At 45.8% G+C, this 57,671-nt stretch carries 52 protein-coding genes (2 of these 52 running past the window's edge); 9 read left to right on the top strand and 43 right to left on the bottom strand.

Annotation, left to right across the window (positions count from 1 at the left end):
• The 3 genes in view from B2337_RS07905 to B2337_RS07895 are tightly spaced (at most 10 nt apart) and all read right to left on the bottom strand, a layout consistent with a single transcriptional unit that may run on beyond the window.
• Positions 1–488: the 5' portion of a pirin family protein gene (locus B2337_RS07905; RefSeq protein WP_292413151.1), read on the bottom strand. The gene continues 355 nt to the left of window position 1, outside the view; only the first 488 of its 843 coding nucleotides appear in the window; its start codon is at positions 486–488; the stop codon falls past the left edge of the window.
• Positions 489–498: 10 nt separating this feature from the next.
• Positions 499–1,080, bottom strand: a complete 582-nt coding sequence (locus tag B2337_RS07900; RefSeq protein ID WP_292413150.1) for an FMN-dependent NADH-azoreductase — start codon at positions 1,078–1,080, stop codon at positions 499–501.
• A 2-nt stretch (positions 1,081–1,082) separates the two neighbouring features.
• Positions 1,083–1,481, bottom strand: coding sequence for a DoxX family protein (locus tag B2337_RS07895; RefSeq protein WP_349677073.1), 399 nt, complete (start codon positions 1,479–1,481; stop codon positions 1,083–1,085).
• A gap of 116 nt (positions 1,482–1,597) precedes the next feature.
• Between B2337_RS07895 and B2337_RS07890 the strand changes: the two genes are divergently transcribed.
• The 3 genes from B2337_RS07890 to amrB all read left to right on the top strand — a co-directional run bounded on the left by B2337_RS07890 (position 1,598) and on the right by amrB (position 4,340).
• Positions 1,598–2,503: a LysR family transcriptional regulator gene (locus B2337_RS07890; protein WP_292359927.1), complete on the top strand. Its 906-nt coding sequence runs from the start codon at positions 1,598–1,600 to the stop codon at positions 2,501–2,503.
• Between the two features lie 71 nt (positions 2,504–2,574).
• A complete protein-coding gene (locus B2337_RS07885; RefSeq protein WP_292413147.1) occupies positions 2,575–3,231 on the top strand; it encodes a pyridoxamine 5'-phosphate oxidase family protein in 657 nt (218 codons plus the stop codon).
• A 320-nt stretch (positions 3,232–3,551) separates the two neighbouring features.
• Positions 3,552–4,340 (top strand): AmmeMemoRadiSam system protein B, encoded by a 789-nt coding sequence (gene amrB, locus B2337_RS07880; RefSeq protein WP_292413146.1) that lies wholly within the window; start codon positions 3,552–3,554, stop codon positions 4,338–4,340.
• Between the two features lie 2 nt (positions 4,341–4,342).
• Here the strand turns inward: amrB and B2337_RS07875 are convergent, their stop codons facing one another.
• Positions 4,343–5,104: a TIGR01458 family HAD-type hydrolase gene (locus B2337_RS07875; protein ID WP_292359933.1), complete on the bottom strand. Its 762-nt coding sequence runs from the start codon at positions 5,102–5,104 to the stop codon at positions 4,343–4,345.
• 228 nt (positions 5,105–5,332) lie between these two features.
• On the opposite strand from B2337_RS07875, the gene rimO reads away from it, so the two are divergent.
• On the top strand, positions 5,333–6,643 hold the full coding sequence (rimO, locus tag B2337_RS07870) for a 30S ribosomal protein S12 methylthiotransferase RimO (RefSeq protein WP_292359934.1): 1,311 nt from the start codon (positions 5,333–5,335) through the stop codon (positions 6,641–6,643).
• 293 nt (positions 6,644–6,936) lie between these two features.
• Here rimO and B2337_RS07865 read toward each other — a convergent pair whose 3' ends face one another.
• The 4 genes from B2337_RS07865 to B2337_RS07850 all read right to left on the bottom strand — a co-directional run bounded on the left by B2337_RS07865 (position 6,937) and on the right by B2337_RS07850 (position 11,401).
• Positions 6,937–7,923, bottom strand: coding sequence for a sensor domain-containing diguanylate cyclase (locus B2337_RS07865; protein ID WP_292359936.1), 987 nt, complete (start codon positions 7,921–7,923; stop codon positions 6,937–6,939).
• Between the two features lie 133 nt (positions 7,924–8,056).
• Entirely contained in the window at positions 8,057–8,941 is an 885-nt protein-coding gene (locus B2337_RS07860) for a mechanosensitive ion channel family protein (RefSeq protein ID WP_292359937.1), read from the bottom strand.
• A 12-nt stretch (positions 8,942–8,953) separates the two neighbouring features.
• Positions 8,954–9,922, bottom strand: a complete 969-nt coding sequence (locus tag B2337_RS07855) for a calcium/sodium antiporter (RefSeq protein WP_292359938.1) — start codon at positions 9,920–9,922, stop codon at positions 8,954–8,956.
• 165 nt (positions 9,923–10,087) lie between these two features.
• Positions 10,088–11,401: a DASH family cryptochrome gene (locus B2337_RS07850; protein WP_292413145.1), complete on the bottom strand. Its 1,314-nt coding sequence runs from the start codon at positions 11,399–11,401 to the stop codon at positions 10,088–10,090.
• A 134-nt stretch (positions 11,402–11,535) separates the two neighbouring features.
• Here B2337_RS07850 and B2337_RS07845 point away from each other — a divergent pair, with 134 nt between their 5' ends.
• Complete coding sequence (locus tag B2337_RS07845) at positions 11,536–11,922, top strand: thiol-disulfide oxidoreductase DCC family protein (RefSeq protein ID WP_292413143.1); 387 nt, start codon at positions 11,536–11,538, stop codon at positions 11,920–11,922.
• A gap of 8 nt (positions 11,923–11,930) precedes the next feature.
• Here the strand turns inward: B2337_RS07845 and B2337_RS07840 are convergent, their stop codons facing one another.
• The 4 genes from B2337_RS07840 to B2337_RS07825 are packed head-to-tail and all read right to left on the bottom strand — an operon-like array spanning position 11,931 to position 17,811.
• Positions 11,931–13,886, bottom strand: coding sequence for an amylosucrase (locus tag B2337_RS07840; RefSeq protein WP_292359941.1), 1,956 nt, complete (start codon positions 13,884–13,886; stop codon positions 11,931–11,933).
• A gap of 41 nt (positions 13,887–13,927) precedes the next feature.
• A complete protein-coding gene (locus tag B2337_RS07835; protein WP_292359942.1) occupies positions 13,928–14,800 on the bottom strand; it encodes a carbohydrate kinase family protein in 873 nt (290 codons plus the stop codon).
• On the bottom strand, positions 14,797–15,654 hold the full coding sequence (locus B2337_RS07830) for an HAD-IIB family hydrolase (RefSeq protein WP_292359944.1): 858 nt from the start codon (positions 15,652–15,654) through the stop codon (positions 14,797–14,799). The genes B2337_RS07835 and B2337_RS07830 overlap by 4 nt, the downstream gene beginning before the upstream one ends.
• The gene (locus B2337_RS07825) at positions 15,655–17,811 is read right to left on the bottom strand and encodes an HAD-IIB family hydrolase (protein ID WP_292359946.1); all 2,157 of its coding nucleotides are present in this window, start codon (positions 17,809–17,811) and stop codon (positions 15,655–15,657) included.
• Positions 17,812–18,034: 223 nt separating this feature from the next.
• Between B2337_RS07825 and B2337_RS07820 the strand changes: the two genes are divergently transcribed.
• Positions 18,035–18,850: a class I SAM-dependent methyltransferase gene (locus B2337_RS07820; protein ID WP_292413142.1), complete on the top strand. Its 816-nt coding sequence runs from the start codon at positions 18,035–18,037 to the stop codon at positions 18,848–18,850.
• Between the two features lie 47 nt (positions 18,851–18,897).
• On the opposite strand, the gene B2337_RS07815 is transcribed toward B2337_RS07820, so the two are convergent.
• From B2337_RS07815 to B2337_RS07795, 5 genes are all read right to left on the bottom strand, one after another.
• On the bottom strand, positions 18,898–20,820 hold the full coding sequence (locus B2337_RS07815; RefSeq protein ID WP_292359949.1) for a TIGR00341 family protein: 1,923 nt from the start codon (positions 20,818–20,820) through the stop codon (positions 18,898–18,900).
• Positions 20,821–20,921: 101 nt separating this feature from the next.
• Positions 20,922–21,647 carry a succinate dehydrogenase/fumarate reductase iron-sulfur subunit gene (locus tag B2337_RS07810; RefSeq protein ID WP_292359950.1) on the bottom strand — a complete coding sequence of 242 codons (726 nt, stop codon included), beginning with the start codon at positions 21,645–21,647 and terminating at the stop codon, positions 20,922–20,924.
• Positions 21,644–23,584, bottom strand: a complete 1,941-nt coding sequence (locus B2337_RS07805; protein ID WP_292413140.1) for a fumarate reductase/succinate dehydrogenase flavoprotein subunit — start codon at positions 23,582–23,584, stop codon at positions 21,644–21,646. Before B2337_RS07805 ends, B2337_RS07810 begins: the two co-directional genes overlap by 4 nt.
• Positions 23,585–24,172 (bottom strand): succinate dehydrogenase, encoded by a 588-nt coding sequence (locus B2337_RS07800; RefSeq protein WP_292413139.1) that lies wholly within the window; start codon positions 24,170–24,172, stop codon positions 23,585–23,587. It abuts the gene before it with no gap.
• Positions 24,172–24,675 (bottom strand): hypothetical protein, encoded by a 504-nt coding sequence (locus B2337_RS07795; protein ID WP_292413138.1) that lies wholly within the window; start codon positions 24,673–24,675, stop codon positions 24,172–24,174. Before B2337_RS07795 ends, B2337_RS07800 begins: the two co-directional genes overlap by 1 nt.
• A gap of 211 nt (positions 24,676–24,886) precedes the next feature.
• Here B2337_RS07795 and metG point away from each other — a divergent pair, with 211 nt between their 5' ends.
• Positions 24,887–26,905, top strand: a complete 2,019-nt coding sequence (gene metG / locus B2337_RS07790) for a methionine--tRNA ligase (RefSeq protein WP_292359957.1) — start codon at positions 24,887–24,889, stop codon at positions 26,903–26,905.
• Between the two features lie 86 nt (positions 26,906–26,991).
• On the opposite strand, the gene B2337_RS07785 is transcribed toward metG, so the two are convergent.
• The 23 genes from B2337_RS07785 to B2337_RS07675 all read right to left on the bottom strand — a co-directional run bounded on the left by B2337_RS07785 (position 26,992) and on the right by B2337_RS07675 (position 51,988).
• Positions 26,992–27,552: a PepSY domain-containing protein gene (locus B2337_RS07785; RefSeq protein WP_292359958.1), complete on the bottom strand. Its 561-nt coding sequence runs from the start codon at positions 27,550–27,552 to the stop codon at positions 26,992–26,994.
• A gap of 167 nt (positions 27,553–27,719) precedes the next feature.
• Positions 27,720–28,157, bottom strand: coding sequence for an Hsp20/alpha crystallin family protein (locus B2337_RS07780; protein ID WP_292413137.1), 438 nt, complete (start codon positions 28,155–28,157; stop codon positions 27,720–27,722).
• Positions 28,158–28,386: 229 nt separating this feature from the next.
• Positions 28,387–29,043, bottom strand: a complete 657-nt coding sequence (locus B2337_RS07775; RefSeq protein WP_292359962.1) for a response regulator — start codon at positions 29,041–29,043, stop codon at positions 28,387–28,389.
• Positions 29,036–30,364 (bottom strand): ATP-binding protein, encoded by a 1,329-nt coding sequence (locus B2337_RS07770; RefSeq protein WP_292359963.1) that lies wholly within the window; start codon positions 30,362–30,364, stop codon positions 29,036–29,038. The genes B2337_RS07775 and B2337_RS07770 overlap by 8 nt, the downstream gene beginning before the upstream one ends.
• A 184-nt stretch (positions 30,365–30,548) precedes the next feature.
• Positions 30,549–31,649 (bottom strand): TonB-dependent receptor, encoded by a 1,101-nt coding sequence (locus tag B2337_RS07765; RefSeq protein ID WP_292413135.1) that lies wholly within the window; start codon positions 31,647–31,649, stop codon positions 30,549–30,551.
• Positions 31,639–33,795 (bottom strand): DUF3438 family protein, encoded by a 2,157-nt coding sequence (locus tag B2337_RS07760; RefSeq protein ID WP_292413133.1) that lies wholly within the window; start codon positions 33,793–33,795, stop codon positions 31,639–31,641. Before B2337_RS07760 ends, B2337_RS07765 begins: the two co-directional genes overlap by 11 nt.
• Positions 33,796–34,233 (bottom strand): hypothetical protein, encoded by a 438-nt coding sequence (locus tag B2337_RS07755; RefSeq protein ID WP_292413132.1) that lies wholly within the window; start codon positions 34,231–34,233, stop codon positions 33,796–33,798.
• A 4-nt stretch (positions 34,234–34,237) separates the two neighbouring features.
• Positions 34,238–35,461: a type II secretion system F family protein gene (locus B2337_RS07750; RefSeq protein ID WP_292413131.1), complete on the bottom strand. Its 1,224-nt coding sequence runs from the start codon at positions 35,459–35,461 to the stop codon at positions 34,238–34,240.
• Positions 35,448–37,115 (bottom strand): GspE/PulE family protein, encoded by a 1,668-nt coding sequence (locus B2337_RS07745; protein ID WP_292413130.1) that lies wholly within the window; start codon positions 37,113–37,115, stop codon positions 35,448–35,450. The genes B2337_RS07750 and B2337_RS07745 overlap by 14 nt, the downstream gene beginning before the upstream one ends.
• A 64-nt stretch (positions 37,116–37,179) precedes the next feature.
• Positions 37,180–37,863: a hypothetical protein gene (locus B2337_RS07740; RefSeq protein ID WP_292413128.1), complete on the bottom strand. Its 684-nt coding sequence runs from the start codon at positions 37,861–37,863 to the stop codon at positions 37,180–37,182.
• Positions 37,860–39,647: a hypothetical protein gene (locus B2337_RS07735; protein ID WP_292413126.1), complete on the bottom strand. Its 1,788-nt coding sequence runs from the start codon at positions 39,645–39,647 to the stop codon at positions 37,860–37,862. Before B2337_RS07735 ends, B2337_RS07740 begins: the two co-directional genes overlap by 4 nt.
• Positions 39,644–40,687 carry a type II secretion system protein gene (locus tag B2337_RS07730; protein WP_292413125.1) on the bottom strand — a complete coding sequence of 348 codons (1,044 nt, stop codon included), beginning with the start codon at positions 40,685–40,687 and terminating at the stop codon, positions 39,644–39,646. The genes B2337_RS07735 and B2337_RS07730 overlap by 4 nt, the downstream gene beginning before the upstream one ends.
• Before the next feature lie 13 nt (positions 40,688–40,700).
• On the bottom strand, positions 40,701–41,525 hold the full coding sequence (locus B2337_RS07725) for a prepilin-type N-terminal cleavage/methylation domain-containing protein (protein WP_292413124.1): 825 nt from the start codon (positions 41,523–41,525) through the stop codon (positions 40,701–40,703).
• A gap of 310 nt (positions 41,526–41,835) precedes the next feature.
• A complete protein-coding gene (locus B2337_RS07720; protein ID WP_292413122.1) occupies positions 41,836–42,939 on the bottom strand; it encodes a type II secretion system protein in 1,104 nt (367 codons plus the stop codon).
• Between the two features lie 189 nt (positions 42,940–43,128).
• Entirely contained in the window at positions 43,129–43,359 is a 231-nt protein-coding gene (locus tag B2337_RS07715; RefSeq protein WP_292359980.1) for a hypothetical protein, read from the bottom strand.
• A gap of 327 nt (positions 43,360–43,686) precedes the next feature.
• Positions 43,687–45,459 carry a PglL family O-oligosaccharyltransferase gene (locus B2337_RS07710; RefSeq protein ID WP_292413120.1) on the bottom strand — a complete coding sequence of 591 codons (1,773 nt, stop codon included), beginning with the start codon at positions 45,457–45,459 and terminating at the stop codon, positions 43,687–43,689.
• Positions 45,460–45,909: 450 nt separating this feature from the next.
• On the bottom strand, positions 45,910–46,245 hold the full coding sequence (locus B2337_RS07705) for an SUF system Fe-S cluster assembly protein (protein ID WP_292359984.1): 336 nt from the start codon (positions 46,243–46,245) through the stop codon (positions 45,910–45,912).
• A 4-nt stretch (positions 46,246–46,249) separates the two neighbouring features.
• Positions 46,250–46,696 (bottom strand): Fe-S cluster assembly sulfur transfer protein SufU, encoded by a 447-nt coding sequence (gene sufU, locus B2337_RS07700; RefSeq protein ID WP_292359986.1) that lies wholly within the window; start codon positions 46,694–46,696, stop codon positions 46,250–46,252.
• On the bottom strand, positions 46,696–47,919 hold the full coding sequence (locus B2337_RS07695) for a cysteine desulfurase (RefSeq protein WP_292413119.1): 1,224 nt from the start codon (positions 47,917–47,919) through the stop codon (positions 46,696–46,698). The genes sufU and B2337_RS07695 overlap by 1 nt, the downstream gene beginning before the upstream one ends.
• Positions 47,916–49,214 (bottom strand): Fe-S cluster assembly protein SufD, encoded by a 1,299-nt coding sequence (sufD, locus tag B2337_RS07690; protein WP_292359990.1) that lies wholly within the window; start codon positions 49,212–49,214, stop codon positions 47,916–47,918. The genes B2337_RS07695 and sufD overlap by 4 nt, the downstream gene beginning before the upstream one ends.
• Positions 49,211–49,978 (bottom strand): Fe-S cluster assembly ATPase SufC, encoded by a 768-nt coding sequence (gene sufC, locus B2337_RS07685; RefSeq protein ID WP_292360230.1) that lies wholly within the window; start codon positions 49,976–49,978, stop codon positions 49,211–49,213. Before sufC ends, sufD begins: the two co-directional genes overlap by 4 nt.
• A gap of 80 nt (positions 49,979–50,058) precedes the next feature.
• Positions 50,059–51,507, bottom strand: coding sequence for a Fe-S cluster assembly protein SufB (gene sufB / locus B2337_RS07680; RefSeq protein ID WP_292359992.1), 1,449 nt, complete (start codon positions 51,505–51,507; stop codon positions 50,059–50,061).
• Positions 51,500–51,988 carry an SUF system Fe-S cluster assembly regulator gene (locus B2337_RS07675; RefSeq protein WP_292413118.1) on the bottom strand — a complete coding sequence of 163 codons (489 nt, stop codon included), beginning with the start codon at positions 51,986–51,988 and terminating at the stop codon, positions 51,500–51,502. The genes sufB and B2337_RS07675 overlap by 8 nt, the downstream gene beginning before the upstream one ends.
• A gap of 232 nt (positions 51,989–52,220) precedes the next feature.
• Between B2337_RS07675 and B2337_RS07670 the strand changes: the two genes are divergently transcribed.
• A complete protein-coding gene (locus B2337_RS07670; RefSeq protein ID WP_292359996.1) occupies positions 52,221–52,844 on the top strand; it encodes an FKBP-type peptidyl-prolyl cis-trans isomerase in 624 nt (207 codons plus the stop codon).
• Positions 52,845–52,887: 43 nt separating this feature from the next.
• On the opposite strand, the gene ampD is transcribed toward B2337_RS07670, so the two are convergent.
• Positions 52,888–53,439 (bottom strand): 1,6-anhydro-N-acetylmuramyl-L-alanine amidase AmpD, encoded by a 552-nt coding sequence (gene ampD / locus B2337_RS07665; RefSeq protein ID WP_292413116.1) that lies wholly within the window; start codon positions 53,437–53,439, stop codon positions 52,888–52,890.
• A gap of 86 nt (positions 53,440–53,525) precedes the next feature.
• Here ampD and nadC point away from each other — a divergent pair, with 86 nt between their 5' ends.
• The gene (gene nadC / locus B2337_RS07660) at positions 53,526–54,371 is read left to right on the top strand and encodes a carboxylating nicotinate-nucleotide diphosphorylase (protein ID WP_292360000.1); all 846 of its coding nucleotides are present in this window, start codon (positions 53,526–53,528) and stop codon (positions 54,369–54,371) included.
• 54 nt (positions 54,372–54,425) lie between these two features.
• Here nadC and B2337_RS07655 read toward each other — a convergent pair whose 3' ends face one another.
• Together B2337_RS07655 and cysG are read right to left on the bottom strand one after the other, a co-directional pair.
• Positions 54,426–56,720 (bottom strand): TonB-dependent receptor, encoded by a 2,295-nt coding sequence (locus B2337_RS07655; RefSeq protein ID WP_292413115.1) that lies wholly within the window; start codon positions 56,718–56,720, stop codon positions 54,426–54,428.
• 138 nt (positions 56,721–56,858) lie between these two features.
• On the bottom strand, positions 56,859–57,671 hold the 3' portion of the coding sequence (gene cysG, locus B2337_RS07650) for a siroheme synthase CysG (RefSeq protein WP_292360004.1). It continues 585 nt past the right edge of the window; 813 of the gene's 1,398 nt are visible here — the last part of the coding sequence; its start codon lies beyond the right edge, outside the window; its stop codon occupies positions 56,859–56,861.

The following is a 57,671-nucleotide window of genomic DNA, read 5'->3' as shown; positions in this document are numbered from 1 at the left end:
TTGATGGTTTCACCGGCAACGACTTTGACGGTCAAACCAGCTTCACGAGTTTCTATTGCGATCTCATCGGCCGCTTTTTCCTGATATCGCGGTGGCATCATTTTCTGCTCGGATGGCAGATTCACCCACAACTGGAAACCTGCTAACAACCCATCTTCCTGCTCAGGTTTTTCCGAGTGGATAATGCCACGTCCTGCTGTCATCCACTGCACTCCACCACTTTCAATCACACCGGCATTACCGGCACTGTCTTCATGCCGCATCTTGCCCGCTAACATATAGGTAACCGTTTCAAAACCACGATGCGGATGTGGCGGGAAACCAGCGATATAATCTTCCGGTTTATCGCTGCCAAATGCATCAAATAACAAAAACGGGTCCAACATATCAATTTCATGCGAGGCAATTAACCGTCTTAACGTTACCCCGGCTCCATCCGAAGTCATTTGGCCACGGATCCATTTTTTTACTTCACGTTGTTGTGCCATGATGGCCTCCTTACGCCGCAATTAATGCAGCCAATTTATCGCTGCTATCCGGCTGTTCAAAATAGTGATTGGCATTAACCAGTGTGACATCACTAATACCAATAAACTGCATAAAAAATTTCAGGTAATTACTGGCAAAATCCACATCACTTTCTAACGGTACTCCACCTGATGCCATCACCAGATAGACCTTTTTATTTTCCAGCAATCCGATCGGACCCTGTTCAGTGTAACGAAAGGTTTCACGGGCTCTGGCGACCAAATCGATCCAGGCTTTCAAAGCAGCCGGTATGCCAAAGTTATAAATAGGTACTGCCAGAACCAGTACATCCGCCGTTTTGACTTCGTTAATCAGCTGATCAGAAAACCTCAGAACTTCTTTTTGTGCTGCATTACGATCAGCGGGGTCGGTAAAGTTGGCGTTGATCCAGTTTTCATCAATAAACGTGAGTCCTGAAGCCACATCACGTTGCTGCAATGTCACTTCATTTTGTCCCGCAAGGATTTCTGTTAATTGTGTTGAAACCGCCCGGGTCAGTGAACCGTCATAACGGCTGCTGGCGTTAATATGTAATACGTTTAATTGTGTCATTTTCAAATACCTCTGTTATGTGTGGCAAAAGCCGCATCAATAGAAAAGCGTTTCGCCCCATGGCTGACCAGTACTAAAAAACCACCGGCAATGGCGATGTTTTTCATAAACAAAATGCTTTGCATCTGATCGGCAAAATCAAGATGGAAAAACAAGGCCGATAACATCGAAAATCCAGCCAGTAAAAAGGCCACTATGCGAGTCTGAAATCCAACAATAATCGCAATTGCCCCGAGGATTTCAGTGGCAATCACCACCGGTAGTAACGCTGATGAGATGCCCATTGCAGTCATGTATTCGGCAGTGCCGTCATAACCTGCGCCAAGCTTGCTTAAACCTGCCGTGAGAAAAAGCAGGGAAAGAAAAATTCGTCCCGCCAGATCGGTAATATTGCTAAACATTTTTTTATATCCTTTATTAGATAAGTACGGTGCCATTTTATAGTTCTTTATATTTAGATAAACAATGCTATAAAGAAATTATTGTTGATATAAAATGAACAATAAAGGAAGCGGCAATGAACCAGATTGAAGATATGCAAACCTTTAAACGGATTGTGGAAGCTGGCAGTATCAGTCTCGCAGCTGATCAACTTGATACGGTTAAGTCAGCTGTCAGCCGTAGGCTCAAGGACTTGGAAAAACGGCTGAATGTCACCTTGTTGCAACGCACCACCAGACGACAGACGCTCACAGAGGCCGGACATCGTTATTATCAACATTGCCTACGTCTGCTGGATGATATCGCCGAAGCAGAAGCACAGATCTCTGATATTGAAGCAGAACTCAGCGGTAAACTGCGGATTTCGGCCCCGGTATCATTTGGTCTGATGCATTTGGGACCCGCCTTACAGGAATTTCAGTTGATACACCCATTAATTGAAATGTCGATCGACTTTAATGACCGACTGGTGGATCTGATTGCGGATGGATTTGATTTAGCGATACGTATATCCAGGCTTGAGGATTCAACGTTGATTGCCAAAAAACTGTCTTCTACCCGTTTGGTGGTCTGTGCCAGTCCGGAATATCTGACCTATCATGGAACCCCCATCATCCCAACCGATCTCACTAACAATCACACGGTTCTGCATTATAGGAATACCTCTGAAAGCTGGCAGTTTCAACAAGATGGAAGCCTGATTAACTTGCACTTACAAGGCAAACTTACGGCTAATAATGGCAATTTTCTATGTGATGCCGCCATTGCCGGGCAAGGCATCATCACCTCACCAGACTTTATCTGTTATCAGGCAGTACAGTCTGGACAACTGCAGGTTATCCTGCGGGATTATATGCATGACAATGAGCTGGGTATCTTTGCGGTGTATCCTCAAACACGTTACCTGCCACGGCGTAGTCAGATTCTCATTGCTTATTTACAAAATTATTTCGCACGAAATGCGCCCTGGCTGGATTGTTGACCATTTGACAGTCCACCAAGACAATGCTCAACTGTCGACCACTCAAAAATCAAACAACAGAGAGAAAATTTATGACTGAAATCTATGGCGCACAACATCGACAGCTACAACAGGAATTCAATAAAGAGAAACTCGCCGATCGGGTTGGTGAAGCCATTATCACGGACTACATTACTGATCAGCATCGTGAATTTATTGCCAGCCGTGATTTCTTTTTCCTGTCCACAGTCGATCACCGTGGTTTTCCAACCTGTTCACACAAAGGCGGCGATATTGGCTTTGTAAAAATTCTCGATGACAAAACACTTGCCTTTCCAAGTCTTGATGGTAACGGTATGTATCTGTCGATGGGGAATATTGATGCCAATAAAAAAATCGGCATGCTGTTTATCGATTTTGAAACGCCGCATCGCGTTCGGGTTCATGGTATTGCTGAACTGAGCCGTGATCCTGAAGATCTCGCGTTATTCCATGAAGCCGAACTGGTGGTTAAAGTGACCATTGAAGATATGTTTCAGAATTGTCCGCGTTATATTCATCGTTATAAACGTATCAGCGAATCACGTTACGTACCCAAAGCTGAATGTCAGACCCCCTTACCCGTTTGGAAACGTCTGGACGCGGTTCAGGATGTCATCGATGATGCGGAGAAAGCCAAAGTGGCCCTGGAAGGAGGCATTATCACCATGGAAGAATATGAACTATTACTGCAAAAAGGGGAAGCGTAAATCATTGAAAAATAAGTGGTTTGCGCACCACTCTGTCTCATCTCTACCACAATAATATTTAGGGAAAAATTCCTGTAAACGATCAATGCCCAGCAACTCTAGCGTCCGGGGATTGATCGTTTTGAACGGCAAAAAGCCCGCTTGAAAATCATCAAATTGAAGCGAATACTCGATCATCCAAAGCCTTCGTTAGGGTATGTTTTCTTTCAGAGCCAGCTCTGTTGTGGCTGAAAATATATCAGGCAAGGCGCAAGGAATGCCGTTGAGTTGCTCTTAATAAATAATGAGCATCGCAGACCATAGACTTGAGGATAAATACCATGATTTCGATTCGCCCGAGTGCAGTTGCAGGTTTGTATTATCCCGCCCGTTCAACAGAGCTTGAAGAGTTGTTGGACAAACAGTTTGATAAACCCTCAGACCATATCCATCATCGTGCCAAAGCACTTATTGTGCCGCATGGAGGATATTTTTATTCCGGTCAGGTGGCCGCCGCAGCCTATCAGTCGCTGGTAGAGATTGCCGATGATATCGAACGTGTCATCTTAATTGGTCCATCTCACCGAACAGACTTTAAGGGCATTGCAATGAGTGAGGCTGATTATTTTGCAAGTCCTATGGGTAGTGTGGCGATAGACAAAAAAATCTACCCACATTTAAGTCGGATTAAAGGTGTAGAAACCTACGAAAGTCCGCATGACAACGAACATTGTCTGGAGGTACAGTTACCTTTCTTGCAGTATTCATTAAATAATTTTGAAATTGTGCCTTTGCTAACCGGCAAGGCCAGTACTTCACTGATAGCTGACGTTTTGGGAACAGCCACCAAAGATGCTAAATCGTTAATTGTGATCAGTTCGGATCTTAGCCATTATCTGGATTATGAAACGGCACGCAAAATTGATCAGTTTACTTCTCAGGCCATTATCAGTATGGATAACCATGAGATAGATAAATTTCATGCCTGCGGATGTGACGCTATCCGGGGATTTCTGGAATACGCCAGAAATGAAAACATGTCAGGTCAAATCATGTCCTTGAGTAACTCGGGTGATGTGGTTGGCAAAAAAGACAGTGTTGTCGGCTATGGCGCTTATCTGTTTGAATGAGATTAAGGTTGTTTCACCGCTCGACTAACAGCATCGACAACGGAATGACAGACCCAGGCACCAGGCTGACGGATTTTATCTTCGTCGCCTGGTGAATACTTGCCTGTTTGCACCAGACATGCCCGCAATCCTGCTGTCAAAGCCCCTTCTACATCAGCAAAAGCATCATCACCAATCATCAACACTTCTTCTGCTGTAAATCCGGTTGACTCAACCGCTGTCTGAAAAAAGCCTTTGGCCGGTTTCCCCAAAATCTCGGCTTCGACATCACAGGCATATTCCAGCGCAGTTATAAAAGGGCCTGCATCCAAAAGCAGTTGTTCATTCTGGCGAAAATAACGATTCAGTCCTATACCTAATAAAGGCGCGCCATCCATTATCAGCTGAAATGCCCGGTTCATATTCTCGTAGGTAAAACCTTCAGCCGCATCCGCTACCACAACCGCATTAGGCAAATTCTGATCCAAATCGGCAAATTCCGGACGCAGTTTTTCATGCACCAGACAATATGGACGTAACCCGCGTTGCTGCAATGCTAATCTCACAGCACCCGGTGCGGTAAGAACTTCATCAACGCTTAAATCAAACCCCATTCGCAGTAAGGATTGCAGTGTGTCGGTACTGGTGCTACGGGAAGTATTGGTCACAAAACGCACCACCAATTGCTCATTGCGTGCCAGATGAAGTGCTTCAATGGCACCGGCAATCGGCATGTTATCCATGTGTAATACACCACTGATATCAAATAAAATCGCTTTTATCATCACAGTCACCTCGGGTATGCCACTGGTACTGTAAATTATGCGCGGATAAACCAGGACACACAATTGCTCAGTACAATTTGGCTGCTTTGCATTTATGGATTTGCAATCAACGGAAGTCCTGTTGATATTTGATCGCCACACTGCCGGAGACCATGAAAAGATCAACAGATCCCATCAAACGCGATAGAATAGCGGCCTTTTACACTCTACCAGTCACAGGTTACGCTTATGAAAGCTCCACAGGTCGGATTTGTCAGTCTCGGTTGCCCCAAAGCGCTGGTCGACAGCGAACGTATTATTACCAAACTGCGTTCCGAGGGATATGAGATTTCTGCAAATTACGACGATGCAGATTTAGTCGTGGTAAATACCTGCGGCTTTATCGACTCCGCGGTGGAAGAATCACTGGAAAGTATTGGCGAGGCCATTGCACATAATGGCAAAGTTATTGTGACCGGCTGTCTGGGCAGCCGTGACAACACCATTCGTGAAAAACATCCTCAAGTGCTGGAAATCACTGGTGCTCATGCGCTGGAAGAAGTGGTGGGAGCAGTGCATAAACACCTTCCTCAACCCCATGATCCGTTTATCAGTCTGGTACCACCAGAAGGTATCAAGCTTACTCCCCGCCACTATGCTTATCTGAAAATTTCCGAAGGCTGTAATCATCGTTGTACCTTCTGCATTATCCCGTCAATGCGTGGCGATTTAGTCAGCCGCCCCGTTAATCAGGTGGTGGCAGAAGCCAAACGCCTGGCGGATGCCGGCGTAAAAGAAATTCTGGTGATTTCGCAGGATACCAGTGCTTATGGTGTAGATCTGAAATACGCTGAATATGAATGGCAGGGTGAAAAAATTGCCACCCGCTTTACCGCCATGGCCAAAGCTTTAGGTGAACTCGGCATTTGGGTAAGGATGCATTATGTCTATCCATATCCGCACGTTGATGACGTCATTCCGTTGATGGCTGAAGGCAAGATTTTGCCGTATCTGGATATTCCATTTCAGCATGCCAGCCCGCGCATCCTGAAATTAATGAAGCGTCCGGCCTCCTCTCAGAATAATCTGGAACGGATTCAAGCCTGGCGCGCTATTTGTCCGGAAATTACCTTACGCAGTACGTTTATTGTTGGTTTTCCAGGTGAAACCGAAGGTGAGTTTGAAGAATTACTGGATTTTCTGGAGCAAGCCCAATTGGATAAAGCCGGAGCATTTAAATACTCACCGGTAGATGGTGCAGTGGCCAACCAGCTTCCTGATCCGGTTCCGGAAGACGTTAAGGAAGAACGTCTGGCCCGTTTTATGGCCAAACAAGCTGAAATCAGTGCTCAACGTTTGCAACAGAAAGTCGGCAAACGTGATTTTGTAATTATTGATGAAGTGGTTGAAGAAGGTGCGGTCGGTCGTAGTCGTGCTGATGCGCCGGAAATTGATGGTCAGGTATTTATCGATCATGCAACGCATTTAAACGTCGGCGATATTGTAGAAGTTGAATTTGAAGAAGCCGATGAACATGATCTCTGGGCCAGGCTAGTTTAAAGCTTCTGTTGTAACTGAATAAAGCGCCACTTATTTCCACGGATGGACAGTATGCCGGCGCGCCAGGGAGGTCTGCGCTCTCGTCGCTTTTTCAGAATAACTACAAAAACGCCGGGACAAGCAATGTTCAAGACATTGCTTTTGCATACACTCCATCCATGGAGATAAACGTTTTTGAGCGTCAGCCCCAAAGGGGTGAGATAGATGGATGTATCTCACAAACTGCGTTCATCATGCCTTGATTGAGGCTTTTTCAGCTCACAACAGAGGCGGAGATGAAAGATCAACAATCCCTAGGAGCTGATTCGGTTTTTTCCGGATTCTTTAGACTGATACAGAGCGTTGTCGGCACGAATCGATAAGCGCATGGCGGACTCGCCCTGACGTAACTGTGCCACCCCAAAACTGGTTGTTATCGTCGCACGTTTATCAAGATTGGCATCAACAATCAGTTGACGTAGTTTTTCGGCGGTATGTGCTGCGGCTTCAAGCGCGGTATTTGGCAACAGAATCATAAATTCATCACCGCCCCAGCGCGCCAGCAAATCAATTTCACGGATATTCTTTTTCAACAACCGGCTCATTTGTACCAGAACCATATCGCCATTGGCATGACCAAACTCATCATTGACGATTTTAAAATCATCTATATCAAGTGCAATCACCGATAACGGTTGATGAAAACGTTCAGCTCGTTCCACTTCCAGTTCCAGTGTTTTTTCCAACCGATAACGATTGGCAACACCAGTGAGTGTATCTGTTTCGGCCAGACGTTGAACTTCAGCAATTTTACTTTCCAACTCGGCATTGGTTTGGATAAGCTGGTGAGTTCGTTCTTCTACCAAATCTTCCAACGAATGATTCTGCTGCGCCAGTCGCTCCAGATTGAGTTTACGCTCGTTGATATCACGGTGCGCTCCAATCATCCTCGCGACCGAGCCATCTTCATTCCATTCAATGATTCTGGCGCGATCCTCTATCCAAACATAATTATTATCAGACTTACGCAGGCGGTATTCAATCTGGTAGGTGCTTGCATGGTTATGAATATAATTATCAAAATGTTCCAGAACACGCCCAGAATCTTCCGGGTGCAGGCATTGTTCCCAAAATGCGACAGTAGCAGGTGTATTTGCGGCAGTATAACCCAGCATCCGAAACCATCCAGGGCTACGGTATACGTATCCTGTGTTTGCGTGCCAATCCCATACGCCATCACTGATTATGTCCAGTACGACCTGTAGACATTCATCATCTACGTCGCCAAGCCCCGTCTTCATACCCAATCCTTAGTAATCAAACACTTAAGAGCGGGAGTATCTTATAAAAATTTATGTGATGCAAGTCACAAATATATTTGGGGCTGCAAATATTTCAAAGCGACCAATGCTGGAGATGCAAGATCAACAAGCCCTAGTGCTGACTCAATTTGGTGTTGGCTTCGGATTCAGGATCATTTTGCTTTTGCGAAACGGTTAAATTATCGGCAAGCGTCAGCACCCGCTGAGGGAATGGAATTGTCAATCCAGCCGCTTCAATTTGCTCCTTGACAATCTTGTTCAACTCCCAATAGGTATTCCAGTACACATCAATAGTGGTCCAGGCTCGCATATGTAATTGAATCGAGCTCTCGCCCATTGAAGAGACAAAAATCTGTGGTGCGGGCGTTTCCAGTAAAGCTGGATGGCTTTTCACAATATTGTTGAGAACTTCCAGCCCCACATCAATGGGATCGCTATAGGAAATACCAACAATCACTTCCAGTCGCCGTTTACTGTTACGGGTAAAGTTGGTGATGGGAGCTCCCCACAAACGACTGTTGGGTACTGAAATATACAAACCATCCGGTGTTTCCAGAATAGTCGTAAACAAACCGATTTCACGCACGCCTCCGACCAGTTCACCACATTGAATAAAATCATTGAGCCGGAAAGGTTTTAAAAACAACAACATGATTCCGGCAGCAATATTGCTCAGTGTCTCTCTCAACGCCAGACCCACTGCCAATCCTGCCGCACCAAGCAAAGCAATAATACTGGTCGTATTAAAGCCGAACATATCCAGAATAATTAAAACCGCAACGGCATAGACCAGATAAGCCATGGTTGAACTGAATAGTTTGATGACCGCCGGATCGATGCTATTAAACTTGAAATTGGCATTATTAAATACACGTCGTATCAAACGGGAAATGATGGTAGCCGCTATCAATACCACCACCGTCATCACCAGCTTATAACCAATGGCCAGAATTAATGCCGAGTTCTGTTCCCACAGTTGTATTAACCAATCCATCATGTCTAGGCCTGCTCAGGTAACGATAGTGCTGATTAGATAAGCAGTATACGAAACAAAGGCCAGCATGAAAAAGCCGCCTTCCAATCGGTTGATTCGTCCCTGTCTGCCGATACCAAAGCCAAAGATAAACAACAGGATAGTTAACCCCGCCATCATCGCTACATCACGGGTCAATATTTCATCTGGCACTGCAAACGGATGAATCAATCCGGCAATACCTACTACCGCCAGCGTGTTGAATAAATTGGAGCCAATCACATTGCCTAACGCAATATCGTGCTCACCTTTTTTTACCGCAATTAACGAGGAGGCAAGTTCAGGCAATGATGTACCGATAGCGACAACGGTTAAACCAATAATCAAATCACTGACGCCGAGAACCGTGGCAATCTCAACCGCACCCCAAACCAAAACCCGTGAACTGATAATCAAAAATACCAGACCGACAAATAACCATATCAGGGCTTTTTTCAAAGACATTGATTCGGTATTAAATTCCGCTTCCATCTCAGTGCCGAATGCATCCGGCGATTTCTGCATTCCCTGATAAATGGTCCAGCCCATCAATACAAAAAACACCAGTATCAAAATACCGGCGTCAAATCTGGATAATTCACCATCGGCTAATTGCCACGCAGCAAGCGCGGTTACCGCGATTAATATAGGAAGTTCTTTGCGTAAGACCTGCGAATGTACTGCTATAGGACTCAATACGGCAGTCAATCCTAAAATCAATGCAATATTGGTTATGTTTGAGCCATAAGCGTTGCCTAGAGCCAATCCCGGATTTCCCTGGGTTGCAGCCAAAGCAGAAACCACCATTTCAGGGGCTGAAGTGCCGAAACCAACAATCACCATACCGATTAACAGCGGTGGCATTCCAAAATAGCGTGCCGAGACGGCAGCACCATCAATAAATCGATCCGCACTCCAAACCAGCAAGGCAAGACCGAGCACCACAGCAGCAAAGGCAAGTGTCATATATTCTCCGGATAGCATTTTGAGGTATTTACAGCAATTATCAGTGTTAGAACGCCGTAATGGCAATTCAAATATGTTACTTATTGGTCAATCTTAAATGACGCCGCATTATACGTTGATTTTTTTGCTGTAGATGGTCATGGCTTTGTTATCTCAAACACAGTGTCATTGTCTGGGAGGTGGCATAATTGGCCAGTCAGCAGCATCGACAGAATCCAGGGGAATAATATCAATATCACCCTGCCAGCGGCGGATAAACTCCCCTTCAGGATCATACTGTCGCGTTTGTTTTTCAATATTAAATTGTCGTCCACCACGCGGGTCAGCCCCCACTCCAGCGATATATTGCCAGTTGCCCCAATTGGCAGCCACATCATAATCAAGCAATTGCTGTTCAAAATAGGCCGCGCCAAACCGCCAGTCCAGGTTCAACTCATAAATAAAATAACTGGCGACAATCTGTCTGCCACGGTTGGACATATAGCCCGTTTCATTTAACTGTTTCATACAAGCATTCACTAACGGATAAGGCGTGTTGCCATTACACCATTTCTGATATCGCTCCGGATAATAGCAACGGCGGCTTCTGGTGTTTTTGATACCGTCAAAACGAAATAATCTGGCACCATATCGATGGGCATACCATTGAAAATATTCACGCCATAACAGTTCAAAATAAATCCAGTAAGTTGAATCATTACTGACTTTCTGCTGTTCGTATTGTTTGAGTCTGGAAAGCAGATGCCTGACTGAAAGACACCCCTGAGCCAGCCAGGGTGAAAATTTGGTCGAATTGTTCCAGCCATCCAGTTCATTTCGGACATTTTTATAATCTGCCGGCAAATCTGCTGCAAAATACGCACTGATATGCATTAAGCCAGCCGTTTCTCCACCTTTAAAAACAGATTTTTTTAAAACGGGTGATGACAGAGCCTCGATTGCCATCGGCCCAGGTGGAGGAGGTAACTGCTGTGGGGATGACATAGGTCTTGGCAGTGGCAAATCTTCAACCTGTTTGCGAAACTGCGTAAAACTTCCTGGAAGATCTTTAACAGCAAATGGCAGATCTTCGGCAGTAAATAACGTATGACTGACTTCAGTGAAAAACTGATGATCTGGAAATTGCTGCTGCAACAAATGCCAGTGCCGGTTTTCATAGACGCCAGCATGCTGGCTACGGCCAATTACATCGACCTGATACATTTCAATTAATTCTGACAGTGCGGAATGTGGCGTTTGCTGCCGGATAATCAGCACCTGCCCTACTGCTTGTAATTGCTTGTTAAGATCCGACAGGGATTCATACAGAAACTGGTAACGACGCTCACCCATCGCTTTAGCATTTAATCCATTTGGTCTGAACCACTGAGGATCAACACAAAACACACAGATAAGTTTATCGACCGACTGCATTTTCCATAATGCAGGCTGATCATGCAGTCGCAGATCATTGGTAAACCAGAATAATCCTGTGCTCATGATTCTCAAAACTCCAGTGAAGACAAAAACGTGTTCAGTTCAGAGACTGCGCCACCTGGCATAGGTTCGGCCCCAGAGAACTAAGCCGAGGAAATAACGTCTGATTGGCACATGCTTTCAACCGAGAAAACAAGATGCATCAGTTAACGGTATTTTTTGATGGACAATGTCCTTTGTGCAGTAAAGAAATTTCGATGCTAAAACGCTTGGATAATCGAAAACGACTGCATTTTGAAGATATTCACGCCATCGACTTTGTGTATCGTTATCCCTATATCGATGTGGTCGCCGCCGATAAACGTTTACATGGTCAATTAGCCAATGGACAAATCATCACTGGTCTGGATGTAACTGCCAGGGCTTGGGGACTGGTCGGCCATCATAAATGGTTGCAAATTTTGCGGTGGCCGGTCATTCGCTGGTTCGCAGATTTGGCCTATCTGTTTTTTGCCCGCTTCCGACATCCGATTTCGCGTTTATTTGGTGGCAAATCCTGTCCAGACGAAAATTGCAAGTTATAAAAACCAGATCAGACTTCGGTTAACCAGTAAAAACCAAAGCGTGGAATCACCACGGTATTACCGAATTTTTCCGGAGTTTGTCCAGTAACGGCATCAACTAATTGTCCTTGATGGGATTGTGACCATCTGGGTAATTGGTCCAGATCCAGCCGTTGTGATTTACGGTCAAAGTTCGCCACTACCAACACTCGATCAGCCGGTTTTTGCAAGTGATAGCGTTCAAATACAAATAAATGCGGATTATCTACATCCACCAGATCGCGGTTATTAAAATCCGCAAACGCATCCAGCTCTTTATGCACGGCAATCAAGGTTTTCAGCTGATTGAAAATCAGATACTCAACCGTACCAGGCACATTACGTTTTTCTGCTTTTTGCCAATCAATAAATGGTCGGTGCACCCATCGTGAATCATCCATTTTGACCGGATCATTACGATAGCTTTCATCATTGGTCGTACCGATTTCATCCCCATAGTAAAGCAATGGCAGACCGCCAAATGAAAGGATCAGACTATGTAATAACACAATGATGCGCACAGCATCATCAATTGCCTCTTCATCGCCGATATCCATCGCATGCTGCAGTCCGACCAGAGATGCCAAAGAACCGGAAATACGGGCATCACCGGTTTTATCATTCTGACCGAACGGCACACCTCTGGCATGTGAATCAGCAAATTGACCGGTGAAGTAGTCGATCAGAAACCGTCTGTGGTCTCGCGGCTCATAACCCGCCAGCTCGATATCCTTGTCATCAAAGCCCAAACCGATATCATCGTGACAACGTATGTAGTTTAACCAGGTGGCACGTTCCAGTTTCACAGGCAGACTTTTAATGCCCTGATTTAATAACCTGGCATTTTTAGTCGCCACGGCATCCCATAACAAAGCCATAAATGTGGCGTTATAGGCGATTTCACATTCCTTGGCGATAACGGCATCTTCCCCAAAGTATTTGGTGACTTCTACCGGGGCGACAATGGCTTCAGCAATAAACAGCACACCCGGCGCCGTAACCTGACAGCAGTCTTTCATCAATTGCAAAATCAAATGCGCTTCACGTTCGTTCTGACAGGTACTGCCAATTTTTTTCCATAAAAAAGCCACCGCATCAAGACGCACGATATCAGCACCCTGATTGGCCCAGAACAGAATAATATCCAGCATTTCAATAAATACAGTGGGATTGCTGTAGTTCAGGTCCCATTGGTATTCATTAAACACCGTCATGACCCAGCGTTGCATTTCCTTATTCCAGGTGAAATTACCCGGTGCGGTTTCCGGAAACACTTCCGGCATGCTTTGTTCAAACATATCCGGGACATGACGGTTTTCGAAGGTATAAAAGTAATCACGGTAAGGCGAATAGCCATCACGGGCTTTTTGTGCCCATTCATGCTGATCCGAGGTATGATTTAACACCACATCCATCACCAGCAACATATCGCGTTGACGTAAATCGTCAGCTAATGCCCGCAAATCATTTAAGTCACCGGCACGAGGATCAATTTCCCGGAAATTACTGACCGCATAGCCGCCATCACTTTTACCTTCAGGACATTTCATAATCGGCATGACATGAACCAGATTAATACCCAAATCCTGAAAATAATGCAGATGCTCACGCATGCCTTGCAGGTTTTTGGCAAAACCATTGCAATACAAGGCCATACCAACCCATTTCTGACTAAGAAACCAGTTGTAATCCTGTTCCCGCTCTATATCTTTGGCACGTAATTCATCAGAGCGATCAATATATTGTCTGGCCAGCGTTTCAACCAGTCGTTGCGCCTGTTCAGCAAAATCCGGACGTTTACCATAGAGCCTTTCAAACAACGAATGAATGGCATAAAAATTGGCACCAAGCCGCGTATAAAAATAACGCAGATCCTTTTTGGCAAACTCAGGTTCAATCTGATTCAGGATGGCATTCAGAAGCGAATGAGATTGCTGTTCGTACATGTAATTTCCTGATTTAAGAGTCGGATAATTCTGACAAATCGTTATGTGAATTCAGAATAAAAGGCAGGGTCTTCGCTGACCGCTCCACGTAATCCTATCACCTTGCTGGCAAACTGCTGGGCATGCAGCAATATTTTCTGCACTGGCCAGCCGGCTAGCAGACCATGAATATACATGGCACTAAAGGCATCGCCAGCCCCAACAGTATCAACCAACTTATCAGCAGCAATACGTTTTTGCTCATAAAACGTTCCATCATTGCAACGTACAATGCCACCGTCTTCACCCCGCGTCACGATAAGCTGTTCCAGCTGAAAATGCGTTTGCATTCTAGTCATATCCTGCTGCAAATCGGCTGAATTAAAACCAAGTTCGACTAACTCATGCTGATTAAGCTTGCACCACCGAGCCCGCTCCAGACATTTATAAATATCTTCTTTATTCCACCAGGGAGCGCGTAAATTGACATCCATAAAGACGGAAACGGATGCTGGCCGTGTCAGAAACTCAAAAGCTTCCTGCGATACAGGATTCCTCAAGGCTAATGAACCATGATAAACAATGGCATCATTGCGCAGACCAGGCAGCTCTGCTGTTCTAATAAAGTCATAAGCCCGATCGGCTGTTATCTCATAGGAGGGCTCACTGCCTTGCAGACTGACCTTCACTTCTCCCGTACTGTGATTTTTATCAGTTTGCAGGCCGTCAGTTGCAAGTTGCCATTGTTGCATTGCCTTGCGGATCTGCTGACCCTGTTCATCATCGCCCACACTGGATATAAATAAAGGCTGATCACCAAACGCCTGTAAATGCCAGGCAACATTAAACGGTGCCCCTCCCAGTTTTTTTGCACCATCCGGAAAACAATCGAATAAAACTTCACCAAAAATGGCTAATGCGGGTTGCTGGCTCATGAATGATCTCTCGCTTCTAGTTGCTGTCTTAACCCCTCGATGTAATGCCAGACACCTTGTAAAACGCCGGCACTGTAATTGCCGTTCATCCCAAGTGGACCTGGATCGACAGCAATATAGAGTGATTGTGGATGACCATTTTCGGCGACCAGTTGTTGCGCCATGGCTTTGATTTCATCTGATGCGTTATGGACCACCACTGATTGTATGGGGCTCGCCAATACCGGCATGTCATTGCCACTGTCTCCGGCGAAAACCACCTCATTATCAGCATAGCCCAGCCGGTTTTGCAGAAATTCAATCGCATGTAGTTTGGTGGCATTTTCTGGTAACACATCCAGCAAACCGACATTAGTAAGTTCATCAATACTCCACATCACCGAAGCGTTAATGCCATTTTTTTGCAGGTGGCTATGCACCTCATTTATGACCTTATCTTTATTGAGGTAGAGCGGCAGATAAAAACTCAGCTTGTGTGTGTTTTGCTTACTGAACTCCTGCAATTGCAGATCTTTAATATCACTCAGTAAGGCTTTCAGATCTGAGTGTGACCGCCCGTTCCAGTCTTTTGCAATTTCATCACACCAACTCTGCACTTCTTGCCAGTGTTTATCTTTAAACTGAAATATTTTGGTGCCTACATCACTGATAATATAATCCGGTGAAGGCAGGCTGTAGGTACGAATCGCTTTTTCAACCAACTGGCGATGACGCCCAGTCACATAAACCAGACAAACCTGCTCAGACTGACAGAACTTACGGAACCGCCGGCGTGCATCAGGATGTTCTGCCTGCATTCCATTAGGGATCACCGTGCGATCCATATCGGTACAGAGTAATAGTCTTGCACTCATTTAACGTGAACCTGTTGCTTGTTCAGAATGGATTTCAAAAAAATTGTAATACTCAATTGCTTCCATAATCCCTGCAGCAAATGGTTTATGGGCGAAATAAATATGTGAGAAATCCTCCAGCTGTGACAGTTCCTCATGATGTCTGTTTGCCACTACGACAGCCAGGGTATTACCACGCATCATATCCTCATCCGCCCCACTACCACCTGCGACACAGATACGTTCCAATGGCATTTGCCAACGATCAGCCACAAACCGCAAGGCCATGCCCTTCGACGCCCTTAACGGCATAATATCGAGATACTGACCAAATGCTAATTGTACATGCACTGATAATTCTTCACGGTGCAACAACGATTTGACCTCTTCAACATCGACCTGCTCACGATTGATGTAGTAGCTCAGCTTGAACTGGCTTTGTTCTGACTTGGGCTGACGCTCCAGACCGGGAACCTCATCAAGTAGTTTGCTGACCCGGTGTGGCAACCATAAATGATCAATATGTTTGGTCCACGCCGTATCCGGTGTCAGTTTGGGTGCGTAATAAATCTCACTGCCACTACTGGTTATCAGAATATCCGGTTCTGGAATACGATGTTTTTTCATCAACTTCAGAGCCTGATCCAGCCGCCGCCCTGTAGCAATCACAAACTTGGTACTTTTACGATGTTCACGAAGCAAATTCACCAACGCCTGCAAGGATTCATCATCACCCACCAGATTCAAGTCCAGATCGGTGACCAATGCCCTCTCATCGCGTCCGGATTCACGACGTTCAACCGGAAGGCGTAACAGTTTCTCCGTCCGGGCGGCTATCGGTTCAATGATTTCCAGATAACGTTTGGCATGGGCATGCCAGGAATAATGTTGCGTTACGCCCTTTAATCCATTTTGCTGGCACTGCTGCCAATATTCCTGGTCCAGAATCAACTTTTCAATCGCTGAACTGATGCTGGAAACTTCCAGAGGATCAATCAATTCACCATTTAAACAATTGGCCATGATATCTCTGGGGCCACCGTCTTCAGTGGCAACAATCGGTAAGCCGCTGGCAGCCGCTTCAATCAGTGTCAGACCGAAAGGCTCAGTCAGGGCAGGATTGACAAATACTCCCATGGTGGCAGCAGCAATACGGTAAATCAGTGGCACTTCATCACGACGATGATGTTTGGGGATGGTGACTTTGCCATAAAGATCATAACGATCAATCGCTACCAGAAGTTCATGGAACACTTCCTGCGCACCACGTTCCAGATCATCAATATCATCCCGGTTACCGGCAATAATCAATATATTGGCATGTCGCTGCAATATTTCAGACTGACCATAGGCCTCAATCAAACTGACAATATTTTTACGTTTATCTGGACGGGATAACGCCAGAATTATCGGTTTTTCCGGTTCATCCAGATGCTGGGTAATACGTTTGAATAATTCACTTTGCAACTCATCGCCTTTTGGCGGGGTAAATTGCTGAACATTGGTACCCGGCGGCACAATACGCATTTGTGCTGGCTGATAATGATCATACAGCTCGTATTGCTCTTCAATTTCCTGATGGGTACTGGTTATTACCCGCTCTGCCGTCGCCAGGGTAATTTCTTCCGCCTCGATGCGCTGAGTCATTTTGTACTGCTGTTCCAGTTGGGCAATATCCACGCCACTGGCCAAGAGTCTTCTGCGTTTAACACGTCCCAATGAATGACCGGTATGTATCAGAGGAATGCCTAGTTGGTTGGCGATATGTGATGCCACCAACCCGGAGTCAGCGTAATGACTGTGCAAAATATCCGGTAAAAACGCCTGTCTGCGGAAATAATCCACCAGATTATCGGCAAACGTATCCAGATGTTCCCAGATCTGTTCTTTCGCCAGATAAGCATCAGGTCCGGCATCAATGCGAATGATTTTTAGTTTATCGTTAAGCTGTTCGACAGGACGGGCATAATCCGGTGAGACTTCTTCGTCTACAACTCGCCGGGTAATCAGTAACACTTCACCGACTTTTTCCTGTTCGGATAAGGCCTGGGCCAGTTCAAGTACATAAAGTGTCTGACCACCGGTATCGGCATCCCGACCAAGTTCCAGGTCGTGGCCACGAATCAAGCCATGGATGTTTAATAAGGCAATTTTCAGTTTATCTTTGTTATCTGACATATTTGTTTATATCTTAATCACAATGAGTTTACTCTGGACACACTTGCGACAGGCAGATACAGAATATCAGTGTGTGGCGTATGGTGGTCTTCCCTTTCAAACTACCCGCTAAGTTACCAGAAGACAAATTTAAGCCGGAAAACGTAACTATTTCCAGCAACCTTGAGCGTATCATGCAGTCAGTTAGTAATGTATTAACCTCGATTTAAACAGGAAGTTCATTATGTATGTGCAACGTATCTTTTCTATTGTGCTCTTTGCGGCTCTTCTGCCTTTCAATCAAATAGCTGGTGCTGACGATTCATTGCAAAGATCAATTGATAGTCCTCAACGTGCTGAAAGCAACAGACTCAGGGATATGTTTCGCCATCCATCAGCAACCTTGATGTTCTTTGGCATTACTGCTGATATGCGGGTCGCTGAAATATGGCCTGGACGTGGCTGGTATACCGAAATCCTTGCTCCATGGTTAAAACATGGTAAAGGCCAACTAATCGCGGCGGGATTTCCTGCTGACACACAATCTGCCTACAGACAAACACTTCGTGAGGAATATAACACTTGGCTGAAAGCCTCTCCAGAACTATATGATGAAGTGCTGGTGACCGAATTTGGCCCGGAAACTGACTGGCAGTTTGCTGAGCCAAACAGTGTAGATGCTTTACTGACATTCAGAAATGTCCATAACTGGGTTCAGGGAGATTTCGCTGATCAGGCATTTACCGCTATTTTTAATGTTCTGAAATCCGGGGGCATTCTCGGCGTAACAGACCATCGGGCCAAACCGGGCACACCGCTGGCCGTGATGAAAAAAAGCGGTTATCTAACCGAAGAATATGTCATTTCAATGGCTGAAAAGGCAGGATTCGTACTGGAAGAAAAGTCCGAAATCAATGCCAACCCTGCTGATACCGCTGATCATCCCAATGGTGTCTGGACATTGCCACCAAACCTGCGAGTCGATAACGAAAAAGACAAAGCAAAATATCAGGCGATTGGTGAAAGTGATCGTATGACCTTACGTTTTCGCAAACCTTAATGATTGACAGCTCAGACCCTGTTTTTTTCTGGGGTCTGAGCTGTTTTTTATCGAATCACCCTGACGGCAATTTCCAATACAACCGGCTGCTGTAAACGGCGTTCAATTTCCTGTTTTACTTCATCCATTACCGCATCATCCACTGCGGTTTTCGATACCATCGTCAAACTGATAATGAGTGGATCTCGTGGTCTGACATTGACATCCACCAGCTTGACCCCTGCTATTTCCTGACCATCCAGCTGACGTAACACATTGTTTTCCGCCACCATTCTCTCAAAACCAATGGCCAGTGGAATAGCCAGAATGGCGACCATGACCAGGGTCAGCATCAAACCACGTTTAGCGCGATGGAATGGACTATATCCCAGAACCATAAAGGTAATTAACGCCGCCAGAATAATGCCCACCAGGTTGGTCAGATATAACAGAAATGCCCCGAAAAACACGGTAAAGTCGAGCCACCCCAGACCAATACCGGCAACAGCTAATGGCGGCACCAAGGCCACCGCAATCGCCACACCGGCCAGACTTTTGGCCACTTCAGCACGAGCATGCGCATAAGCACCGGCAATACCAGACACCACCGCGACACCTAAATCCAACAACGTCGGACTGATACGAGCTGCAATTTCGGTATTAATATTATTGAGCGGAATGAACCAAGCGATAAGCATGGCACATAGCAAGGAAAGCCCTGTACCTATCGCAATACTTTTACCGCTTTCCAGCATCAAAGAATCATCCTGACGCAGAGTGCCCAGTGACATCGAAATAATTGGTCCCATTAACGGTGCCAGAATCATTGCCCCAATCACCACTGGAATGGAATTGGCAAATAAACCGAACGCAGCCAGTAATGTAGATAGCACCATCAGCGTTAGATAGGCAGGCGTTGCCTTGGCACTCTCTCGCATCATCATAAATAAATCTTTGAACTCTTCCGGAGCCGCATGATGCATCCATGGCAATGGATAACTGATCAGTTCATTACGAGCTTTGCCCAATGGCAATGCCTGTGTTCGAACGATTTCCTTCTGCTCTCCGCCACTTTCAGCTAATGCCAGCAAACGTCCGGGTATCAGGCGAACGGCCCTTCGCTCAACGTTAAATTCCAATTGCTCTGCTTCAGATACCATTTCATCATGGTTGTATTTAATAGGTTTACTGGTTTCCAGCTTTAACTGGCTGCTTTTAATAAAACCTATAAACGGCGGGTTATTTCGGCTCCAGATATTGCGCATGAACAATGAAGCAAATAAAAACCGTAACATTTCAAATACGCTTCGCGGCGCCAGTACTAAAGCATGCAACATGCCATCATTGGCGTTGGAGTCAGGCATAAAACGACGTGATAAAACTGAACTTCTGCCATGCTCAACCGCCACGATTCCGAAAGCAGCGGTTTCAACAACCTTTTCTTTCTGCGTGGTAATGGTAAAGGGGGTAAAACGCACTTCTTTCAGACTGCGCATTAAACGCCAGAAACGTCGAACGCGAGCCCAGAATGGCTCAACCATTGCTTCACCGGGCACCAGAGTAAAAGTTTGTCCCACAATGACCGAATTGAAAACCGGACGTTGATTGCATAGCAACAAATCCAGTTGCGATGCATCGTTATTCATAATATCGCTGAGGGCATCATCTAAGTTGGCAGCAATGCCAAACCCGTAACGTGCGTGTTTCATTCCGGGATGCGGTAACAGGCCTATTGTCCACTCCTGTTCACGCGCCTGTAACATCAAATCTCGCAGACATTCATCATTGAGGTAGCTGATCACCAATTGATCATCAGCAAATTGATACTGTTGTGCTGCCTGAAAATTGCTGAGTTCGATTTCCCATTGCTGCTCGGGTAATTTAGGCAATATCTGATCTTGAACTTCCTGCTCATCTTCGGCCGAAAATATCAGCACCACCCGACGTTTATCCGTAATTGAATCAAGTTTGCTGAGCAGATCTTCTACCATCTAGAGGCTCCGGAAGGGGGTTAAGCGCGTTATACAATGATGTAACAGAACTTGCCGTAATGGCAGATTCCGGGGTTATTTAATCATGAATGTTGCCGGGGTTAACGTTGGTATAACAGTTTATTCATTTTGCTAATGGTATCTGTACCGATCTGTTTAGGGCAAACCCGCTCACATTCCCGGTAATTACTGCAACTGCCAAAGCCTTCAGCTTCCATACGGGCTAACATTCTGGCGGGACGCTTTGTGTCCAGCTGTCCCTGTGGAAGACTACTCAAATGACTGACTTTGGCTGCGATAAACAATGTAGCTGAGGCATTGGGACATACCGCCACGCAAGCACCACAGCCAATGCAGGTTGCTGCATCAAACGCTTTGTCAGCGACGGGTTTAGCGACTGGCTGAGTGTTGGCTTCCGGCGCAGCGCCGGTTCTGACAGGGATGTAGCCCCCCGCCTGAATAATACGATCAAACGCACTGCGATCCACCATCAAATCCTTTATCACCGGAAACGCTGTAGCTCGCCAGGGTTCAATCCATAATTCATTCTGATCATGATAGTCACGCATATATTGCTGACAGGTCGTAGTGGCCTGATGCCGTCCATGCGGTTCACCGTTAATCACCAGACTGCAACTGCCACAGATCCCTTCACGACAGTCATGATCAAAGACAATCGCTTCTTTTCCAAGACCGATAAGCCGTTCATTCAAGGCATCAAGCATTTCCAGAAAAGAAGATTCTGCTTCCACTTCCAACTCATGCTTTTCAAAAAACCCGTCGTCTTGGGGAGAAGCCTGACGCCATATATGCAGAATAAAATTCATTGGTAATTCCGTATCCCGGGGCTGACAAAATCAAAATGCAAAGGCTCTTTGATCAGTTTTGGCTGCACAACGTCACCGGTAAATTGCCAGGCAGAAACAAATCCAAAATCGTTATCACGCCGTTGCACTTCACCGTTGCTGGTCAGATGTTCTACACGGGCATGACAGCCACAGGACTCTTCACGGCTCAGGGCATCAATACACATTAACTCACCCAGTTCCATAAAGTCGGCAACCCGGCCTGCTCTTTCCAGGGTTTGATTCAGCTGTTTATCGTTACCGCTGATTTTGATTTCACGCCAAAACTGTTCACGTAGTTGCTGAATCTCTTCAATCGCCTGCTTTAAAGCAAATTCATTACGTGCCATGCCGCAGTGATCCCATAAGATCTTACCCAGCCGACGATGAAAATGATCGGGCGTTTGTTTAGGTTCAGGCGCATTTAACAGTCGATCCAGACGCGATTGCGAATAGTTCATAGCCTGCTGCACTTCGGGATAGTATTTATCTTCCAAAGGCGTTTGTCGGGCAAGATAATCGGATACCGTCGTCGGCAGAATAAAATAGCCATCTGCCAAGCCCTGCATTAACGCACTGGCCCCCAAACGATTGGCACCGTGATCGGAAAAGTTGGCTTCACCACCGGCGAACAGACCATCAACTGAGGTCATCAGATTGTAATCCACCCACAATCCCCCCATGGTGTAATGTACCGCAGGATAAATTCGCATTGGTTGTTTAGTAGGATCTTCAGAAGTGATCCGCTGATACATATCAAACAGGTTGCCATATTTTTCATTGATGACATCGGCACCCTGTTCTTTGATGGCATCAGCAAAATCCAGATACACACCCAGCTTCTGACCATTGATTTCATGCCCAACGCCACGTCCATCATCACAAATATGTTTGACCGCCCGTGAGGCAATATCGCGTGGCACCAGATTGCCAAAAGCCGGATACATGCGCTCCAGAAAATAATCCCTATCCTGTTCCAGAATATCCCGTGGATCGCGTCCGCAATCGGCAGGATTTTTCGGTGCCCAGATGCGACCATCGTTGCGCAATGATTCGCTCATTAACGTGAGTTTGGATTGCAGCTCACCATGTTGTGGAATGCAGGTGGGATGTATCTGTGTAAAACAGGGATTGGCAAATAACGCGCCGTGTTTATGGGCACGCCAGATAGCCGAGGTGTTACAGCCTTTGGCATTGGTCGACAGGTAAAAAGCGTTACTGTAGCCACCAGTACAAAGCACTACACAATCGGCCAGATGCGAACTTAATTCCCCGGTCAGTAAATCCCTGACCACAATCCCTTTGGCCTTGCCATCAATTTTGATCAGATCCTGCATTTCACAACGGGAAAAATGTTCGATATGACCTTCAGCAATCTGCCGGCTCATCGCCTGATAGGCACCAAGTAATAACTGCTGTCCGGTTTGGCCGCGAGCATAAAAGGTTCGGGATACCTGCGCACCACCAAATGAACGATTGGCCAGATAACCACTGTATTCACGGGCAAATGGCACACCTTGCGCTACAGCCTGATCAATAATCGACGTACTCAGTTCCGCCAGACGGAATACATTGGATTCACGGGCCCGAAAATCACCGCCTTTAATCATGTCGTAAAACAGGCGCCAGACACTGTCCCCATCATTATGATAATTCTTGGCAGCATTAATACCGCCCTGAGCCGCAATACTGTGTGCCCGGCGCGGACTATCCTGAAAACAGAAAGTCTTAACCTGATACCCCATTTCGGCAAGTGACGCCGCTGCAGAAGCGCCTGCCAGACCGGTTCCTACCACAATCACCCGGTAACGTTTTCGATTAGCCGGACTGACTACTCGCAGATTGTATTTATGCTGGGTCCAGCGTTGTTCCAGCGGACCTTTCGGGGAAAAGCTGTCTAATGGTTGTTCGTCAGTCATTTATGCTTTCCAGTAGGCCACTATTGGCACGATGGCAAATCCCACCACCAATAACACGACAATTGCAGTGCTGATCCAGTAAAACTGTTTTGAGGTTTTGCCCAGGGTTTGCAACACATTGGTTAACGAATGCTGCAAATGCAGTCCTATTAATAGCACGCCCCCCAGGTAAATCGCTAATTGCCAGACTGAACTGAATAAGGTGACTGTCTGGCCGTATATATCAGCACCACCAAATGACCACATTTGCGCCATATGCCAGACAATAAACAGCAGAATCAGCGTGATAACGATGGAGACCAGCCAGGCGGGAATAAAATGATGCTGCCGGTGATGATAGGCATGAACTCTGGCCTTGCTGTTATGCAGTCGGATTTGCACCGCCACAATCACATGAAACACCAATGACGCTGCCACTAATAGCCATAAAGGCCAGCGAATCAGCGGTTGATTATAAAAATCATAAAACACCTGATATTGCTCGGGACTGAAAAAGCTCAGATTACTGAGCATATGAAAGATTAAATACACGGTCAGCACCAGACCGGCCATCGCCATCAGGCGCTTTTTAACTTGCAATAAGGCCATCAGCTTTCCCGGCTCATAACAATCTGATCAGTCTCCGACAACGGTTCGAGTTTTTCACGCTGAATGGTACGCACACAGCTGTTCCAGCGCAGAATGGCTTCATCATTGTGATCCGGACGCATTTGCTCAGCCTGCTGATAGCACTCTAACGCTTTAATAAAATAATCGTAGGCAAAGGCCCGCGACATAGGCTGGGTCAGCATAAAGCGGGCGCGCCGTTCCAGCACAATCCCGGTGTAGTAAATCTGTTTATATTCGCTGCTCAGTTTTGCGATCGCTACTTCAATGTCCTGAAACGGCGACTGACTGCCACTGATACTGATCTGATCCGTGAGTGCCAGGATGTAAACCACTAATGCGGCCTGATTTTCCGGCTCGATATTAAGGATATCCAGACAGATACTTTCCGCGATTTCAGGCTCTAACAATGAGCGATATTGTCGCGCCCGATCCAGAGCCAGCTCAATTGACTCGGCATGTATGTCATGTAAATTCAGGTCCATCAGGCTCTCTTACTGCTAGGAATTGCCGTCACGGCAGATATAGCCTCAATCTAAAGCAATTGGCATGGCTTTTCAACGCAACCGTGCCACATAACTGAAAATAGAGTCTGAGAGGGTCTGTTAACCGTTCATGGTGCCCATGAAAGATTAACAGTCCCTGGTTAATCTGTTATCTTTGACGGTTTTCTAACGGCTTAATTCCGGTTTATTTATGCAACGAAAGATTCTGGTCACCAGCGCACTTCCCTATGCCAATGGTTCTGTCCATCTGGGACATCTTGTTGAATATATTCAGACAGATATCTGGGTGCGGTTTCAAAAGATGCAAGGCCACGAATGTCATTATGTTTGCGCCGATGATGCGCATGGCACCCCCATCATGTTGCGCGCACAAAATGAGGGCATCACCCCGGAACAGTTAATTGCTGACGTCAGTAAAGAACATCAGGCCGATTTTGCCGATTTTGCGATTGGTTTTGATAACTATCACAGTACCCACAGCGAAGAGAATCGCCAACTGGCCAGCCAGATTTATCTGGCGAATCGTGATGCCGGACATATTGAAAGCCGTACCATCAGTCAGGCTTATGATCCGGAAAAAGAAATGTTCCTGCCGGATCGGTTTATTCGTGGTGAATGCCCAAAATGTGGTGCCGCCGATCAGTATGGTGATAACTGTGAAGTCTGTGGCGCGACCTATGACCCGACTGAATTAAAAAATCCGGTTTCTGCCGTTTCCGGTGCCACCCCGATCACCAAAGAGTCTGAACATTATTTTTTCAAACTGGGTAATTTCGAACCATTATTACGTGAATGGACTCAAGGCGATCATCTGCAGGCCGAAGTTGGCCGCAAACTTGGTGAATGGTTTGACAGTGGTTTGCAGGACTGGGATATCTCACGTGATGCACCCTACTTCGGTTTTGAAATACCCGATGCGCCAAACAAGTTTTTCTATGTGTGGATGGATGCACCGATTGGCTATTTAGCCAGCTTCAAAAATTACTGCGACCGTAGCGGTGTGGATTTTAATGAATTTATGCGTGCCGACAGTCCGACTGAAATGGTGCACTTTATCGGTAAGGATATTATTTATTTCCATGCCTTGTTCTGGCCAGCCATGCTGAAAGGTGCCGGTTTCAGATTACCGAATCGTGTGTATGCCCATGGTTTTCTGACGGTTGACGGCAAAAAGATGTCCAAGTCACGTGGCACCTTTATCAAAGCCCGCACCTATCTGAATCATCTGAACCCGGAATATCTGCGTTATTACTTTGCTGCCAAGCTCAATAACACCATTGAAGACATCGATCTGAGTCTGGAAGATTTCCAGAGCCGGATTAATTCGGATTTAGTCGGTAAGGTCGTGAATATTGCCAGTCGCTGTGCCGGCTTTATCAATAAACGCTTTGATGGAAAATTAAGTGATGCACTGACTGATGAAGCCTTATTTAAGACTTTTACCGATCAATCCGAGTCGATTGCCAGACGTTATGACAATCGCGAGTTCGCTCAGGCAATGCGTGAAATCATGGCGCTGGCTGATAAAGCCAATCAGTATATTGATGAACAAAAACCCTGGGTGCTGGCGAAAGAAGAAGGCAAGGATGCTGAAGTTCAGGCCGTTTGCAGCATGGGCATCAATCTGTTCAGAGTGCTGATTGCCTATCTGAAGCCGGTATTACCCCGCACAGCAGAACAGGCCGAAGCCTTCCTGAATATTGACTCGCTAAGCTGGGCGGATATAGCTCAACCATTATCGGGCCACACTATTGAGCCTTTCAAACCGCTAATGACTCGCGTTGAGCAGGATAAGATTGATGCCATCATCGAGGAATCCAAAGAAAATATGACCGCAACTGCTACACCAGGAAAGCCAGTTGAAAATGTAGATCCGATTGCCGATGAAATTCAGTTTGATGACTTTGCCAAAATTGATTTACGTATAGCCAAAATCGTCACTGCCGAGCATGTCGAAGGTGCTGAAAAGCTGCTGAAACTGACTCTGGATATCGGCTTGGCTGAAAAACAGGTATTTGCCGGTATTAAATCGGCTTACGCCCCTGAAGAACTGGTCGGTAAATTAACCGTGATGGTCGCCAACCTGGCACCACGTAAAATGCGCTTTGGTTTATCGGAAGGTATGGTGCTGGCCGCCGGCCCCGGTGGTAAGGATTTATTTATTCTCAATCCTGATGATGGAGCAAAACCTGGAATGCGTGTTAAATAAACTAGGGGCTATTGCTCTACCACTGATGTAACGCGCATAAAAAAGCCGGCTTGATAGCCGGCTTTTTAATGTTACCTGAACTGATCTTACTGTTTCAGTTCTTTTTCCATACCAATTTCGTATAACTCTAAATTGGCTTCTTCGATCTCACCCGTGATGGCATTAACATCGACTTTGTACTCACGACCGTGAACATTCACAATATCAAACTCATAAGTGACTGAACCATCGAACCCTAGTTCATATTCATTGGCCACCACTTCACCTGGAATAAAATCTAAAGCAATTTCACGGGCTTCAGCTTCGGTGATTTTGGCATATTTCTGGAACGTAGGATCGTTGGCTTCTACTTCACGTTCAATTTCGGTGACAAAACCTTCTTCGGCATTACATTCAACATTGTATGTGTTGCCATCTGCAGTTGCCTCAATATCAAACTCGTATACAGGATCATCACCTTCCATTTTCATTTCCAGCTTACGCACGTTACCCGGAATGGTATCCAGGGCAGCATCCATACACGTTTCCATTTTGACGAGTTTCCAGCCACGGATGTCATCAAGATCATAGTTGTCGTTATCAGCCAGTGCCATTGAAGATAATGACATGGTGATTGCAGCAGTTAAAAATTTGGCTGTATTTTTCATGATTGCTCCTTAGTTAAAAAATCCGGATGTTCCATTCTCTACCCGCAAGAGCAATGTTACTTAATCTTTCTTGTCGTTCAGGTATTTCCAAGAGCCATTATATTAGGAATTTTTCCCATACACAAAAAAGGCTCCACAAATAATTTTGGGAGCCTTTTTTATTTAACTTACTGCTGAACATTCACCTCAATGCGTTTGGGTTGAAGTTGCGCCACTTTAGGAATAGTCAGCTCCAATACGCCATCCCGCGAAGAGGCGTTGATATTATCGACATCAGCGGTTTCAGGTAAGGTAAATCGACGCATAAAAGTGCCACTGAATCGCTCAATGCGCTTGTAATTTTCTTTCTCTTCCACTTTGTTACTGTCGCGAACACCTTTAATTGTCAGCAAACCATTTTCGGCAGTCACTTCAATATCTGCGGCTTTAACGCCCGGTAAATCAGCGTGAATAATATAACTGCTGGCAGTTTCCTGAATATCCACTGCAGGGGTCCAATCTTCTTCATTAAAATTGGCTTCTGTTGCAGACGATTGCAATAAAGACGACATTTCGCGTTGTAGATTATCAAACAGACTGTAAGGTCTGTAACGTTGAATAGCCATAAAACACCTCCATAATTCAGTTCATCATGAAGACGAATATTGTCTTCTGATAAAGAAGATGGGATGTCTTTAAAAGAATTCAAGAGGCTTGAATATTTTAAAATAAAAATATAACTATCAATAACTTGCCACAAAGGCTATTACTCAACTGTGTTTTTTTTGGGACAATTGATATTGTCAGATAAGCTCATTAAAAATAATGGCTCACGGCATCAAAGCACCGCACTGATTAATGTTTGATAATACCCAAAACAACCGCAATATTTGCCAAATCCGCAGTAGTGTTTACATTCAACTTGTTTTTAATCTGTGTATTGTAGTTAGCCACGGTTTTGTAGCCTAAGTGTAATTCTGCAGCGACTTCATGTGCCGTCATGCCTTTAGCGGTCAGGCAAAATACATCAAACTCGCGCGGTGATAACAGCTCGACAACCTGACCGTAATGCAAGGTGTCGGAAGGATGTCTGAAATCATCAATATTCGGCAGGATATCCTGTTCGATATAGCGTTTACCTTGTGAGACGGCTAAAACGGCTTCCGCCAGCACTTCCGCCGCACTGTTTTTAGTGACATAGCCTTTAGCGCCGGCCTGAATGGCACGTTCTACATAGATAGATTCATCATGAATACTGTAAACCAGCACTGTCGCCTGAGAATCCTGTTTTTTAAGACGACGTATGGTTTCCAAACCGCCTATCCCCGGCATTGATAAATCCATCACCACGACATCAGGGCGCTGACGTTCGTATTCATGACAGGCTAACTCACCCCGATCGACATCAACAATGCTGCCGATAAAGGGTTGTGAATCCAATAACATTCTGAATCCTGCACGTACTACCTGATGATCATCCACCAGCAAAACACTAATCTTTTTTTCATTCATTATCTGATTTCTCAATAATTGGCATCCATGCGCTTACACAAACGCCTTTACCCGCTTCAGATTCAAATCTAAAGCGGCCTCCCATATTTTCAACCCGTTCTCGCATAGCCAACACGCCAAACCCATGCCCTGATGATTCACCTCCCTGACCATTATCACGAATTCGCATGACCACTCGAGGGGAAGTGTGTTCTCCCTCCTGTCGGATGACTAATGTTACCTCAGTTGCATTGGCATGGCGCACGACATTTGTCAGACATTCCTGTGCAATTCGGTAAACATGAATCGCCAGTTCATGAGCCACCTGATCCAGCCGTTCGTCATAATCCAGTTTAATTACCAAATCAGGATAGCGACGTCGCCATTCATTTATTAAATCGGACAAGGTTGCCCCGAGTCCTAAATCCGCCAGACTCAGTGGATGCAGGGTACGCATCATTGATCGCACGACTCCCGCCAGATGATTGCATATATCAGCAATGGATTCGGAAATTTTAGCGACATCAGCACCTGGCTGACGAATAGCTGTAGACATGGCTTTTACTGCTGTCAGTGATTGCCCCATCTCATCATGCAATTCCCGGGATAAATTGCGTCTTTCGGACTCCTGGATCTGCATGGTATGCCGTGCCAATGCCTGATTATTATCTTTGGCCAGTTTCAACGCATCTGACAAGTGATTGATCTCAGTCGCAATTGCATCAAACTCACTGATTTTAAAAGGCGGTAATTTACGTCCATATTGACCGGACTCAACTCTGCGTAGCCCCACAACAATACTTCGAACCGCCTGCAACATCGAGTTAAACACAATATTAATGGCCAGAAAAATCACCCCGATCATTGTCATCACCGACCAGAAATAAGCGACTGACTCTTCCCATGTTTCAACAATCTCATCCAATGGATCAGCACGAACAATAATCTGCTTCAACCGGCCATCAGCAAGTCTGATGTCATAATTTGCAGAGGGATAAGTCGTTTTGACAGCCCTCACAAACCATTCGGGTGGCCGTTCGTCCTCAATGCTGTCCGGAACAAACCATTCCACCTCTTCTCCTTCTTCATTGAAAATACTGATATGCAAATGCCGGGTATGCTGAATCGCGCTGATCTGCTGTAACCATTCATACTCTGTCATCGACGTACGGGATAAGTGACTAAAACCCAGGTCCATCATCTGCAAGGCGAGATTGAAAGAAGAATTCACTTCCCGTTCGACAGATTGTCGGGCCTGCCAAATCGTTAATACGCTACCGAACATGCTAATAATGATTACCGAAAACAAAATCCGGCTATTAATCAGACCTCTTAAACTCATGTATTTCCCATGACAATATTTTTATAGTTAGTTTCTTCCATAAGTCATCAACCTTTGAAACAGCAATATTCCAAGATAGTAACAGACTTATAAATACATATATGCAGGGGTATGCATCAATCAACAGCCCCTGAAATGTAAAATTTTAAATTTGTCGTTTCAGACGAAACAGCATAACTGAATTTTAAAAATCATAGTTCAAACCAAGACTGATGCCATAACTTTCCCATTTTGCCTCATTAAACTTCAGTTTCACGGTAGAACCATTTGCAAAATTGATTTTATCTTTGCCATTTCTGTCTGCAATCCACTTTTGGTAATGCACATCCAAGGTAAGGGCTAACCGAGGCGATAAGTGCCACGCCCCCGTCAGTTCGGTGACAAATCCGCCCCCCTCAGCTTCATGGGTAAAACTTTCCGGTTGAGCAAAATCACTACGCAAATTCCACTGCGCAGTAGCATCATAAAAAGCATAGTGATATTTAAAATTTAACCCCAGCTCAAAGGCATCCTGTTTGATAAACAGGTTTTCCATGCCAATCCATGGTCCATACCAGGTCGCATCATAACTGGAATCCAGTCCGGAAAATGGCCCTACTGGTGGTATGCGAGGATCTGCTGAAAGTGTCTGATATCCATCAACTATTTTTAAATCCTGTGAATAGTAATAAAGACCCCCCATAGGTCGCCATTCAAAGCGAGTCCGTGTTGATTCGTTTACCAACCATTCATATCGTTTGCCGATACCGATAGACAGATCCATTACACTGCCTTCATCGGCCCCGTTATTGGATCTTGAAAATTCCTGAGTCCGATTGTTTCCAAAATAATCCGAATCCTGATTTTTACCGTCATAAATTTCGCCATACAGGAAATCCAGATTCAGCAACCAGTTTTCTTTGGTAAATAACGTTGCCCCCAAATTAACAGTGGCAATATCAAGATCTTCCCAGGTCAGTTCCGACAGGATGTTTGGTTGCCCACCCAATCCTGCTTTATTCCAACGAAATTCATCACGCCGATAACCGGTTTTGAAATAAATATCCGCTTTATCGTATTGCAACCAGGGCGTCTTTTTTTCAGCTATTTTCTGGGGGCTCTCATAGATATGTACCCTCAACCGTTGCGGTTCCACGGCCTGGCCGACAACCTGATTGGCCGGCGGCAACTGAGCAGGCACTTCTTCGTAAACGTGCATCTGCAGGGCCGGTACCGCCAATATGGTGGATACCGGTAAAGCAAATAAGCCCACACCTGATAGCAGGACAACCGACTTAACGCGCATTAGCCACAACCTCATCAAATGGCAGAGCCGAAATCACATACATATAAGTTGAACTCTCTGTCTGGCCCACTGGTGATAATTGACTGCTTTCAACAGATGAAGCCAGCCAGCGGCCTTTAATATTCTGATAATCGACCGGCAAACTCTGAGAGGCCCGATTCACAACAGAAAGCGCAGTGACATGCATACCACCACGATTCCAGCTGCCCACTGGTGTGGCACTGATACGGTTATCTGCAAACAATGGCAGACTGTTTTGTGTGTTGACCCGAACCGGACTGTAATTTTTATCACGTATACGCTCAACCTCAGGGATACGCACCATTTCAGCCGCATACTGACTCATTTCCATATACACCTGATGACGTTCACTGACGACAGGTGCTGTATTGGTATTAGCTGAAGAAGTTTGGGAACCTGTCTGTTCGTTATCGTTATCGCGTTCAATAAATCTGTTGGGTGCAGGAGCTGGTGGTGGATAGCCTGCATTATGTGAACGATAATAGGCGTTGTCTGCCTGGCGAATTTTTTCACTTTCGCCCGGCGCATTCATGATTCTGGGCGTGATCAGCAATACCGTTTCAGTATCCTCTTCCGATTCAATCGTGGAACGAAATACCCGGCCAATCACCGGAATTTCTCCGAGAAGCGGTACTTTACGTTCATTTTTATTGACACTGGTTCGAATCAGGCCGCCTACCGCAACTGTCAGGCCATCTTTGGCCATAACGGTTCCGGTTAACCTTGCTGTATTAATAGTGTCTACTGATAAATTGGTTACACCGCCCTCACCGTCGGTCACCGGAATCGTACCGCCACCACGATTAACCGTTGAGCTTTCCTGTTCGAGTTGCAGGCTGACCGTGCTGTCAGAGTTTATCCTTGGCGTAATCCGCAGCGTAATACCAATATCTTCACGATTGACCAACGCCTGCACATAAGCTGGCTGTATCACTACCCCGTTATCAATGACGGAGGCAAAAAACTGAAAGCCTTCGGTGACCAGTGTTTCTTCACCGATAAATAATTCAGCCTCACGATGATTTGATGCCACAACCATCGGGTTGGATAACACCCGAACCCGTCGGTTTTCTTCTAGAAACTCAAGATTGGCACGCAGCCGGTTGTTGAGAAACTCGTAGATAAATGTACCAGAGTTCAACAGGGCATTATTACCCAGCAAAATGGGTTGTGAGGATTGATTGCTACCGCTTGGTTGTAACTCGAAATTAAAAATGGAATTAAAATCCTCGCCCAGAATGACACTGAGGATCTGCATTTCCAGCATGACCTGTGGCACCGGAATATCCATTTGTTTTATCAGTTTTTCGATTGCTGATAGCACAGCCCGATCATCCGTACGCACAATAATCATATTGTGTTCATTGTTAACGGTGACATAAATCGGTTGTGACTGGATGGTCACCTGTTTGAGGGTTTCCTGACTGATATTGGTCGACCCGGAAGCTTCCACGGAAGCAGCCAGTTGAGAAATCTGATCCACCGTCAAAATGCTTCCATCCAATTGGGAACCGGCGTTTGTCAGGGTATTGCCAGCACTTCCTCTGCCACCTGATGAAAAACGATTGGTTGAACGTCCTACTCCACCCAGGTTTGATGAACGTACATTGCGAACCGTGTTGTTGCCTCGACTACTACCGCTCCGTCCACCACTGCCAAATACATCTTCACCGGGCGCCTGACCCAGTGACAGAACGACGCGCTGTCCATACAAATCTTCAATGGCCTGAGCAATAATCTGTACATTCGCATTTAATAAGGTAAACACTTCAATATGTTCACTCTCCCGCACCACCAGATCCTGACTGTATTCCTCGCGCGTCATAATCCGATAGGTATTGGTATCCTCGTCATAGCGATACCATAAATTGCTGATGCGGCTGATGGATTTAACAGCATCAAGCACACTGACATTTTTCAGATGGATGGTGAGCCGACGATTAGTGGCATCCGGTGTGGCGATGATGTTGGTATCGGTTAATTCAGACAATGTCCGCACCACATCAGCAAGCTGCGTATCATTGAATTCAACCTCATCAATATAGTCTGCAGCCTGAACCGCATTAAGCGGTAATAAAACCAGGCAGAACAATTGAATAAAAAAGAAAAATTGCTTCATAGTCATTTATTTCAACACCCGGATTTTGCCAATCGTGCCGGTTTCCACCGTCACCCCTAAACGCGTAATACTGGTAATCCGAATCGCCTCTGAAGGGCGTCTTGGATTGATATTGATCTCATCGCCTTCCCTGACCATATAAACCCCGCGGCCGACGACTTCCAGCAACGCCAGCATTTTCTCGCTGTCATCAGAAACAAAACCACGCAGACGCATATCGGGAATATCCGTAGCAACCACATCATTAGGATTAAATGTTCCTGCCCTGGAATAACTGCTTAACTCTGTTCCACGAATCTGATACATCAACTGACTGGGGGTAAACGGATCACGCATCAAAGCGATGTTGTCCGTGTCAGCATCACCGTTTTCAACGGCAGTAACGACATTTGTCCAGACAGCAAAAACCATCATGACGTTGTAATAACCTGTTCTTCGCAGCACGTGTTTACCTCCCACCAGCCAACGCAAACAACGCCTGGAAAAAGGCGTAATAGACAAATCCCACCATGCCGCCGATCACCAGTATCATCGCGGGTTCAATTAAAGCTGTGAGTCGTTTGATTCCGGTTTCCAGCACCTTTTCATAATAGGTGCCAAGTTCCTGCAGAATATGGTCCAGCGTACCGGTGCGTTCACCGACCGCAATCATTTGTGTGACCAGAGCCGGTAACATTGGATGACGAATACTGGATGACAAATCGTGACCAGCAAAAACCCTCTCTGCAGCTTGTTTGAGCTTGTCGGCATAGACACGATTAGGCATCAAGTCTGCTGTAATTTTCAGTCCATCGAAAATATTGACACCACTGCTCAGCAAAATTGACATGGCCCAGTTCAACTGGGCCATTGAACCGTTAATCATCAATTTACCCATCACCGGAATGCGTAATAAAAGCTGATCCATCCATAAACGCCCCTGCGGCGTCCGATAAAACAGCCAGATCGCGATCAGTATGGCGATAGCAGTAATGACAAGTTGTATGCCGTTTTCACGAATACCTGCGGAGATATCGATAAGCGCTTGAGTTGATGCCGGTAACGCCTTGCCTTGTCCCTGCAAAAACGTCGCGAATTTGGGAATAATGCTGACCACCATGAATATCGCGACACCAATCGCCACCAGCACAACGATGACCGGATAAATCAATGCCGTAATCATTTGTTTTTTCAGTGCTGAACGTTTCTCCAGATGGCTGGCCAGCCGTTCCATGATCACATCAAGCTCACCGGTGTTTTCACCGGCCACGATCAGATTGATGACCATGTGGCTGAACACATCGCGATGTTTTTTCATTGCGGCAGAGAGTGATTGCCCTCCTTCGATATCTTTCAGCATGACTCTTATCGCCAGATTAAGACGACTGCTGGAAATTTGTCCGGCTGACAATTCAAGCGCCTGAGCCACAGGTAAACCGGCTCTGAGCATGAATGCCATCTGCCGGAAATAGAAAATCAACGAATCCGTTCCGACAGAACGCTGGGTGGCCAGCCAGTCAGCAAAATTCGCCTGCCCCAGGAAACCACCCTGTCCTTGACGTTCACGAATATCCAGTACGCGTAAACCCTGTGCCCGTAACTCCTGTGCTGCCATGCTTTCATTGGCTGCCTGTAATGACCCTTTCTGTTCATTACCAGCACTGCTCAGGGCGTTATAGCTATACAGCGGCATCGTAGATCACCTCATCCCCGGCAACATGTTTCACCACGGCTACTTTCTGTATTTCATCCAGCGTGGTCATACCGCGCAGTACTTTTTCACAACCGTCCTGCCACATGAAACGAAGTTTGTCGCCCGCTGCCTGCTCCAGCGTTTCTTCATCTGCCCCTTTTGCCACCATTCTGGCAAGCTGTTCATCAAACCAGAGGGTTTCAAATAGGCCCAAACGTCCGCGAAAACCAGTTCCCTGACAGACTGCACAGCCAACCGGGTCAAATATCTCTATTGATTTATCCTCATAGCCCAATGCTTTGCTTTCAGATTCAGTCGCAAACCGCTTACGAGCACAATGCCTGCACAAACGCCGCACCAGTCGCTGTGCAATCACAGCAGTCATGGTGGAACCTATCAAAAACGGTTCACAGCCAATATCGATAAGACGGGTAACCGCGCTGACGGCATTGTTGGTATGCAAGGTAGAAAAAACCAGATGCCCGGTCATCGCCGCTTTCACCGCGACATCAGCCGTTTCGGCATCACGGATTTCCCCGACCATTAATACATCCGGGTCATGGCGTAATAAGGAACGCAGTGCATCAGCGAAGCTGATTTTGGGGCCGGTCTGTATCTGCGACACCCCTTCCATCACGTATTCAATCGGGTTTTCTACTGTCATGATATTGATGTCAGGTTGATTGATTTCCTGCAGCGCGGCAAACAGCGTGGTGGACTTGCCACTTCCTGTCGGACCGGTCAGCAGAATCATACCGTAGGGATTACGAATGGCTTCGTTAAAGCGGGCCAGATCCTGTTCCAGCATGCCTAAATCCGTCAGTGTCAGACCGCCGGACTCCTGACCAAGCAGACGCATGGTAATCCGTTCACCCAGACGGGTGGGTGCAGTTGCCACCCGGATATTGAAATCCAGATCAAATGGTGCCGCGAGGTGGTAGGTAAAGCCGCCGTCCTGAGGTTGCCGCTGTTCAGCGATGTCCAGACCAGCGAGTACCTTTATTCGTGACACCAGACCGGATGCCACACTTTGATCCGCAGCCAGAGGGTAATCAGACAGGCTGCCATCTATCCGTAAGCGAATTCGCAGACCTTCCTCTTCCGTCAGTAAATGAACATCTGATGCTCTGGTCAGATAGGCTTCTGTCAGAATGGTGTCCAGCAACCCCACCAGATCCGTTTCCTGAGACGCTGTTGCATTTTCTTCAACGGCTGCCATGACACTGGTCGCCAGATAATTGTCGACAAGCAGTTGTAACCGTTTCGGTTCCGCCATCACGATGGGTAACTCAGCGCCCATTAAACGTGTTGCCGAGGTAATCCCGGCCATATCATCCGGATCCGCAGTAATCAATAGCAGATTTCCATCCATCTGTACCGGTACAAAATACTTACGTTTGATCAGACTGCCGGGCAGTTTTTTCAGTAATTTCCGTTCAATGGAAGCTTTCGTCAGATCAATAAACGGAATATTCCTTGATTCAGCCACCGCACGGTGCAGTGCTGAAACAGGTATACGGTAATGTGCCAACACCTTGCTTAACACCGGCACCCGCTGACGTCTGGCTTCCACTTTTAATCGCTCGACAGTCTCCCCATCAAGTAACTCAGTGGCCACGCCTGCCTGCAATAACAGTTCGTCAGTTAACGCCATACCGCCTCATTCACCAATGGCAAACGTCCTGGTGCATCGCTGACCGAACCTGGATGTTTACAACTCATAACGACAGAATCACTTCTACAGATAAGGGTTGAGGCATACCGCGTAAAGGCGAAACAGGAAGCTTGGTAATATTCATCCGCAGTACCGAGACTTGCCATGGCAGACCGTCAAGACCATGTAAAAAACGTCTCAGAGATTCATAACTGCCTTCCAGCTGAAGTTTTTGCAAAGGTCTTGCATACATTGACCCCGGCGACATTCGGGCAATCCAACCAGCTGTTGCAGGCAAAATAACATCCTGAGCGGGTTGTTCGGCTGTTTTTCGATTACTGTTGCGACTGGCCTGAGCAACCTGCGTCACAGGTGACGCCTGGAAGGATTCATTGGTGCGAATACGGATACCGGATTCCATTGCCAGTGATGAAATCATCACGCGTAATTGTTGCGAGTCGCGGCTGGCCAGACGATTTTCAATCACGGCGGCACTTTCCTGCAATGCAGCAACATCGGCTTCCTGTTCATCAAGTTGATCGAGAATATCTTCAATCACCTCATCGGATTCTTCCGGGATTTCCAGCTTACCGATACGGACCTGTGTTGCCAGGACTTGCTTCTGAAGTGATTCAATATTGGCTTTTGCTGGCTGATATCGTATCAATCCATAGCTAACCAGCAATATCACCACTGCAATAGCAATTGCCAGGATTCGCTCACGTTTGTTCAGCTCTCTCAATGTCATTGGTTCTGCTCCGATTGAGAGATTTGTAACGGTCTGGGTTTCACCTTGACCAAGCTCAATGCCACCGCATAGCCATCCAGATTCAGCGGGCCGGAACGCTCAAGAATCTGCACATCTCTGACGATCAGGTTCCAGGTGGATGCTGAATCTTTAAGGGCCTGAATAAATTCCTGTGCAGCGCTCTCTGTGAGTGACCAGGCATCAATATTGAAATTATCCAGTTCAATAAAATCACTTTGAACGGGCTGGTTTGCTGCCATCATTGGCAGACGCTTGCCCATTTCATCAATACTATTGATAACGATATGGTCATTAAGTGCATTTTGCAGAGTGCCTAATACCGCCTGCAGCAGCATGTTACGTTCGGGCAGCTCTTCACCGAAAAAAGCCATCCGGGCTTCCATTCGCTGCTGGCTGGTCTGCTGTTGTTTAAGCAGGTTCTTGCGCGCTTCAATTTGTTCATTGATGGCGGTTATGCGTCTGACCGCTTCATCCAGTGTTCTGGCACGTTCATCCAGCACCGTTTTTTGTTCAACCAATCGCGTTTGCTGAACATGCATGGTCACTTCTGATGCCATAATAACTAACAAAAGTATTGCTGCTACGCCGGCAAACTGTATTTCCTGACGCTGAATAAGAGGTGGTTTTTCCCCACCCACCCGGACAGGAACACAGGCCGTACCGGTATAAATCCCTGTAACATGAGATGCAGCACCGAGTATGCCGGGCGTAACCCCAGTCGAAGCATCAAGCCCACTCAGAAAATGGATCGGTTTGGTTAATACTTCGCCCAAATTTTGATAAAGCTGATTATCGGTTTCACTATGACAACTCAGCCAGGCTTCTTCTATCGAATCGGTATTGGCGGCATGGTAGGCCTCAAGGCACCCGTCATAAGCCTCCAGAGAAGCGGAATGGTGCACCTGAAACTGATTAACCAGGCCTTTGGATAAACCCGTTGTGGTGACAATTCCCGGGCCTGATTCGATTAATAATTGCTCATTATTGGTTGCTTTCAATAAGCTATTAGACGCCCCGGTCAACGGGAATACTTGCAACAGGTTTATTCCATGTGTTTTAAACGCATCCACCCAACGGTTTATCACTGATTTATAAACACAGCTGATTAGCCAGTTATAAATACCTGGCGCATCTTTCACCGCGCCCTGTGGTTGCCAGCCACATTCAATCTCTTCTTCATCGGAACGCAACCAGCTCTGGCATTGAACAAAGCCATTCAAACGTTCCTTATCTACATAGCCATGTTCCAGAGCAAGCTCACCAAATCGCTGAAAATTAGAACGCTGCTGAGTACCAATCCCCATCCCCGCCGGTTTATTCGCCTGTTGAATGCCGCGGATATGATTGACCTGTTCCGCTGTCATCAAACCCTGCTTGATCATCAGATAACCGATGCTCCACTGGTTTTGCTGTTGCATCAGCAAAGGCTCGGCCTCCCAACGAATCAGCGCCTGCATCTGTGCCAGCGGTTTCGGTTTTTTGGGGTTAATCGGTAATTCAATCAGGCTCGACATAGCCGCGGGTGTTAATAATACGGCCTGATTTCCCGACCAACCATTGGCACGGATGGTATTTATTACTTCGGTTAGTGCAAGTCCCGGATCCAGCAGGTTGGATAACGCATGCTGATGTGTGACCAATCGACTCCCTTCGCGACTGATGACCGCTGCTCTCAGGCTCAGGCCATCACTCTCGCACACCAGAATCTGGCTGGGTTTACCAAATGAAATATTTTTCAATGCAGAAAGCGTATTCAGATTCATGGCGTTGGGATTATCCAGTCAAGTTGCAGGTTCAGGCTGTTTCTGGGAACAACAGTGAAAGTTCTTATAGTCGATGAGTCTGGTTTTGAGTTGCCCGGCGGTGGCACACAGTCACCATCAAAGATGACATATTCATCTGGATCGCCAGATGGAACCTCATAACAAACTATTGCATAGGTCCGAATACCCTGCACAATGGCGCTCGACTCATCAAAAACAAATGTTTTAGTTAATGTATCCTCAGCAAAAACATCACTAGCTGCTAAAGTTATTGGGACTTCACTATTAGAAAATCCGCCATCAACATAATCTGAAAGTTCAGAGTTAAAAACTCTCAGTAAGAGTTCACTATCATCATCTGGAAGATTTTGCTCACTGATATTGTTGAATCTGACCTTAATATCTTTTATTTTCCAATCATCATTAACAATGAGACTTGGAACTACCGCACTGATAGGTTGAGGAAAGTCATCTAAAGATGAAACGGGATCAAACCCAAGACTCTGAAGTTGAACACTTGATGTTGCAGCTGAAATATTAAAGATCCATCCAAAATCTTTATTATCCTGAAGAGTATCCGCATCAACATTCCCATAACCATCGCGAAAGCGTGGTTTGCCATCACGATCAGCAATTACTTGAATATAAGGGCCTCTCCAACCAAACCCTATTCCGGTATCTGTAACTACTGACCACGGCTCTATAGTTACCCCCTCACAGGTCTCATTTACCAATAACTCTTTGATACATTGAGGTAGACGGCCCATATCAGCAGCAAACCCGCTAACTTCCGGCGCACCATTAATTGTGCGTGTGGTATCGCCTACTATTGCCTTACGAATCAACTCCATCCGCCGTTTGGTTTCATCGTATTTGGCCTGATCCTCGACACCTTCAGTGAATAGCAATCCGGCTGAGGCCAGTAAGCCAATCAGGAACAGTACAAGCACCATTTCCAGTAGAGTGAAACCGGATTGAAAATGACTGTTAGTCAAATTCTGTAATTTTGCAGACAGGAAATTTTTATTGGGCAGTTGCATTAATCAGCCTTTGTTAACGCAACAAACAGAGAACGATATCATCACCTTCAGCTACGCAAGGATCTGATGCAGCTTGACTATCATTCTCGTTATTAGGACCCATACTTATTATTCGGGCAATATCACCAAATTCTGAATAGGAGGCAGGACTGGCTGTATATTCCTGATCATTGATTGAACGGCATTCATAAAACTGGGCTGAGGGTTCTGGTGGAATACACATAGATGGTGGCCGGGCAAAATCCAGTTCGGGATTAATCAGCAGATAGCGATTTCCCCATGCATCTGTTAAACCTTCACGTGAAATATAGGCCCCATTCCAGCCGCGTTTTGTATCAGAATTCCATAGCTGATGTTGAATAGGCTCTTCAAGTTCAAACGGATACTCCGTCAACATACTCAAACCATTTTGTTCACACCACTCGGATTTTTCGTCGGCTTCTGCCGTTGGGTCAGGCATATCCGAAAAATTCATATTGTTTACGTCCAGAGTATAAGCACGAACATCACCATCAAGATTTGGTTCGTGATAAACACCGCAGGGTAATGCCCCCGTGTCACGCCGGAATTGCAATAAAGCAGTACGAAGTTCGGACATTTCCATTTTGGTGACGTCAATTCGACCTTGCTCATCGATACCATCGTAGGCAACCATTGCACCTGTAGCCAAAATTGCTAGCAAAACAATGACAGCCAGTAACTCAAGCAGTGTAAAACCCGCCATTTTGGATTTTGGCTGCGAGAAACAGATTGAATGCTGCCGATTATGTGCAGTATGGCCGGGCAGACGCACTTGTTTGCTCGGTTTCAGTTGTCGGTAAAACAATAAACACCTCATTTACTTGTTCCCGATGTATGGCAGACCATCAATTCAAATTGGATTTTTGATTTCCTGTTTATCAAAAACCTGTGGTTGTTATGGCTGATACTCCTGTATCAGGGTTTTGTTGGATTTTGCCTTAAACCAACCTACGACGTTTTATGCACAAACTTTTTGTTTGTTGGGCTTCGTGCCTCAGCCCAACCTACCTAGATCATTCTGTTAAAGATGGTTGGCTTTAACGCAATGAACTGTTTTTCCGGTTTAAATAAACAAGGGGCAGGCAGCGCCTGCCCCAAGGTTTATCTGAACTTTTTCATTTAAAGAATTAGTTCACTGTTGCTTCAGCAACGTTTTGGTCAATTGGTTTACCTTCAGTATCGATAAAGCCAAGCAGACGTGGACGTTGTAAAAACTCCGCTTGAGTCAAATCATCAACACCAGGGTCACCGATTGAACCTTTGTTACCTCTGGCTAAATGGAATAACCCAACAAACCGTGCATAACTATCGGCAGGGTTGACGTTTGCACTGCTATAGGCAGGTGACTGAATTACACCAGCAGAAGAGTTAACAGTGCTATGTGCCGCATCACCACCAAAACCAAGTGCCAATACCAGATTGCAACGCTCAGTACTTAACGCATCATTAATTGAGTTAATCACTAATGGATCTGCTGAAGCAGCACCACCTGCAAAAGTCCCGTTCATAAGTTCACCGCCCACTTTACAAAGCAGTGGTGTACCAGCATTATCATCGAATGCTTCAGAAGCCAGAATTGAAATGTAAGTTACGTCGGCACCGAAATCACTATATTCAGTTTCAACAGCACCACCGTCAGTTGCATCAAATGGATTAGCCCCCTCGTTGTGATTACGGTTTGGTGCTAATCCAACTCTTATTCCATTACCAGTTGTTCCAGCCTGGATATGCTGAATTTCTTCCATGCCAAAGTTGTCATCGAAATAATCTTCAAGAAAGTCTGGAACATCAGAAGCGGCTACAGAAAATGCAGTTTGAAAGGCTGTAGCCAAATCAATACTGGTTAGAACTTCTTGGAGAGGTTCAGGAAGGAATTCTGCATCTGTACCACCTGCGGGTGTATTTGCATCATCGGGATCAGCCAAGTTATCCCATTGGTCCGGATATGCGTAAGTTACTGCACGAAAGGCACGGACGCCCTGATCAAGTGTGGCAGCAGTTGAAGCAGCACGAGCGGCCTGAGCGTTTTCACCTACACCGTCATAGGCAACCAAAGCACCCGTCGCCAGAATAGCCAACAGGGTGATAACAACCAATAATTCCAGCAGCGTAAAACCTTTTTGTTTTGCTTGCAGTTTTTGGGCTTTTGCACGCATTGCCGGGTCTTGTACACCTGAGAAATCAGCGTGACGGAAACGGCTGACCATAGCTTTCATTTGTTTAATGTTCATTTTTTATATCTCTCTGTTGAATGCCGCAGCTGCCCCATACAGCCTGTTGGTCATCTGGATTTAATTTTTTTGTACGTGATGTGCCCCACACACATTCAACATTCACCGAAAGATTGAGTCTTTTCGCTTTGTCATGAGCAGGCTTTTTACGCATTTTGTTCAGAACTGGGAGATTCATAAGAACGACGTTTAATTTGATACTGCACGATGTTTGGAGGTATGTACCTCCGCTAAATCGGGCATGTCGACCACAAAACGGTACTGCTTACCACAATGCAAAATCACCTCTTTCTGACGGCGTTTGAGGATTTTCACCTCAATCCGAATATCACCAAAACCGTCATGCGCCAATACATCATCGACCAGCTCCATCAATTTGTACTTAAGTGGTTTGACGGTGGTGTCAGTTGTACTTGTCATATCTCACGGCTCTGATTTGTTTCGGTGAGTGGATAGTAGTGAAACGGGAATTTATTCCCTATAGGAGATTTTCCTTATTTTGCAAAGGAATTAACAACTTACTTAAAAAATGCAGGTAACATACTGTTTTAAATAGTTAACTACGTCACAAAAAAAAGTATTCTTTTTTTTATTGAAAAGTTCCAAATAAACATAGGAAAGGGAAATTTTTCCTGAACAGCGTAATTTCCCACTAAAATTCGGGAAGAAATAAAACAGTCGTATGCCGTAAAAAAGAAACTGCCGAACGAGCCTGCTCATCCGGCAGTCAGTGAATGCATTTATAACTCAGGGTTCTAATGGGTAAGCCGTATCCTGATAGTTTTGCAACTGCTGTATCAGTGGAAAGAGTTGCTTATGCCCCCCCACAAGTAACCCACGGGTGGCGACTTTCCAGTACTTGTCCATGTATTTCGGATAATGTCGCATCGCCAGATCAAGTTGATGAGAAGCCGCTTCCGGCTGATCGGATAAGGCAAGCAATGTCACCTGGTTATAGACTTCCTCCTCGCCGGGAAGATATTTCATTAGCTGGGTATTCATCGCTAATTTGTCAGGTAAAACTTCCTGCGTATCGGGAAGCGCCCGAATAATGACTAAATCCAGATAAGGTGCAAACAACGATTTATCACGGGTTTCTGCCATTTCATAGAGCAAGGGAACGGCTTGATCATTATTGAACAAGCCCATTCTGCCTTTGGTATACCAGTTTTCCACTTTGCTGTATTGCATGAAAGTATTGCTCAGCATAAATAAACTGAAAAGCAGCAATGCCGCCGAAACGACGATCCCCAGATTCAACTTCAATGTGATGTTTCGTTCAGAACTGATCCCCGTTACGATAGCGGCAAGCCCCAGAAAGTAGGCATACCACAATGGATATTCCAGCAAACTGTGTACAGCAAACACGGCCAGGATCGCATACAGCCACCAGCGTTCAGCTGATATCACCACACCCCGTTGTTGCCAGAACCAGAAAATAATGCCCGATAGCAGAATCAAACCACCGAAAATGCCTGTTTCGGCTAACAGATGCAACAACATATTATGAGCATGATCGGCATAGCCGTTTAATCCCGGGTAACTTTCTGTCATTTCAAAGTTGTGCCAACCGAACTGTCCCCAACCGATCCCCCACAGCGGATGATGGATGAACATTTCCCAGGCCTGCTGGATTAACAATAAACGTATGGATTCCCCTTTCACATTTTCAGCCACCCTCTCCGCAGGCATCGCAGGCATATCGGCACTGAACAATGGCAATACTAACTGCACCAGAATAAACACCGGGATCAGCCAAAGTAACCGACTTGAGATGAAATGGATTTGCCATTGAGTGGACTTCCTGGCGATTAACCAGCCACCAACAGAAAGTAAAATCACATATAGCCAGCTCATTCGCTGCCCGGTTAAGGCCAATACCATCAGAAATACAATTGCAGTAATGGCCAAAGCCCAGAAATTAATCCGCTGACTCAAATAGAGATATAACAAAGAGCCCAATGCCAGCGCCATATATGTGGCCAGATGGTTGACCTGCCCCAGATTGGCAGCAAAACCACCCGACTTATAACGCAGTATAAGTGGCGAATCATCCCACCCAAGGTATTGCAGCGTGACAATAACGGCTGAAATAAGCCCGCCGACAACCAACGCCCAGGCCAGCGTGGGGATTAGCTTCTCCAAAGTTAATAGATGTTTTAGCTGAGCGCCCAGAGTAATCAACAGACTTGCCCATAGCAGATACAGGCAAACCAGAAAGCTTTGTTGCCAGTAGTTGAATAAACCAAGTTTGTATTGAATCGCCACAATCACCAGTAACCCCAGCGGCATAAGGGCGAACCAGGGAATCTGCAGTTCCTCCCAGGATTGTTTCCGCAACAGAAAAATCATGGCCAGGACGCCAAGCGCTATCGCTGACCATTGATTATAAAACGTGGTCAGGGGTATTCGATGATGCGGAATCAAGAATGGCAGAATACAGAGCAAAGCCAGTAAACCACAGGTAATCAAATTAATTTTGCTAATTTTATTAGGGGGGGCACCCGCCGCTTCACTCACTTTACATTCTCCTGATAGTGTCATTCATCAACCAGCAAAATCTTTGCTGGCAAAAAGTGCGCACATAATAGGAGAATTACTTCCCGCAAAGCATTAGGAAAATATCCCTATTTATTTTGGGAGGTTTATTTAGATCGAAATGATGGTTTGTAAAAAAGCGATTTTAAGTTAGCAATAAATGATTTTTTCGGACGACTGAAATAATGGCCATGAGAATGATAAAAGGAATTCCTCCTATATGCGGCATAGCGTTAGATGACTATGATTAGCTCCAACAGCTTGCTAATGAGATTCTCTTGGGGCGACGCCCTGAACTAGTTGCTAACTGTAGCCTTAAAGTTTGTTACCTCTTCAGATTTGTCATGTGATCTGATTAACCGTGGATAGACCTGTCCACGGTTTTTTTTTGCCTGATTTCGAGAGGGTTCAGGTTTTCAGTAGCGTGAACAGTTAGAACATACCCAGTTGTAATTGAGCGGACTCACTCATTTGATCCCGAGTCCAGGGTGGATCCCAAACCAGCTCAACATGCACTTTATTAACACCGTCTATGCTGCTGATTTTGTTTTCCACATCACCCGGAAAGGTCTGTGCCACCGGGCATCCTGGCGCAGTTAAGGTCATTTGGATAACCACATTTCCGGAATCACTGACATCAATCTCATAGATCAATCCGAGTTCATAGATATTGACTGGAATTTCAGGATCGAAGATGGTTTTAAGCATCTCAATGACGTCTTCCTTCAAATCTTCTGCCGTAAAAGGTTGTACCTGATTATCATTCATAAAATTACTCGGTGCTAATCGAAATATCGTGGTCGCTGTCTATCGCTGCATGTACGGTATGCCAGGACAAAGTCGCGCATTTTACCCGTGCCGGAAACTCTTTGACACCACTTAGCACTTCCAGTTTGCCCAGCAGGTTGCGATCTGTCTCTTCTCCGGTCATGGATTTATGTACCTGATCATAAATAGCCTGGGCTTCATCAATCGTTTTACCTTTCAGGGCTTCTGTCATCAAAGAAGCAGAGGCCATTGAAATGGCACAGCCACTCCCTTTAAAGCTGACATCTTCAATCACTTCGCCATCGAGCTTGACGTAAACTACCAGCTTATCGCCACATAATGGATTATTGCCATGCGCCAGATGGTTGGCATGATCAATTTCACGAAAATTACGTGGGCGTTTGTTGTGATCCATGATCACTTGCTGGTAAAGCTCTCTTAAATCACTCATCAGGCAAAAAGCTCCTGTGTTTTTTGTATCGCGTTAATCAATGCATCGACCTCTTCTTCTGAGTTATAAAACGCAAATGAAGCACGGGCTGTCGCCGGAATATCATAAAACTCCATAACCGGTTGAGCACAGTGGTGCCCCGTTCGAATAGCCACACCTTGCTGATCAAATATGGTGCCGACATCATGCGGATGCACGCCTTCAATCATGAAAGAAATCACGGCGGCTTTCTCAGCGGCCGTGCCAATGATTCTGACACCGGGCAATGCCTCAATTTTACGGGTAGCAATATCCAGTAAGTGGTGTTCCTGAGCAGCAATATTATCGATGCCAATCTGCCACATATAATCAATTGCCGCACCGAGGCCGATAACGCCGGAGATATTCGGTGTACCTGCCTCAAACTTGGCGGGCAGTTCGTTGTAGATAGTTTTTTCAAAACTGACCGAGAGAATCATATCACCACCACCTTGATATGGCGGCATCGCGTTCAGCAAATCTTCACGACCATACAATGCGCCAATACCAGTAGGGGCAAACATCTTATGGCCAGAGAACACATAAAAATCACAGTCCAGATCCTGCACATCCACGGTCATATGCGGCACCGCCTGCGCACCATCAATTAAAACCGGAATGTTTTTGGCGCGGGCTCTGGCAATCATGCTTTTGACCGGATTGATAGTTCCCAGCGCATTAGACACCTGACCAACCGCCAGAATCCTGGTGCGTTCGGTGAGCATCGCATCAAAGTCTGTCAAATCCAGCTCACCTGACTGCGTCATTGGGATGACCTTCAGTTTGGCACCGGTTTGTTCACATAATATCTGCCACGGCACTATGTTGGCGTGATGTTCCAGATGACTGATCAGAATTTCATCATCCGGCTGCAACATGGGCCTGACAAAGCTTTGAGCAACCAGATTGATTGCCTCTGTTGCTCCACGGGTAAAGATGATTTCTTTATCCGAGTTGGCATTAACAAATTGGCGTACTTTAGCGCGGGCCGCTTCATATAGATCGGTTGCCCGTTGGCTAAGTTTATGCACACCACGGTGAATATTGGCATTGTCATGCAGGTAATAATGACTGACAGCCTCAATCACCTGTCGCGGTTTCTGGCTGGTCGCGGCATTATCCAGATATACCAGAGGAAAACCATTGATCTCCTGGTGGAGAATCGGAAAATCCGCACGAATCGTATTAATGTTCAAATTGCTCATGCGCCTCCCCTGGGTAATCGTTTTTCAATTACTCCGGTTATGGATTGTTTGAGTTCCTCGTTGGATATACGTTCAATCACATCAACAGCGAAAGCAAAAGTCAGTAAACTGCGCGCGCTAACTTCATCCAGACCACGAGCTCTGAGGAAAAACAATTGATCTTCGTTGATTTGGCCTACGGCACTGCCATGTCCACATTTGACGTCATCGGCGTAGATTTCCATTTCCGGCTTGGTATCAATTTCACAACCACGGGATAACAGTAAATTACGGTTACTCTGATTGGCATCGGTTTTCTGTGCGTCTTTATGCACAATCACTTTGCCATTAAATACTGCATGGCTCTGCTCATCCAGCACGCCTTTGTAGACTTCTTCACTGGTCGTATTCGGCACCGCATGATCAATACGTGTGTGATTATCAATATGTTGTTCGCCCGTCACCAGATACAGACCATTCATTGTCACGTGGGATTGCTCACCCAGTAATTGACTGTGAACATCATTTCTGGCCAGTTTTCCGCCAAGCGAAATATTGGTGTTATGCCATTGACTGTCAGCGGCCTGCGAGGCAGCCATGGTGGCAACATGATAATGGTCCAGGGATTCACGCTGTAATTTGTAATGAAACAATTCCGCTTTGTCAGCCAGACTTATTTCAGTAATCACATCGGTTAACCCATTGGCTTGATTATTACCGGCATAGGTTTCGATAAATGTTGCCTGACTATCTTTTCCAAGCACAATCACATTACGTAAATGCATGGCATAGTGTGCCGTATGTCCACTGTTTACCACGATTAATTCAATGGGTTTATCTACCTTGGTATTAGCTGCGACCTCAATGAAAATACCTTCATTCATCAACATGGTATTCATGGCATTAAAGCCTGGCTTTTCCAAATTGACTTGCTGATTGAGAAATTCGCTGGCGCGATCGATTGATTGTGAGAATGGCGTCACCGTAAGACCTTCGGGCAGCCCGTCAAGATATGAGGCTGTTAAATCCACTCGACCATCAACAATCACCAGGCGATAGGCATCTTCCACCAGTTTCAGCTCATGAATATCCGCATACCCTGGTTGGGAGACCTGATGAACAAACTGTTCCTGACCTAACGACCAAAGGCTGGTGTATTTCCAATCTTCTTCTTTTCTGCCCGGCAAGCCATTTCGCTCAAACTGTTCCTTGGCTTGTTGACGCAATGTTTTCCAGTGTGCATTATCAGCCACCATGACATCACGGCTATTGGCCACCGCAGCAAAATCGGTATGGATGTCTGTTAATACTTTCATGCAGGCTGCCCTTCTGGTTCCGGTGCATCATGCACCCAGCTATAGCCGGATTTTTCCAGTTCTTTAGCCAGCTCTTTATCACCAGACTTCACAATGCGACCTTCAGATAAAACATGAACAAAATCAGGCACGATGTAATCCAACAAACGCTGGTAATGGGTAATCATCACAAATGAACGTTCAGGGCTACGCAGCGCATTCACCCCTTCAGAAACGGTTTTCAGGGCATCAATATCCAGTCCGGAATCGGTCTCATCCATAATGGCTAATTGGGGTTCCAGCAAGGCCATTTGCAAAATTTCATTACGTTTTTTCTCACCGCCGGAGAAGCCTTCATTCACACTGCGGTGCAAAAACTGTTCATCCATCTTAACCAGTTGCATTTTGCTGCGTACCAGCGTCAGGAAATCAATGGCATCCAACTCATCCAGACCTTGATGTTTGCGAACAGCATTTAATGCCGCTTTAAGCAGATAGATATTGCTGACACCAGGAATTTCTACAGGATATTGGAACGCCAGAAACACACCGCGACGGGCACGTTCTTCAGGTTCCAGTTCCAGCAGGTTTTCACCTTTGTATATGACTTCACCCTGGGTGATTTCGTAGCCTTCACGGCCCGTTAACACATTGGATAACGTGCTTTTACCGGCACCATTTGGCCCCATGATGGCATGTACTTCACCCTCATTGACCGTCAAATTAATACCACGCAGAATTTCTTTGCCCTCAATTTTTGCGTGTAAATTTTTGATTTCCAACATTTTCATAATTATTCTCTATTCATTTTTATAGGTTGAGCAGCCTGACCCGCCCAACATGTAGTTATATTAGGGAACGACGTTTAACCAACTGAACCTTCCAACGATAAACCGAGCAGATTCTGAGCTTCCACCGCAAATTCCATTGGTAATTCGCGAATAACCTGCTTACAGAAACCATTGACGATCATCGATACCGAGTCTTCCACATCAAGACCACGTTGTTTACAGTAAAACAATTGATCTTCGCTGATTTTCGAGGTTGAGGCTTCATGTTCAACCTGAGCGGTCGGGTTTTTCACTTCAATGTATGGGAAGGTATGTGCGGCACATTTATCGCCCATCAATAACGAATCACACTCGGTGTAGTTACGGGCATTTTCCGCATTGGGTCCAATACGCACCAGACCACGATAGGCATTCGACGAACGCCCGGCGGAGATACCTTTTGAGATGATGGTTGAACTGGTGTTTTTACCCAGATGGATCATCTTGGTACCGGTATCAGCCTGCTGCATGTTATTGGTCACAGCCACCGAATAAAATTCACCGATAGAATTATCGCCTTGCAATACCACACTCGGATATTTCCAGGTGATAGCTGACCCGGTTTCTACCTGAGTCCAGGATACTTTTGAACTCTCACCACGGCAGGCAGCACGTTTGGTGACAAAGTTATAGATACCACCTTTGCCATTTTCATCACCGGGATACCAGTTTTGCACGGTGGAGTATTTGATTTCAGCGCGATCCATAGCGACCAATTCCACTACCGCCGCATGCAGCTGATTTTCATCACGCATCGGTGCGGTACAGCCTTCCAGATAACTTACATAGGAATCGTCATCGGCGATAATCAACGTACGCTCGAACTGCCCGGTATTCGCCGCATTAATACGGAAATAGGTCGACAACTCCATCGGGCAACGCACACCTTTTGGAATGTAAACAAACGAACCATCGGTAAACACCGCTGAATTCAAGGCCGCATAATAATTATCTTTCTGTGGAACCACGCTGCCCAGATATTTTTTAATGAGTTCCGGGTGTTCCTGAATGGCTTCGGATATCGGCATAAACAAAATGCCCTGCTCGGCCAGTTTATCTTTAAACGTATTGGATACGGATACGCTATCAAAAACCGCATCTACTGCGACACCGGCTAGACGGGCACGCTCATCCAGAGGCACACCGAGTTTTTCGTAGGTACGCAATAATTCAGGATCAACTTCATCCAGACTTTTTGGCCCGTCGGTTTTTTTCTTCGGTGCAGAATAGTAACTGACCGCCTGATAATCGATTTCCGGATAATGTACATGTGCCCATTCCGGAGTCTCCATGGTCAACCAGTGACGGTAGGCTTTTAAACGCCATTCCAGCATAAACTCCGGCTCACCTTTAATGAGTGATATCTGGCGGACCACGTCTTCACTCAATCCGGGTGGCAGACTATCTGACTCAATATCAGTAAAAAAGCCGGCTTTGTATTCTTTCTGCGTAATTGCTTCAAGTTGTTGTGTTTGATCATTCATGTTGATCACCATCCTGTAAAGAAACTGCTTTTGCCCTGTAGCTGGGCGGGTAAAATTGAACTGGACGAGCCGCTGAAAGTGTCGGTGTCAGCATATCGGCTAATTTCACTTCATCCAGTGCATGGAAAACGGCGTTATTGATTTGGTTCCAGTTTGTCTGCACGGCGCAATGGGTTTCCTGATCACACTGCGATGCACTGCTGACACATTCAGTCAGTGCAATCGGTCCTTCTATTGCGGTAATGATCTGCGCAACAGAAATATCGGCTGGATCACCACTTAAAATATAGCCACCTTGCGCTCCCCGCTCGGAAGTTAACAGACCTCCAGCTGACAACACTTTTAATATTTTTCTGACCGTAGGCAGCGGCATATGCACCGCATCTGATAACATATGCGCGCTGTGCTGCTTGCTACGGTGTTCGGCAATGTAGCTCATCAGTACAATGCCGTAGTCTGTCAGTTTACCCATGCGTAACATGTCACGCCCTCCTAATTGATACCATTATAGTATCATTTAACTGAATAACCAAGTGTATTACTCGGCTATTCAATCTGAAACCGGCAGAAAAATATGAGACAATCGCGTAGCGAACTTCGCGGCTGATAATATCTCTAAGCCATGGCAGCCTATTTTTATAACAATATGAGAGTCTTAAGACATGAAACTGAAATATCTCGCTTTCCTTCCCGTTTTATTTGGAGCTAATGTAATGGCAGAAAACGCCACCCTCGATACAGAACAACAAAAACTCAGCTATATCTTCGGCATACAAGTCGGTCAGCAAATGATGATGGAAAACGTAGAGCTTGAAATGGATGCGTTTAGTGCCGGTGTAGCCGACATGATGGCAGGTCGCCAACCACAAATGGATCAGGCTACTGCGCAGGAAATTATCGGCAAATACCAGCAGAAAAAGTCGCAGGAACTGGCTGCGCTAATGAACAAAAAACAGGCTGAATCCAAAGCTTACATGGAAGAAAATGCGAAAAAAGATGGCGTTGTTACCACAGATAGTGGTCTGCAATATGAAATCATCGAAGCAGGCGATGGCGCAACACCAACTGCATCTGATCGCGTTATTGCTCATTACGAAGGTACCTTATTAGACGGTACAGTTTTTGATAGCTCTATCCAACGGGGTGAGCCGGCTACTTTCCCTGTTAACGGTGTTATTCAAGGTTGGCAGGAAGCTCTGCAAATGATGAAGGAAGGTGCTAAATGGCGTGTGGTCATTCCGGGTAACCTGGCTTATGGCCCACAAGGCGCCGGTGAAATGATTGGCCCTAACGAAACATTGATTTTTGATATTGAGCTGATTGCAATCACTCAGTAACCATTATTAGAAATCATTTTGAAGCCGCCCACGGGCGGCTTTTTTATGTCTGCAATAATTGCTTCAGCTGCGCCCAATCAAAATAAGGACCCGGATCCGTTTTACGACCAGGAGCGATATGTTCATGGCCGGTTATGCGCTCACTGGACAATAATGGATATGCAGCAAAAATAGCCTTGCTGACTGCCGCCAGCTGCGAATATTGAATTTCAGTAAAAGTTGTCTCATCATCACCTTCCAGTTCAATACCTATTGTAAAATCATTACATTTTTCACGCCCATCCCAGCACGACACACCTGCATGCCAGGCGCGTTTATGAAATGGCACAAACTGCTGCATCAAACCATCACGTCTTATCAGTAAATGCGATGACACCCGTAAATGAGCGATCTCTGCAAAATAAGGATGCGCATTGGGATCCAGTTGGTTCAGAAACAAGTCGGCAATCCAGCTCCCACCGAACAGGCCTGGAGGCAAACTGATATTGTGAATAATGATGCCGCTGATATCGGTTTCATCTGGCCGATCATCATAATTTGGCGAAGGTAAAATTTCTGCCGTATCAAGCCATCCACTCTGTCTGTCAATAATCACTTTTTGCTCCAACTTGGGTTTGTGAATAGATTATCAGAGCTTTAACAGTTACCCTATCGGCTGTTTAAACTGAAGCTCGCAAAACTATGACCATCCACAATTTCATTCCGGCAAACTTTATCAGCTCGCAGGTCAAACTCTCTTTATTAGAAGATCTTGGCCAACAGGATCTCACCGCGGATCTTATTCCGGTCGGGGCAATAGCCAAAGCCAGATTAATCAGTCGACAGACTGCTGTTTTATGTGGCCAGGATTGGTTTAATGAAGTCTTCAATCAGCTGGATCCAGACATCCAAATCCACTGGTTTTTTAAGGATGCTGATTTGCTGCGTGAAAATGCAGTGATATGTGAGCTTTCCGGAAATGCCCGGGCATTATTGAGCGGAGAACGCACCGCGATGAATTTTTTGCAGACGTTTTCCGGCACGGCCACTCAGACCAAACGCTATGCTGACCTGGTCCAGGATTTACCGGTCAAACTGCTGGATACCCGAAAAACCCTGCCAGGCCTGAGACTGGGACAGAAATATGCTGTTCGTTGCGGTGGCGGAGTCAACCATCGTTTCGGTTTGTATGACGCCATATTGATCAAAGAGAATCACATCCTTGCCACAGGATCTATTGCAGCAGCCGTTGCCCAGGCCAAAGCCTTGCATCCCAATGTCTCGGTTGAAGTTGAAGTCGAATCCATGAATGAACTTGAGCAGGCACTTAATACCGCTGCTGATATTGTATTACTGGATAATTTTTCGTTAACGATGTTACGAGAAGCCGTCAGCTTTACCAATGGCAAAGTCGCTCTTGAAGCCTCTGGTGGAGTCAGTACGGATACGATTCGTGGCATTGCAGAAACAGGTGTTGATAGAATTTCGGTCGGTCAATTAACCAAAGACTTGCAGGCTGTAGATTTATCGATGCGGTTTATTGATTAAATTAAAAAAGAAAGGCCGCCTATAGCGACCTTTCTTCTTATCTAAACGATTGAATTAAAGTGTAACTTTAAAGCCAATCCAGCCAGCTCTTGGCGCACCGGCACCAACAAAACGCGGATCATCCAAGTCCAGACCTGGCGCTTCATCCGGTTCGCCATATAAACCAAAGTTTTCATATTCACTGTCAAACAGATTATCGACTTTGGCAAAGAACTGAACATGTTTGTTCAGCTTGTAACGACCGTGCAGATTAACCAGCCCATAGCCACTGATTTTCTTGTCTTCGTTGGCTTCATCACCGCGGTAGTACTGACTTGAGTGATAAGACGCCGTTGCACCTAAAGATAATTTCGGTGTAAACGCATAATCGACACCAATTTTAATATTGTGCTCGGGAATTCCCGGCAGCCGATCACCTTTTTTCACTTCAAAGGTTTCTACCTCGTCATCAACTTCACGAGCATAGAGGAAAGAATCTTCAAACGTTGCCCGAACATAGGAATAGTTGGCAAACCACAGTAATTTATCCTGCTGACCATTTACACCCAATTCCAGACCAGCACGAGCTGTTTTATCGATATTGTCAAAATTACCCAGTGTTAAACGCGGGTCATTTACTTCATCTTCAACATCGGGGAAGAAGAATAAATCATCTTTCAACTCGGTATAAAACACACCGGCATTCCAGTTCATAGTGCCATGTTGACCACGTAAACCGGTTTCAATGGTTCTGGCAACCACATCATCCAACGGCGGATCGGCCAAAAATGCGTTGGGATAAGAGCAAGGACTGCTTTCTTCAGAACAGGTCAACTCAGATGGTGTTGGCGCACGATTTGATTCGCTGTAGTTACCATATACCGTCAGGTTGTCCCGCAAAGCATAAGTTAAACCGACCGTCGGATTAAAGCGTTTGAATACATGCTTGTTACCCGTTTCGTTCAGGTCCTGTTCACCGCCTTCGCTGGTGCCGGAAATATCAATCTGGATCCAGTTGTAACGGCCACCAACAGTCAAATCCAAACGTTCAGTCAACGAATGTGTATTGGTAAAGAACAGACTAAAGGTATCCGTTTCAATATCACCATCAACCACTGTCTCATCGATAATAAAACCGGTACCGTCGGTGCCACGGCTATCGGTAAACTGTGCGATTTCAGATTGTGAAGCATGTTTTACATCTGATCTGTCGTAGGAAGCGCCCACAATCAGCTGGTTTTCACGTCCAAACAAATCATCTAGAAAAGTGGATTGTAAACCAAAGCCATAGCTGTCCTGCTTAGTCTTACTGGTATTGTTTAATGCAATAAATTCTTCACTGCCATCAAAACCCAAAGGTGCAAACGGCGTAACCACTTCACCATCATCGTCTACAATATTGGCACCATCAATTTCCAGTTCTGAACCATCACCATTGAAGGTAGAACGATCACTGCGTCGATAATAAGTGTTGGCCGATAGCATCATGGTGTCATTTACCCAATGTGAACCATTGAGGGTAAACATTCGTAATTCATTTTTGGTATTGTCGGGATGAGTAAAGACCGCTTCACGATCCTCTCTCACCAGTTCAATCGGTGAAGCCCCATTGCCATTCAAATCACTGTCTACGGCTGTAATACCAAAATCCAAGCTGCTGGTTTCGTTACGATAGCTTAAGTTGGAAAAGAACTGTTCAACTCTGGAAGGTGAAAAATCCCGCCAGCCATCTTCTTTGGTAATGGAACCGGTCACAAAATAAGCCAGGTTACCATCACTGCCACCACTTTCTATAGTCCCGGAATCACGGCCGAAAGAACCGGTATAAGCTTCCAGACTATGTCCAGGATGGGTAAAACCATTTTTGGTTTGAATCGATAAGGCACCACCCAATGTATTCAAACCGAATAATGGATTTGAACCAGACATCATATTCATACTGGCAATAGCTGATTTTGGTAATAATTCAAAATTAACCGCATCACCAAAAGGTTCATTAATACGGACACCATCCTGATAAACAGAAATACCCTGCGCATTACCCACTAATGGAGAGGCTGTAAAGCCACGGAATTTCAAATCAGGTTGGAACGGGTTGTTTTGTGCATGGTTGATACTCATGCTACCCATTGTCTGATTCATAAAATCAGAAATATCCAACGCCTGATTTCGTTCGATATCTTCAGCTGTAGCCGTTTGAACATTGCTTGGAATCTTATCAGCCTCCAGTCCCACACCATGTAATGGTGTGAGACTGATGACTTCGATGTTTTCCAGTTGCAGATCCGGTTCAGCAGCTAGACTGAAACCGGGACTTAACGCCGTTGCTAATAACGCAGGCAGGACGCTGCGTCGAAATGGAATCGCCATTTTTAATCTCCCAGATTAATATTTTGTAGTACTTTTTTAATAGCTTTCTATGAAGCCTATGGCGATGCTAGCATGGCGTTTCACACATAGAATTAGGAAAAATTCCCAAAACAATACGGGAAGATTAATCTGTTGATTTTATTGGGAAAACCAGGAAAGTTGATTATGCAGTTGGACGACTTCACCAATGATTAGTAGCGTAGGTGCGACAGGTTGTTGTTTTTTTGCCAACTCAGGAAGTTCAGCGATCGTACTCACCCATACCTTTTGATTCTCGGTAGTACCCTGTTGAACTAACGCCGCTGGCATATCGGCGCGCATACCATGTTTCTGCAGCTGTTGACTAAGAATATCAAGCCCGGCCAGGCCCATATAAACCACTACCGTCTGCCGAGGTTGTACTAAGGCCTGCCAATTCAGATCAAGCTCGCCTTCTTTTAATTGACCGGTAACAAACACACAGCTTTGCGAATAATCACGATGTGTTAATGGGATACCTGAGTAACAGGCAACACCTGAAGCGGCTGTGATTCCCGGCACTACCTGGAAAGGAATCTTTTTCTCGGCTAAAGTGGCAATTTCCTCGCCGCCGCGGCCAAAAATAAACGGATCGCCACCTTTCAATCGTAATACGCGTTTTCCAGCCAGGGCATGCTCAAGCAGTAACAAATTGATTTCATCCTGACGTTTACTATGCCAGGCACGCTGCTTACCGACATAAATCATTTCGGCTTCTTTACGCACCAAAGCCAACACTTCCTTGCTGACCAGTCGATCGTAAAACACCACATCGGCCTGCTGCATTAAACGTAAGGCTTTAAAGGTTAATAAATCAGGATCACCGGGCCCGGCTCCGACCAGATAGACTTCACCCTGCTGCAAGGCATGATCTGCGGTCTCTTCAATTAATGTTTCCAGAGTTTTGATGGCTAACTGATCACGACCGGCCAA

Origin of the sequence: Methylophaga sp. UBA3192 (genome assembly GCA_002363955.1) — a bacterium.
Taxonomy (GTDB): Bacteria; Pseudomonadota; Gammaproteobacteria; order Nitrosococcales; family Methylophagaceae; genus Methylophaga.
The sequence above is the reverse complement of the archived record's forward strand: the minus strand, read 5'-3'. Positions and strand labels throughout refer to the sequence as shown.

What these genes read in the sequence shown, in the direction of transcription:
- B2337_RS07705 (WP_292359984.1), bottom strand. Translation starts at nt 46,245, where the DNA reads ATGAATGATAATCAGGTACAACCTTTTACGGCAGAAGATTTGAAGGAA.
- sufU (WP_292359986.1), bottom strand. Translation starts at nt 46,696, where the DNA reads ATGAGTGATTTAAGAGAGCTTTACCAGCAAGTGATCATGGATCACAAC.
- B2337_RS07695 (WP_292413119.1), bottom strand. Translation starts at nt 47,919, where the DNA reads ATGAGCAATTTGAACATTAATACGATTCGTGCGGATTTTCCGATTCTC.
- B2337_RS07780 (WP_292413137.1), bottom strand. Translation starts at nt 28,157, where the DNA reads ATGGCTATTCAACGTTACAGACCTTACAGTCTGTTTGATAATCTACAA.
- B2337_RS07835 (WP_292359942.1), bottom strand. Translation starts at nt 14,800, where the DNA reads ATGAGCCAGCAACCCGCATTAGCCATTTTTGGTGAAGTTTTATTCGAT.
- B2337_RS07795 (WP_292413138.1), bottom strand. Translation starts at nt 24,675, where the DNA reads ATGGACCTGAATTTACATGACATACATGCCGAGTCAATTGAGCTGGCT.
- B2337_RS07745 (WP_292413130.1), bottom strand. Translation starts at nt 37,115, where the DNA reads ATGGCGTTAACTGACGAACTGTTATTGCAGGCAGGCGTGGCCACTGAG.
- B2337_RS07825 (WP_292359946.1), bottom strand. Translation starts at nt 17,811, where the DNA reads ATGTCAGATAACAAAGATAAACTGAAAATTGCCTTATTAAACATCCAT.
- B2337_RS07785 (WP_292359958.1), bottom strand. Translation starts at nt 27,552, where the DNA reads ATGAAAAATACAGCCAAATTTTTAACTGCTGCAATCACCATGTCATTA.
- B2337_RS07675 (WP_292413118.1), bottom strand. Translation starts at nt 51,988, where the DNA reads ATGTTACGCATGGGTAAACTGACAGACTACGGCATTGTACTGATGAGC.
- B2337_RS07830 (WP_292359944.1), bottom strand. Translation starts at nt 15,654, where the DNA reads ATGAGTGCAAGACTATTACTCTGTACCGATATGGATCGCACGGTGATC.
- B2337_RS07900 (WP_292413150.1), bottom strand. Translation starts at nt 1,080, where the DNA reads ATGACACAATTAAACGTATTACATATTAACGCCAGCAGCCGTTATGAC.
- B2337_RS07715 (WP_292359980.1), bottom strand. Translation starts at nt 43,359, where the DNA reads ATGACAAGTACAACTGACACCACCGTCAAACCACTTAAGTACAAATTG.
- B2337_RS07850 (WP_292413145.1), bottom strand. Translation starts at nt 11,401, where the DNA reads ATGAGCACAGGATTATTCTGGTTTACCAATGATCTGCGACTGCATGAT.
- amrB (WP_292413146.1), top strand. Translation starts at nt 3,552, where the DNA reads ATGATTTCGATTCGCCCGAGTGCAGTTGCAGGTTTGTATTATCCCGCC.
- B2337_RS07760 (WP_292413133.1), bottom strand. Translation starts at nt 33,795, where the DNA reads ATGACTATGAAGCAATTTTTCTTTTTTATTCAATTGTTCTGCCTGGTT.
- B2337_RS07730 (WP_292413125.1), bottom strand. Translation starts at nt 40,687, where the DNA reads ATGCAACTGCCCAATAAAAATTTCCTGTCTGCAAAATTACAGAATTTG.
- B2337_RS07890 (WP_292359927.1), top strand. Translation starts at nt 1,598, where the DNA reads ATGAACCAGATTGAAGATATGCAAACCTTTAAACGGATTGTGGAAGCT.
- B2337_RS07765 (WP_292413135.1), bottom strand. Translation starts at nt 31,649, where the DNA reads ATGCGCGTTAAGTCGGTTGTCCTGCTATCAGGTGTGGGCTTATTTGCT.
- sufB (WP_292359992.1), bottom strand. Translation starts at nt 51,507, where the DNA reads ATGAATGATCAAACACAACAACTTGAAGCAATTACGCAGAAAGAATAC.
- B2337_RS07810 (WP_292359950.1), bottom strand. Translation starts at nt 21,647, where the DNA reads ATGAATTTTATTCTGCATATATGGCGTCAGGCTTCTCCCCAAGACGAC.
- B2337_RS07895 (WP_349677073.1), bottom strand. Translation starts at nt 1,481, where the DNA reads ATGTTTAGCAATATTACCGATCTGGCGGGACGAATTTTTCTTTCCCTG.
- B2337_RS07820 (WP_292413142.1), top strand. Translation starts at nt 18,035, where the DNA reads ATGTATGTGCAACGTATCTTTTCTATTGTGCTCTTTGCGGCTCTTCTG.
- B2337_RS07655 (WP_292413115.1), bottom strand. Translation starts at nt 56,720, where the DNA reads ATGGCGATTCCATTTCGACGCAGCGTCCTGCCTGCGTTATTAGCAACG.
- nadC (WP_292360000.1), top strand. Translation starts at nt 53,526, where the DNA reads ATGACCATCCACAATTTCATTCCGGCAAACTTTATCAGCTCGCAGGTC.
- B2337_RS07840 (WP_292359941.1), bottom strand. Translation starts at nt 13,886, where the DNA reads ATGTACGAACAGCAATCTCATTCGCTTCTGAATGCCATCCTGAATCAG.
- B2337_RS07805 (WP_292413140.1), bottom strand. Translation starts at nt 23,584, where the DNA reads ATGACTGACGAACAACCATTAGACAGCTTTTCCCCGAAAGGTCCGCTG.
- B2337_RS07865 (WP_292359936.1), bottom strand. Translation starts at nt 7,923, where the DNA reads ATGAAGACGGGGCTTGGCGACGTAGATGATGAATGTCTACAGGTCGTA.
- B2337_RS07815 (WP_292359949.1), bottom strand. Translation starts at nt 20,820, where the DNA reads ATGGTAGAAGATCTGCTCAGCAAACTTGATTCAATTACGGATAAACGT.
- sufD (WP_292359990.1), bottom strand. Translation starts at nt 49,214, where the DNA reads ATGAAAGTATTAACAGACATCCATACCGATTTTGCTGCGGTGGCCAAT.
- sufC (WP_292360230.1), bottom strand. Translation starts at nt 49,978, where the DNA reads ATGTTGGAAATCAAAAATTTACACGCAAAAATTGAGGGCAAAGAAATT.
- B2337_RS07860 (WP_292359937.1), bottom strand. Translation starts at nt 8,941, where the DNA reads ATGATGGATTGGTTAATACAACTGTGGGAACAGAACTCGGCATTAATT.
- B2337_RS07720 (WP_292413122.1), bottom strand. Translation starts at nt 42,939, where the DNA reads ATGAACATTAAACAAATGAAAGCTATGGTCAGCCGTTTCCGTCACGCT.
- B2337_RS07735 (WP_292413126.1), bottom strand. Translation starts at nt 39,647, where the DNA reads ATGAATCTGAATACGCTTTCTGCATTGAAAAATATTTCATTTGGTAAA.
- B2337_RS07770 (WP_292359963.1), bottom strand. Translation starts at nt 30,364, where the DNA reads ATGAGTTTAAGAGGTCTGATTAATAGCCGGATTTTGTTTTCGGTAATC.
- B2337_RS07750 (WP_292413131.1), bottom strand. Translation starts at nt 35,461, where the DNA reads ATGCCGCTGTATAGCTATAACGCCCTGAGCAGTGCTGGTAATGAACAG.
- B2337_RS07875 (WP_292359933.1), bottom strand. Translation starts at nt 5,104, where the DNA reads ATGATAAAAGCGATTTTATTTGATATCAGTGGTGTATTACACATGGAT.
- B2337_RS07775 (WP_292359962.1), bottom strand. Translation starts at nt 29,043, where the DNA reads ATGAATGAAAAAAAGATTAGTGTTTTGCTGGTGGATGATCATCAGGTA.
- rimO (WP_292359934.1), top strand. Translation starts at nt 5,333, where the DNA reads ATGAAAGCTCCACAGGTCGGATTTGTCAGTCTCGGTTGCCCCAAAGCG.
- B2337_RS07855 (WP_292359938.1), bottom strand. Translation starts at nt 9,922, where the DNA reads ATGACACTTGCCTTTGCTGCTGTGGTGCTCGGTCTTGCCTTGCTGGTT.
- B2337_RS07670 (WP_292359996.1), top strand. Translation starts at nt 52,221, where the DNA reads ATGGCAGAAAACGCCACCCTCGATACAGAACAACAAAAACTCAGCTAT.
- B2337_RS07885 (WP_292413147.1), top strand. Translation starts at nt 2,575, where the DNA reads ATGACTGAAATCTATGGCGCACAACATCGACAGCTACAACAGGAATTC.
- metG (WP_292359957.1), top strand. Translation starts at nt 24,887, where the DNA reads ATGCAACGAAAGATTCTGGTCACCAGCGCACTTCCCTATGCCAATGGT.
- B2337_RS07800 (WP_292413139.1), bottom strand. Translation starts at nt 24,172, where the DNA reads ATGGCCTTATTGCAAGTTAAAAAGCGCCTGATGGCGATGGCCGGTCTG.
- B2337_RS07740 (WP_292413128.1), bottom strand. Translation starts at nt 37,863, where the DNA reads ATGACATTGAGAGAGCTGAACAAACGTGAGCGAATCCTGGCAATTGCT.
- B2337_RS07725 (WP_292413124.1), bottom strand. Translation starts at nt 41,525, where the DNA reads ATGAGGTGTTTATTGTTTTACCGACAACTGAAACCGAGCAAACAAGTG.
- B2337_RS07845 (WP_292413143.1), top strand. Translation starts at nt 11,536, where the DNA reads ATGCATCAGTTAACGGTATTTTTTGATGGACAATGTCCTTTGTGCAGT.